Source organism: Paenibacillus glycanilyticus (genome assembly GCF_030161375.1).
GTDB classification, from domain to species: Bacteria; Bacillota; Bacilli; order Paenibacillales; family Paenibacillaceae; genus Pristimantibacillus; species Pristimantibacillus glycanilyticus_B.
In genome coordinates, this window is sequence record NZ_BSSQ01000005.1 from 1 (window position 1) to 57,671 (window position 57,671).

Annotated in this window: 40 protein-coding genes (1 of these 40 running past the window's edge); 1 reads left to right on the forward strand and 39 read right to left on the reverse strand. The window is 47.9% G+C overall.

Annotated features, from left to right (window positions below):
- Positions 1 to 16: 16 nt before the first annotated feature.
- The 3 genes from QQK89_RS29625 to QQK89_RS06050 all read right to left on the reverse strand — a co-directional run bounded on the left by QQK89_RS29625 (position 17) and on the right by QQK89_RS06050 (position 1,793).
- Positions 17 to 136: a DUF6199 family natural product biosynthesis protein gene (locus QQK89_RS29625; protein WP_349816714.1), complete on the reverse strand. Its 120-nt coding sequence runs from the start codon at positions 134 to 136 to the stop codon at positions 17 to 19.
- 193 nt (positions 137 to 329) lie between these two features.
- Positions 330 to 635: a hypothetical protein gene (locus QQK89_RS06045; protein ID WP_284237596.1), complete on the reverse strand. Its 306-nt coding sequence runs from the start codon at positions 633 to 635 to the stop codon at positions 330 to 332.
- A gap of 60 nt (positions 636 to 695) precedes the next feature.
- On the reverse strand, positions 696 to 1,793 hold the full coding sequence (locus QQK89_RS06050) for an FUSC family protein (protein WP_284237597.1): 1,098 nt from the start codon (positions 1,791 to 1,793) through the stop codon (positions 696 to 698).
- Positions 1,794 to 2,170: 377 nt separating this feature from the next.
- On the opposite strand from QQK89_RS06050, the gene QQK89_RS29630 reads away from it, so the two are divergent.
- The gene (locus QQK89_RS29630) at positions 2,171 to 2,434 is read left to right on the forward strand and encodes a transposase (protein ID WP_349816715.1); all 264 of its coding nucleotides are present in this window, start codon (positions 2,171 to 2,173) and stop codon (positions 2,432 to 2,434) included.
- Between the two features lie 86 nt (positions 2,435 to 2,520).
- On the opposite strand, the gene QQK89_RS06060 is transcribed toward QQK89_RS29630, so the two are convergent.
- The 36 genes from QQK89_RS06060 to QQK89_RS06235 all read right to left on the reverse strand — a co-directional run.
- Positions 2,521 to 3,144, reverse strand: a complete 624-nt coding sequence (locus tag QQK89_RS06060) for a hypothetical protein (RefSeq protein ID WP_284237598.1) — start codon at positions 3,142 to 3,144, stop codon at positions 2,521 to 2,523.
- 215 nt (positions 3,145 to 3,359) lie between these two features.
- Positions 3,360 to 4,190, reverse strand: coding sequence for a GNAT family N-acetyltransferase (locus QQK89_RS06065; RefSeq protein WP_284237599.1), 831 nt, complete (start codon positions 4,188 to 4,190; stop codon positions 3,360 to 3,362).
- Positions 4,191 to 4,236: 46 nt separating this feature from the next.
- Entirely contained in the window at positions 4,237 to 4,647 is a 411-nt protein-coding gene (locus tag QQK89_RS06070) for a DUF5071 domain-containing protein (RefSeq protein WP_349816719.1), read from the reverse strand.
- 208 nt (positions 4,648 to 4,855) lie between these two features.
- On the reverse strand, positions 4,856 to 5,350 hold the full coding sequence (locus tag QQK89_RS06075; RefSeq protein WP_284237600.1) for a hypothetical protein: 495 nt from the start codon (positions 5,348 to 5,350) through the stop codon (positions 4,856 to 4,858).
- Between the two features lie 381 nt (positions 5,351 to 5,731).
- Positions 5,732 to 5,923 carry a hypothetical protein gene (locus QQK89_RS06080; RefSeq protein WP_284237601.1) on the reverse strand — a complete coding sequence of 64 codons (192 nt, stop codon included), beginning with the start codon at positions 5,921 to 5,923 and terminating at the stop codon, positions 5,732 to 5,734.
- Between the two features lie 251 nt (positions 5,924 to 6,174).
- On the reverse strand, positions 6,175 to 7,068 hold the full coding sequence (locus QQK89_RS06085; protein ID WP_284237602.1) for a family 43 glycosylhydrolase: 894 nt from the start codon (positions 7,066 to 7,068) through the stop codon (positions 6,175 to 6,177).
- An 11-nt stretch (positions 7,069 to 7,079) separates the two neighbouring features.
- Positions 7,080 to 7,367 (reverse strand): hypothetical protein, encoded by a 288-nt coding sequence (locus QQK89_RS06090; protein ID WP_284237603.1) that lies wholly within the window; start codon positions 7,365 to 7,367, stop codon positions 7,080 to 7,082.
- On the reverse strand, positions 7,357 to 8,703 hold the full coding sequence (locus tag QQK89_RS06095; RefSeq protein ID WP_284237604.1) for an extracellular solute-binding protein: 1,347 nt from the start codon (positions 8,701 to 8,703) through the stop codon (positions 7,357 to 7,359). Before QQK89_RS06095 ends, QQK89_RS06090 begins: the two co-directional genes overlap by 11 nt.
- Positions 8,704 to 8,731: 28 nt before the next feature.
- A complete protein-coding gene (locus tag QQK89_RS06100; protein ID WP_284237605.1) occupies positions 8,732 to 9,607 on the reverse strand; it encodes a carbohydrate ABC transporter permease in 876 nt (291 codons plus the stop codon).
- Positions 9,608 to 9,621: 14 nt separating this feature from the next.
- Positions 9,622 to 10,476, reverse strand: a complete 855-nt coding sequence (locus QQK89_RS06105; RefSeq protein ID WP_284237884.1) for an ABC transporter permease — start codon at positions 10,474 to 10,476, stop codon at positions 9,622 to 9,624.
- 257 nt (positions 10,477 to 10,733) lie between these two features.
- Complete coding sequence (locus QQK89_RS06110) at positions 10,734 to 13,004, reverse strand: helix-turn-helix domain-containing protein (protein WP_284237606.1); 2,271 nt, start codon at positions 13,002 to 13,004, stop codon at positions 10,734 to 10,736.
- Positions 13,005 to 13,112: 108 nt separating this feature from the next.
- Positions 13,113 to 16,613: an S-layer homology domain-containing protein gene (locus tag QQK89_RS06115; protein WP_284237607.1), complete on the reverse strand. Its 3,501-nt coding sequence runs from the start codon at positions 16,611 to 16,613 to the stop codon at positions 13,113 to 13,115.
- A 138-nt stretch (positions 16,614 to 16,751) separates the two neighbouring features.
- A complete protein-coding gene (locus QQK89_RS06120; RefSeq protein ID WP_284237608.1) occupies positions 16,752 to 17,963 on the reverse strand; it encodes an MFS transporter in 1,212 nt (403 codons plus the stop codon).
- A 3-nt stretch (positions 17,964 to 17,966) separates the two neighbouring features.
- Positions 17,967 to 21,122, reverse strand: coding sequence for a beta-galactosidase subunit alpha (gene ebgA / locus QQK89_RS06125; protein ID WP_284237609.1), 3,156 nt, complete (start codon positions 21,120 to 21,122; stop codon positions 17,967 to 17,969).
- A 37-nt stretch (positions 21,123 to 21,159) separates the two neighbouring features.
- Positions 21,160 to 21,969: a carbohydrate ABC transporter permease gene (locus tag QQK89_RS06130; protein ID WP_284237610.1), complete on the reverse strand. Its 810-nt coding sequence runs from the start codon at positions 21,967 to 21,969 to the stop codon at positions 21,160 to 21,162.
- Positions 21,966 to 22,955 carry a carbohydrate ABC transporter permease gene (locus tag QQK89_RS06135; protein WP_284237611.1) on the reverse strand — a complete coding sequence of 330 codons (990 nt, stop codon included), beginning with the start codon at positions 22,953 to 22,955 and terminating at the stop codon, positions 21,966 to 21,968. Before QQK89_RS06135 ends, QQK89_RS06130 begins: the two co-directional genes overlap by 4 nt.
- A gap of 30 nt (positions 22,956 to 22,985) precedes the next feature.
- Positions 22,986 to 24,272, reverse strand: a complete 1,287-nt coding sequence (locus QQK89_RS06140) for an ABC transporter substrate-binding protein (RefSeq protein ID WP_284237612.1) — start codon at positions 24,270 to 24,272, stop codon at positions 22,986 to 22,988.
- A 118-nt stretch (positions 24,273 to 24,390) separates the two neighbouring features.
- Positions 24,391 to 25,608 (reverse strand): response regulator transcription factor, encoded by a 1,218-nt coding sequence (locus QQK89_RS06145; RefSeq protein ID WP_284237613.1) that lies wholly within the window; start codon positions 25,606 to 25,608, stop codon positions 24,391 to 24,393.
- Positions 25,586 to 27,331 (reverse strand): cache domain-containing sensor histidine kinase, encoded by a 1,746-nt coding sequence (locus QQK89_RS06150; RefSeq protein ID WP_284237614.1) that lies wholly within the window; start codon positions 27,329 to 27,331, stop codon positions 25,586 to 25,588. The genes QQK89_RS06145 and QQK89_RS06150 overlap by 23 nt, the downstream gene beginning before the upstream one ends.
- 142 nt (positions 27,332 to 27,473) lie before the next feature.
- Entirely contained in the window at positions 27,474 to 29,189 is a 1,716-nt protein-coding gene (locus tag QQK89_RS06155) for an amylo-alpha-1,6-glucosidase (RefSeq protein ID WP_284237615.1), read from the reverse strand.
- Positions 29,190 to 29,405: 216 nt separating this feature from the next.
- Positions 29,406 to 30,509, reverse strand: coding sequence for a flavin monoamine oxidase family protein (locus QQK89_RS06160; RefSeq protein ID WP_284237616.1), 1,104 nt, complete (start codon positions 30,507 to 30,509; stop codon positions 29,406 to 29,408).
- Positions 30,506 to 31,792 (reverse strand): MFS transporter, encoded by a 1,287-nt coding sequence (locus QQK89_RS06165; protein WP_284237617.1) that lies wholly within the window; start codon positions 31,790 to 31,792, stop codon positions 30,506 to 30,508. Before QQK89_RS06165 ends, QQK89_RS06160 begins: the two co-directional genes overlap by 4 nt.
- An 84-nt stretch (positions 31,793 to 31,876) precedes the next feature.
- Positions 31,877 to 33,265 carry a PLP-dependent aminotransferase family protein gene (locus tag QQK89_RS06170; RefSeq protein ID WP_284237618.1) on the reverse strand — a complete coding sequence of 463 codons (1,389 nt, stop codon included), beginning with the start codon at positions 33,263 to 33,265 and terminating at the stop codon, positions 31,877 to 31,879.
- 33 nt (positions 33,266 to 33,298) lie between these two features.
- Positions 33,299 to 34,417, reverse strand: coding sequence for a GNAT family N-acetyltransferase (locus tag QQK89_RS06175; protein WP_284237619.1), 1,119 nt, complete (start codon positions 34,415 to 34,417; stop codon positions 33,299 to 33,301).
- A 53-nt stretch (positions 34,418 to 34,470) separates the two neighbouring features.
- A complete protein-coding gene (locus tag QQK89_RS06180) occupies positions 34,471 to 35,448 on the reverse strand; it encodes an aldo/keto reductase (RefSeq protein ID WP_284237620.1) in 978 nt (325 codons plus the stop codon).
- Between the two features lie 242 nt (positions 35,449 to 35,690).
- Positions 35,691 to 40,640: an S-layer homology domain-containing protein gene (locus tag QQK89_RS06185; protein WP_284237621.1), complete on the reverse strand. Its 4,950-nt coding sequence runs from the start codon at positions 40,638 to 40,640 to the stop codon at positions 35,691 to 35,693.
- Positions 40,641 to 40,969: 329 nt separating this feature from the next.
- On the reverse strand, positions 40,970 to 47,518 hold the full coding sequence (locus tag QQK89_RS06190) for an S-layer homology domain-containing protein (RefSeq protein WP_284237622.1): 6,549 nt from the start codon (positions 47,516 to 47,518) through the stop codon (positions 40,970 to 40,972).
- A 72-nt stretch (positions 47,519 to 47,590) separates the two neighbouring features.
- Positions 47,591 to 48,778 (reverse strand): WG repeat-containing protein, encoded by a 1,188-nt coding sequence (locus QQK89_RS06195; protein WP_284237623.1) that lies wholly within the window; start codon positions 48,776 to 48,778, stop codon positions 47,591 to 47,593.
- Positions 48,779 to 48,943: 165 nt separating this feature from the next.
- Positions 48,944 to 50,095 (reverse strand): HupE/UreJ family protein, encoded by a 1,152-nt coding sequence (locus QQK89_RS06200; RefSeq protein WP_284237624.1) that lies wholly within the window; start codon positions 50,093 to 50,095, stop codon positions 48,944 to 48,946.
- Between the two features lie 203 nt (positions 50,096 to 50,298).
- Entirely contained in the window at positions 50,299 to 51,231 is a 933-nt protein-coding gene (locus QQK89_RS06205) for an ABC transporter substrate-binding protein (protein WP_284237625.1), read from the reverse strand.
- A gap of 23 nt (positions 51,232 to 51,254) precedes the next feature.
- Positions 51,255 to 52,265 carry a FecCD family ABC transporter permease gene (locus QQK89_RS06210; protein WP_284237885.1) on the reverse strand — a complete coding sequence of 337 codons (1,011 nt, stop codon included), beginning with the start codon at positions 52,263 to 52,265 and terminating at the stop codon, positions 51,255 to 51,257.
- A gap of 25 nt (positions 52,266 to 52,290) precedes the next feature.
- Positions 52,291 to 53,298, reverse strand: coding sequence for a FecCD family ABC transporter permease (locus tag QQK89_RS06215; protein ID WP_434481631.1), 1,008 nt, complete (start codon positions 53,296 to 53,298; stop codon positions 52,291 to 52,293).
- Between the two features lie 123 nt (positions 53,299 to 53,421).
- A complete protein-coding gene (locus tag QQK89_RS06220; RefSeq protein ID WP_284237627.1) occupies positions 53,422 to 55,059 on the reverse strand; it encodes an AraC family transcriptional regulator in 1,638 nt (545 codons plus the stop codon).
- A gap of 127 nt (positions 55,060 to 55,186) precedes the next feature.
- A complete protein-coding gene (locus QQK89_RS06225) occupies positions 55,187 to 56,020 on the reverse strand; it encodes an ABC transporter ATP-binding protein (RefSeq protein WP_434481629.1) in 834 nt (277 codons plus the stop codon).
- Between the two features lie 78 nt (positions 56,021 to 56,098).
- A complete protein-coding gene (locus QQK89_RS06230) occupies positions 56,099 to 57,145 on the reverse strand; it encodes a FecCD family ABC transporter permease (RefSeq protein ID WP_284237628.1) in 1,047 nt (348 codons plus the stop codon).
- 44 nt (positions 57,146 to 57,189) lie between these two features.
- Positions 57,190 to 57,671: the end of a FecCD family ABC transporter permease gene (locus QQK89_RS06235; RefSeq protein WP_284237631.1), read on the reverse strand. It continues 568 nt past the right edge of the window; 482 of the gene's 1,050 nt are visible here — the last part of the coding sequence; its start codon lies beyond the right edge, outside the window; the stop codon is at positions 57,190 to 57,192.

Below are 57,671 nucleotides of genomic sequence, written 5' to 3' on the forward strand. Positions count from 1 at the left end.
TGTTTTGATCCCTGTCTCACAAATGGGGGTCAGTCCCATTTGACTTCCAACTCTCTTTTATTGTCCAAATGACATCAGGTTTTATGGTCATTAATAATCCAACAGAGAAAATGATAAGAAATTGAATGTAAACCAATTGAGTGTTTCCCTCCTACGTGGATATTCGACAGTTCTCAAAATGAATATAATAATCATGGCTTTTCACTAAAATCAATAATACCACATATTGGAACTATGCTGCCCGTTAACGTAATAAAGCTGCCGATTGCACTCCGGCAGCTTTATTCGTTTGGTTTTTCAACTATCGTTCCCTCGTTAGTTCAGCTAACTTAGCTACCAAAAAGGACAAACGTATATTCAAGTCCCATCATTTCTTTAAGTGTTTTACCCAGTGCATAATGATTTGGTGTATCTTTCTTTATCACACAAATAATATTTCCTGCCTCGCCTTGCGAGAGGTTGGTTAGTTGAAGATACTCTACGTTATCATAGATAAATGATACCAGATAATCGTAATAGTCATCCGCCTTATCAATAACATTCAAACCAACATTATAAAGCCTAACTTTTGTCCCCGCCCAGATCTTTTTATCATCATTTATGTTTCGAAGTGGAATCCAATCAGATCTCTCCATAATACACCTCTAATATTGAACTATCGTTCTTCGTTAGCTGAAAAACGACTTGTGTAATATTTATGTTTTCCCAACAAAGTTTCCTTGAGAGGCGTTTTTCCATATATAAAAACCAAGAACATAAGCAAGTACGCAGCCAATCATTGTATCGAGTAATCGATATTCTAACAAATGTGCTGTCACTGGACTTCCGGTGCTGAACATCATTAACATTAACGGTGTCATAAGCATGGCATAGATCGCATAACTTCGATTTTTAAAAATGGGGCGAAGTGCACCAAGTAATCCAATAATAACTACACTATCCCATTGCGGCAGAGACCAAAGCAACAAACAACTTCCGAGTAGTACACCTACCGCTGTACCTATGCCTCTTTGAAAAATACGTCTTTGTGAATAGGCTAAATCACGTTTGAGGACAATGGCCACTGTTAAGCCGATCCAATAGGAACGTTCGAGATGGAAAACAAATCCTATTAATTGTGCCGCTATCATACATAATGCGACTCGAACTGTGTATTTCCAGCCTGTGAAATGAGTTAACTTATTCCTCCACGTTGTAAATCGTTGCCTATATGAAATCTTAGCGGTTTGTTGAACTGAAACTTTGTCGTCCCATAGTTTCTGCATTAGGTATCCAGTAATGACAGATACGATTATTCCTAATAAAGAACCTGTTACAAAAGAAGCAGATATTTTGAACATGTCCTGATGTAATCCTCCATCGCCCATGCTAGATCCAATAATGGAAAGTATCACAAATTGTACGCTGGCTATTGCAAAAGTTCTGCTGAATCCTCCCAGAAGCGCTGCCAATGTCGAAATCGTTACAATCAAACCACCTGTCATCCAGCCGTGCCCTGCTATAATTATACCGATAATCATTGCAACTGTCCCTATCGCCATTGTTCGAAACTGTTCAATTGTATGTTGCTTGATTGTTCCATCAGACGAAGTATCACTTGTAATCATTACACCAAAAGTAGATAATAATCCGAACATTAAATTATTCAAATAGAATCCTAGAGAAATACAGCTTGCCATTCCGATAAACCCTGCGATAACTTGCGGGTAATTGATCGACGTTTCATTTGACCATTGCAGTGTTTCTTTCAATATAAATCCTAAGCCTGTGTTCTCGTGGACACTTTTACTCATTATGTATCCTCCACTTCAGCTAAGTTCTGAAGTAATTATAATTTATATTTCCGAATTATAAAGTGACGAAATTCTGACGTTAAACTGCCCTTTACTTCAATAAAAGCTGCAGTAGATCCTACGATCCGCCGCAGCTTTATTGGTTAAACTAAAGTTCTCCGCCAATAACTTAAACATCAATATATCGTATCTTTCAGTCCTTAAGTTTAATATTTACGCCTGCAATATTATCGCCAGTTGCCTTGAACTATCGTCTCCTCGTTAGAATTCCTGTAAAACGAATAATTTGGAGTTTGAACAAAAACGAGCGCCTCGGTACGATGGGGTTACGCACGAGGTCAATTGCCTCAAAAAGCCCATCAGGAGGTCGCTCTATCATGTGGCGTAGACATCGTTCTAGAAACTCACGTGGCTCGCGCTGTCAGCTTTCGCGGGATTGCTCTGGCAAATGGCGAGGAAAGATGGTACTTAGCAAGCGAGGCCGGCCACGCTTACGTCATTTTCTTTATCTCATGACAATGAGTATGCTCATGACCAATACGGAGATTCGAGCGTCACATCGTTACAATGTAGAGGAAAAGAACCTGAAGAAGATGAAAGTTGAGACATACATGGGAACGAGAATCACTAGGGCGAAGTAGAGACGTGCGCATGATGGAACAATATGGGTGAATCATTTCGAGGGAACTTAATGGGTCGATTTAACTGTTCAATTTGAAAATGTGTATTATTCAATTTTTATTGCCTCACCATTAATTACGTCTACTTCAAACCGTTCACCTGATAAAGGGAAATCCTTTGTCGTGTGTAAAATGTATGTCTCTGCTTCCGAAGTCGGCTCCAGTTTTACCCAATAGTTAACTTCCTGTACCCCTATCCCATGGATCGCATAAATTGGCAGTGTTAAACGGATTAGATTTTCTTCTGACGTAGAAACGTTTTTTAGATATAGACGAGCATAGCTGTTTCTTTGAAATATATTGATTACTTCAATGTTGTATTCATAACGACCGTCTGTTGTCATTTGTATTGTATCTGTCATAACTCTCTCTGTTAACCAGCCGCTCGTATTAACACTCTTATATAATGGAGGAGTTAACAAAAGCATGCTGACAATTAAAGCAAAAATCCCTAAAACTCCACCTCTTTGGGGAGACCACCTTCTAAAAAGTAAAATGACTGACAAAACAATTAGTAACAAGGAAGGTATTCCAAGACCTATCATAGTTACTGTTGTAATTAGATCAATCCCACGTTGAAAGTTGGCTGTTGATCCAATAATGAGCCAAATAACTCCAGATAGATTAAATAAAGCTGACAATATCCACAATATTTTTATCCATTTAAGCAATACTTTCACCCTTTTATTAGAATCTTAAATTTTGCTTCAAACATGGGTTACTTTATGCTCCGATTTCCTCTAACTGTAACATAATATACCAATAATGACGATATGCCCACCAAGTTAACCTCCCTATAGCTTAATGGCAAAAGGAGCAGCTGCCGCGGCGGCAAACTGCTCCTGGATCGCTCTTCACTATCGTTCTCGTTTACGCAATCGAAGATTCAATTTAAGAAACTTGGTTGATAAGTATAGTAATCTTGTGCATGTACTGCTTTGAATCCAACTGATTCATATAACCCTAGAGCATGATCGTTTTTCGTTTCGACTTCTAAGTGTAATGAGTATCCAGCCGAACTTTGCTCATTAATGACTCGGCGCAACACTTTTCTGCCTATTCCTTTGCCTTGGTATTCTGGCAGAATGGCAAATCCATAAATCCACGCTTGCCCCTCTTCCCGGTTCACTCTAATTTTCCCTACCGTTCCTTCGTTCACAACAATCATGAACATATCCGTGTTATCGCCCATGGCCTTGCTTTCCATCACTCTCGCGTCTTCTACGTCCACTCCGAACGCGGTAACGGACAATCGTACGCGCATTTCGTAATCTTCTAATGTTGCTTGCCTCAGAAGTATATCATCGGTTTCTTCAAGAGGCGTTTCTTGCCACTCCATTTGATGCTCCGAGAATGCATACTCAGCACCTTTTTTACTCAAAAAAGCTTTTGCCGTATTGGATCCTGCAGGCGCGTTCAACAAGATTTTCTTATATCCGTTTTGTTTCACCTTTTCCATCCCTAGTCGGTATAATCGATGGAAATGCCCCTTTCGTCGTTCATTTGGTTTAACCATGCCACATACTTCGACTGTAGAACCAAATGCGTACAAACCTAAAAACGCTACAAGTTCATCATTTTCGTAATGAAAAAAATCCAGTTGATCCGATCCACGTTCTTTAAGCATTTCCCAGTTAAGCTTCAGTTGTAAACGATCATGAACTTCGCACTCTTTTTGCAAATGTTCAATATCTTTTAATTGTCGTGGTGTTAACATTTTTTTCTCCTTTAGCCGGCCGCCGTTATTCAGCTAACGTTCCTTGTTAGCTTAACTTCTTGATGTACTTCTTATATATTTCTCTAGCTGCTAAATCTATCTCACATAGTTCTTCATTCTTAGTTGGACTCATAAATACTCTTAATATATCTGGTCCGATTTCTTTTTTAACTTCATCCGGTAAATTAGGTATAAGAAAATATATACACGAAAACTGCCAACCATCATCACCGCTATTTAATACCATTCTTATTTGTGGAATAATGTCTTCTGGTCTTAATAATGCAAGGATTGTACATAGCTCCTGTGCAATCGGCCAGTTACAATCTTGAATCCATTCGAACAGTTTTTCTATTATTGGCTGAAGAGAAAAATTACCGGGTGCAATCATTTTTAACTTATTTATTGCTTCCATGTCAAATTTGTCTTTTGGAATTAACTCCTCTATGGGGAACAGATTAACCCTCCTCTATCGTACATCTGTTATTGCCGCTAGAGTAACCTCATGATACGTTCATTCAAAGTTCTTCTGAGGGAGATTAATGGATTTACCTCATCTACTGTTCCGCCCCACCTATGGGATTTCCATTTTTATCGTAGTACTTTACTGTTATCGGTTCTGGCTTTAATTCATTTTTAAGTGGGTTATATCCACCGCTTCCGTATCACTCATGAATCCTGTATTTTTCACTTCGAACAAACCAGTTTTTATAGTCGTAGTAATACACATCTACATCCAGAAACGCACTTACTTCGGCAAGCATTTTTGTGCCATCCCGCTCAACCATCTGCTCCTCGATACTGGCAGTATAAAATATTGAAATGAAACACCCCCAAAAACCTCCAAAGCCAACTGCTGCCAACAATACTATCGTCCCGACAGTACGAATCAACACAGCGAACCTTTTCTTGTACATTTGTAGACAAGCTATAAGTCCACAAGAAAACGCAGCAACCAAAAGTAGCAACAGGAAAAAGCCTACCGAAATGACCCAATGACGATAAGTAAGTCGGAACGCAGCCAGTATTAATGATGAAGCTATTGCGAAGAAAACAATGGCGGCTATTAACAGTAAGGTTATAAGTGTGAATTTAACCCTCCCATTTTGCTTTTTAAACCAGTCAATTGGAACAATAAGGGTTGCTATTGCCTTTACCACCTTTCTACGACATTGCCTTTGGAGGTCTACTTCGAGCGGGTATCGGTCTATCCAAACAGACGTATTTCCGTGGAGTTTGTTGCGTTAATCTGACCGTAAGTTAAGAAAACGACAGCTCATCATAAGATAAGCTGCCGTCGTGCTGCCTTGAACTATCGTCTTCTCGATAGCTTAATCTACTGTTTATTGAATTACATCATGAAGTATTAGAGAATCCGCTTCTGAAAGCTTTTTATGCTGATTTTGTCCCTCGATATATAATTCTGCAAATCCATTCGTAAACCAAAGGTCATACCAAACAGATAGAGCTTCACTACCGTCAGTAGGTACGAAATGAATCTTATAATCGGGAGGTCTATCCATGTTAAGCTTAGCCTTTTCTCAGCCCTCTTTTTTGAACAAAGCTTTGATTTTTAAAACTGTACCTTTCTCGGTAATCTCTTTATAATTTACATATTTGTTTTCAACTCCAAGACGTTTGAGAATTACCAACTTTTCTTTATTTATTTGTTGTTTACTTTGGCAGCCTACGACTAAAAACATTACTGAGATTAGAACCAGGAACAATCTCACAAAAAAACCACCTCCTAATTAAATAATACTAACGATACATTGTAACCAATTGTTACAGATATTGTTTAAATTATCCTGACACTAATAAAGGCCTGTCTGTCTTTATTTATTTTCTCACCCTAACTTGTTTTTCTTGTCGCTAGCGCAGTATTAAGAAATTTTCACGTCAAATAGTAAACGACAAGAAAATACGTACAAATGAAAAAGAGCCATCCCATCGTCATCAAAATGACTTTGGGATGGCTCTCCTATTACACTTCCATTACATAAGGAATATCGTCCCGCCAACCGATTTCCACTTTGGACAAATACCAGGTCTTTCCGTGGTCGTTATTTCCTTGGTAGAACAGGTAAGTGCGTTTATCTTCGTCCTCAAACAAGAACGGATGCCCTGATTCGCTGGCATTCCAGCTTCCCGGTTCGCCGCAAGGGAGCAGCGGTTCCGTAAATAGCCGCTCCCAGCGGACGCCATCGCGGCTAACCGCGCAGCCGATCTGCTGAGGTTCGTTGTTGTAAGCTCCGGCGTAGAACATGTACAGCTTGCCGTCTCTCTTATGCATGGCGGCTGCTTCGATGCACTTGCCTTCCCAGGCAAGTTCCGGTTGCAGGATCGACTCGGCGCAAATTTGCGTCCAGTCTTCTCTTCCATAATCTGAATGGATTGGCGCAGCAGCCACGCCTTGCATTTGAATTTCTCCCAGCGGATCACGCGTGGCGAAGTAGAGCAATAGCCGTCCATCATGCTCAATGACATCAGCGTCAATAGCGCGTCCGTTATTCCAATCTCCGGTTGGCGCGAATACCGGATTGGTTGCATTTTTGGCAAACGTTAACCCGTCTTCCGAAACGGCGTGGCAAATCGCATCCTTCGGAAAGTTGCCGTACGTTTGATAAAACAGATGAATACGGCCCTCTAGCACAATCGCTCCCGGCGCGCAAATCCCCTTCGCTTCGCATTCCTGTTCGATTGGAACTTCTCCGACTTTCGTCCAATGCTCCAAATCGCTGCTTTCGGCAATTCCAATTCCCCAGCGGCCGTCCATAAACGGCCCTCTGGAATAATACATCCAATACTTCCCTTTATACCGGACAACGGCAGGGTCTTTAGCGTATGGAACACCGGCTGTCGTATCTGCAAATCTCATCTGTACCCCTCCTATTTCTGAATGAATTTCCACATATCTTTCGCTAGGAAAGCCGTATCTTTGTTCTCGTCATACCACTTCGCATAGAACTCCTCAAGCTTCTCTCCGCCTGATTTCTGCCACAAGCTCTTCGCGTCGGCAAAAGCTTGATCCACGCTATAAGACGAACCGGATACGATCGCTTTGTTATAGAAATCCACGATTTTAGATACGTTCGTATTAACGACCTTGAGATCCTCCGGCAGCGCAGGCATGTGCTCGCTGTAAGTAATTGGCGCATATTGCACGTCAGGACTCAAATTCGCTTCCGTTGTTTTCCTTAATCAGCTCGATGAAATCCTTTTGCAGCGGCTGGCTGGCATCCAACTGGCTCGCCGTGCTAGCGCAAGGCTCTAGCTCGATCTGCTGCAACAGGAGCTGGAAGTCGTTATTCCACGTTACTTCTTTGCTGAACTGCTCCAGATCCTTCGGCACATAACAGCCGTTTGCGTTCTTGGCCGAATCAACATCCGGCGTGCCGTAACGCAGAATTTCCCCCGTTGTTTTCGAAGCCATAAAATCGATATATTTCATTGCCGCTTCCGGATCTTTTGTTTTTGCGTTGATGACCGTCGTCATTTGAACCGGATTATTCACGCCAACCGCGAAACGTCCGTAAGTGGATGCCGGCAGCTTGATCGCCTTCACCTCGGCACTAGGCACATTCTTCTTAAGCGGTTCATAATAGGTGCTGAAATTCAAAGGGTCAATCGTTCGTCCGACAAAAATGCCCGTCTTGCCGTTAATCCAATCCTGCAACGACTTCTGGCCGTTTTTGTCCGACAAGAAATCTTTGTCTGCAAGGCCCGCATCATATAGCTGCTTCTTGAACGTTACCGCAGCTTGCGCCCTGTCCCAATCGTGAACGAGCTTGCCGTCTTCCAATACCCATGATACGTCCTGGAACATCGTTGAGATCGCTCCGCCGGTTTCACCGCTAAGCGCAATGCCGTAAGTATCCTTCTTGCCGTTGCCGTCAGGATCGTTCTCGGTAAACGCTTTAGCAACATTGAACAATTCTTCTACCGTCTGCGGCTCCTGCAAGCCAAGCTTCTTCAGCCAATCTTCGCGTATGAACAACGCTTGAAAGCCTGCGAGCTTCTGCACGCGGCCGAATTCATATTGCTTGCCGTCGGATTTCGTGCTGGCTTTTTTGAGCTCCGGGTATTTGGCCATCAGTTCCTTATATGTCGTGCTGTATTTCTCAATCAGGTCGTCTACCGGAATAATCTGCTTCTGTTGGTAGAGCTGATCGCGGAAGTTGGCATCGAACTCTTCAATGACGTCAGGCGCGTTGCCCGAAGAGAACAATATATTAAGCTTCTGCACGGACTCTCCTCGAGGAATAGGTACGTATTTCGCATTAACCGGGCCATTCTCGTTCAGCCATTTCGTCCAACGGTTGTTATCGATCGTTCCCATCCCTTGAGGAATATTGCCGCGATCGTAAATCGTAACCGACAGATTAGGCTTGGCGGCTGAACCGCCAGCCCCTTCCTCCTTCGAATCGCTATTGCTCGAGCAAGCGACCAGCATAACTCCGCATGCAAGCGGCAGCACTGCAGCTGCCAGCGTGTTTCTTTGCCAAATTTTCATAGACCTTATCCCCTTCTCGTCTTTTTCCTTATCCTTTAACGGCGCCAATCATAACGCCCTTCACGAAATGCTTTTGCAAAAACGGATATACGATCATAATCGGAAGCACCATGACCATAATTGCGGCCGAGTTGATTTCTTCCGGAGTCAGCAGAATTTGATCGGCACTGTCCGAACTGTTCATCTGGGCCAGCATCGTCTGGCTCTGAATCATCTGTTGAACGAGAACGGAAAGGTTGTATTTCGTTGTATCGTTCATGTACATCAACACGTTAAAGAAAGAATTCCAGTACCCAACGCCGTAGAAAAGCGCAAGCGTCGTAAGAACGGGCATCGAGAGCGGCAATACGATTTTCGCTAAGTACAGCCAGTCTCCGCAGCCGTCAATCCGGGCGGCATCGTCTAGTTCCGTCGGAATATTCTCCATAAAGGACCGAAGCACAAGCAGATTAAACGTACTGATCAAGCCCGGCAGCCAGAGCGCCCCGTAGGTATTCAGCAATCCAAAACTTTTTATCGTCAAAAAGGTTGGAATTAGACCTCCGCCAAATAGCAAAGTAAATATGATTGCAAACGTATACAGTTTTCTGCCGTAAAAGTAAGTTCGCGTCAGCGGGTATGCCGCCAGAATCGTAAAAATCATGCTGAGGACAACCCCGACCGCCGTAATCTGAACGCTATTCCACAAGGACCGCAGAATCGGCGTTCCCTCAAACAACTGCTGGTACGAATGAAGCGAGAAGCCGATTGGAAAGACCGTTACCCACCCCGACGCCACCGCATGCGTATCGCTAATCGATAAGGAAACAATGTGGATCAGCGGAAATAAGCAGAGGAGTCCCGCAACTACGAGTATCGCATAAAAGACGGATACCATTATTTTTTCGCCTGCCGATAATTGCATGTTGTTCTCCTCCCTTACCACAATCCGCTGCCGAATTTGCGCGCAATTCGGTTAGTGATGATGACTAGAATTAAACTAACGATAGATTCAAACAATCCGATCGCAGCCGTTAGACTAAATTGAGAGCCCATTAAGCCAATCTTATAAATGTAAGTCGAAATAACTTCCGAGATATTGGAAACCGTCGAGTTCTGAAGCATAAATACTTGATCGAAGCCAACTTCCATAACCCGGCCCATCGATAAAATAAACATTAATACCACGGTGGAGCTTATCCCCGGCAAAGTAACATGCCAAATCTGCTTCCACTTATTCGCCCCGTCCAAGCCGGCAGCCTCATATAAACTGCTGTCGATGCTGCCAAGAGCCGCCAAATAGACGATTGCGCTAAAGCCAGCTTCCTTCCAAATGCCCGAACTTACGAATATGGCAAGCCAGGAGCCCTCGTGATAGAGAAAAGCGAACGAATGCCCGAATAGAGATTTCCACAGCTCGTTAACAACGCCGGATTGTTGGGAGAACACGGTCACGATAATTCCCGCTACGATGATCCACGAGAAGAAATGGGGCAGAAAAATAAGCGTCTGCACGAGTCGTTTGAACCACATCGCCTTGACTTCATTCAGCATAATGGCGAGCAGGATCGGAAACGGGAACCCGATAAAAATGGACAGAAGACTGAGAAGAAGCGTGTTCCGTATGATTTGTATCGTGGCAGGCGTACTGAACAAAACGCGAAAATTATCAAGGCCCACCCACGGGCTATGCCAGATGCCGTCGCCGAAATTGTAGTGCTTGAACGCCATGATGCTTCCGGCCATCGGCATATATTTAAAGGCTATGAAGAACACAATGACTGGCGCAAACATCACGTATAAGGATAGATTGCGCTTCCAAATCGAATTGCCGATCAGACTCACCTCCCTGATAGTAAACGTATAAGGCGTCAGCGTCTCCTGCAGGTAAGACCTGAACAACTCTCACTATACGGGAAGGCTTGCATAGGCTTCAATTTCCTTTTTTCCGCGATAAACATTTCGGTTACGATGCGCAAAAGCCGCCCTATCTCCGTATAAGGCGGCTCGCTGCGTATTGAATTAACCTTTTTCGCCAATTAACCTTTTGGTCATGAGCGCTGATTCAGCTTGCGATATTCGCCGGGAGTCAGTTCTTCCCGCTTCTTAAACGCGCGTATAAAGGAAATGACCTGCATGTACCCCGCTTGCTCCGCGATAGACTGCACGGAATCGGATGTATCGACCAGCAGCCGCTTCGCTTCATCCAGCCGGATACGGATTAAATAATCGACGAACCGTTCACCCGTCTCGGCCTTAAATACGCGGCTGAGCATTCGGGTAGACAACTCGAATCTATCGCTTAAATATTGCAAGGAGAGATCCGGATTACCGAAGTTCCCGTGAAGGAACGTCTTTACCTCTTCGATTAGATGATGGTAATCCTGCGTTTGCTGCCATGCCCCAAGCGAATCGACCAATTCGGCAAGGCAACGGGTTAATGCGCTTTGCATCTCATCCACCAGGTCTAATGTAGTCAAATCGGTCATCGCCGCGGATGACAATTTCGCTAGATTGCGTCCATCCGCGTCCTCGGGTATTTCCTGCAGCATTTTATCCAGCTCGTTAAAAAGGCATTGCATCACGTCAAGCACCTTGTCCCGCTGAAGCTGCTCGCTCCGCATCTCGGCAAACATCGCTTCAAGTCCGGTCAACCATGACGGCTCCGCTGCGCGAATGGTTTTGGCCAAGGACTTGGCCGCTTGCAGGTGGAGATATAAGTCGCTTCCGGCACTTGGCTGCACTTCTCTTGCAAAATAAACATGATTGTAGCCGTGAATCGTCCGGTACTCTCCAGCCCGGAGAGCATCCTGGTAGGAGTGGCCAATATCTTCCGCGTCATGGGCTTCCGTGCCAACATAGACAGATGTCGTAAATTGCAGATTGGAGGACACCCATGACTTCACCGCTTCCGCGATGTATTCAATGGAAGCCGCCGCTTTCTCCGGATCGGCGTAGAGAATAGCAACCAGTTGATCGGCTTCCTTCCATTCCAGCCAGATCGTGACTTGCTGGCCTTGGGCAATTTCCTGCATCACGCCGTGGATGACAAATTTAAATAACTGCTGATCGCGAACGGAATACGTATTGCGGAAATCCTGATAGTTATCCATCTCGACAATCATGACCAGCGCGGACGCAAACGTCTCGGGCAGCTTAAGCTGCTCGGCCTCTTGTCTCCATTCATCCGGACTTAAGGAAAATTGGCCGTCAAGCAATTCATAGAACCAATACTTCTTGCGGATCGATAAATCCTCAAGATACCTTTTCTCGTATTGATGGGAGTTCTCTACCAGATTATCTAGCGCCGAGGATATAAAATGAAACTCGTCATGCGCCGTTTTCTTCCCGATAGACAAGCTTCGTTTCAGCGTATAGCGGTCAATCCGAATCATAATCTCTTCAATTGGCTTGTAGTTTCGATGAGTCATATAAGTCAGAAACAATAAACCAAGCAGCATGAGTCCTAACGCCGGCAGCATCCATGCTTCCAGGAAGGAGGCCATAACGCTTGCCCGTTCGAATGGCGGCACCTTCACTTCTAACTTCCAGCCCGTATAGGGAGAAATTACGCTGCTCTTCCCCCATTCGCTTGATTGTCCCGAATTCGCCCGCGAAGGTTCGTCGAAAAACGATTGTCCGTCAGTCCCAATCAATGAAATGGAATCGGTAGCGCTCGCTTTGATGGATTGCAGCATGCTTTGCACGGAACCTACTTGTATATTAATAACAACCACGCCATTCGGAATGGCCGAAGTAATGGGAAACAGCTTCGCTAATGACACGACTTGAACCGGCCGTGCTTCGCCGATGAATTGATTGTAATTGCGCTCTGAGGTCCATTTGCTCCCTAGCCCGTCCTTGAACGCGGCTTCCACAAAAGAACGGTCCGCAAACTGGTCCAGCTTGAACATGGCGTTGTCCGTAATCACTTCTTGAATAGACGGTTTGTAGAGATAGACATCCCCGGCAAAAGGAAACAACGTCTTCAATTCATTAAGCCTCTGCGTAATCTGATACGCAATGAAAGGCTCTGTTAGCCCTTCCGTATTGTAGTAATTTTTAATCGTCTCGTCCGTGAGCAGTTGCTGAACAATATAATTCTCGATCGTTAGGAACGAGGAATCCATCACGTTCATCACATGCTCGGCAAACACGTCGTTTGTATTCTGAATCCGCTCCTTCGTCTCCTCGCTCCAACGATAATAGAACGCCATGCACAGCAGCAGGACAACAAAAACAAATACGGGCATGTAGGACAACAATAGACGGTAAAACCACTTTCTCTGCATCGTCTTCCCCCTGGTAATCAATAACTTCATTTAAAATCCTTCTATGAGATTAGCATACATAAATTTTACAAGCGACATAAAAAAAGCAGTTCTTCAGATCGTCTGTCTGAAGAACTGCCTATCTTGCTTGTTATTTATTTACCCTAGCAAATTGTTAATGGCCGGATCTAATCTCAATACGCGCAATATCGCGGTTAAGGCTTCTGCTCTCGTAAGATTATCGTTTGGCTTAAATTCGTTTGAACTTTTGCCCTCGATAATTCCGGCATCGGCTGCTTCTTCAATGATTGTGCTGGCCCAATGCTGAGCATCAACATCCAAGAAGGTATGCCCAGTGCCAGACTTGCTTTCTTGTAAAATAAACAATTTTGAGATTATGCCAACCATCTCGGCACGGGTAATCTTATTATCCGGCGAGAACATGCCTTTCGGGTAACCGTTAATAACTCCATTGGAAGCGAGAATCTCAATGGACTCCCTTGCCCAGGAATTCTGCGTATCGCCAAACGATTGCTTATCATTTCCTAATCTTAAGGCAAATGCCTTGGCGATTATGGTGCTGAACTCCGCTCTCGTAATGGTCTCGTCCGGTCTAAAGCTGCCGTCCGTGTAGCCATGGATGATGCCAATTCGAGCTGCCAATGAGATATCTTTGGAAGCCCAATGGTTCGCCGCATCCCGGAACGTGTTGGAACCACCTCCGGCATTTAAAGCATCTCGAATGAACGCTGCAATTCGATCAGAATCTACGAAATCGTAAAATAACTTCTTGGCGGGAGTCGTTACGGGCACCGAACTGCTATTCGCGGTTACCGTCACGGTTATATCCACCGATTGAGTCCCATAGGTCCCCTTTATAACCGTGCTTCCTGCCTGTTTGCCCGTAATCGTCGAACCTGTAACGCTCGCGATGGCAGGATTCTGAACGGTCCAAGACACCGATGAGGTTACATCCGCCGTGGACTGATCGGAATATTGTGCCGTAATTACAGCGGTAGCCGTTTGCCCAACCGACACACTTACCGACGTTGGATTGGCGCTTAAGCTGCTTAAAGCGGTTAAGGTAATTCCTTTTGCCTCGCTGCTACTGCTCTTGGTACCGTCGTTAATAGTGAAGCTAACCGTACGCGTTGCCGTATTCGGGCTAACGGCTGTATTGGTATAAGAAATCGCACGCATTGCGCTTTGCCATTGCGCCAAAGTAGCCGAAGCGCCTGATGAGGTTAGCGTCAATACACCCGTTGATGTATTATAACTGGCTGTAATATTGCCCATGGTCGCTCCATCATTAATGAACGAGAGCTCGTCTTCACCCGCGTGAAAGTTGCCCGTCAGGGATGCCGTTGCGCTTACGAGAGTTCCATTGTCCAAATCGCTTATCGTCAGCCCGTTGTCTATTGCCACCGGGATCGAAGTTGCTGTATCGCCGGATCTGAAGCCGGTCGTACCGCTAGTTGTCGTCACGATAGGCGTCTGGTCTATCGCGGTTACCGTAACCGTTCTTGTTGCCGTGTTGCTGGTAACACCATTGTCGTCAATCGCGGTAAAACTAACGGTTCGCGTTGCCGTGTCAGGTGTTATAGCCGTATCCGTATAAGTTACCGATCTTAAAGCGCTTTGCCACTCTGCCAAGGTAGCAGATGCCCCAGCTGATGACAACGCCAACACGCCTGTCGACGCATCATAACTGGCTGCGATGTTGCCCATGGTTACTCCGTCGTTGGTGAATTGCAATACATCTTCTCCAGCATGGAAATTGCCCGTGATTGCCACTGTTGTGCTTGCAAGCGTTGCGCTGGCACCATTGGTTACCGTCATGCCTGAGTCGATAACGACTGGTGTGGATGCTGAGTTATCCCCAGCTACGAATGAAGCCGACCCTCCGCTGGCGGCCAAACTCGGAGATCCGCTTACATTTACCATACTAGTAGAAGCGGCGCTGGTTTTTATGCCATCGTAAACGGTAAAGATGATGGTACGGTTACCTGACTGGGTAGCCGACGTGCTGAATTGAACCGAACTCAATGTACTTTGCCACTGGGACAAACTAGCTCCACCGGAAGCATAGATCGTAAGAACGCCTGTGGAAGCATTATAAACTCCGCTAAACCCGCTTAGAAGGTAAAACGATAACACATCTCTATTATTAAAACCGTTCGTAATGGAGATGGTTGCACTTTGAAGCGTTCCGTTATCCAAATCGGAGACTGTCACGCCTGGATCAATCTTAACGGCAGATGAGCCGGACTGGTAAGAGACGGTCCCTCCTGTCGTCGTCACGATAGGCGTCTGGTCTGTCTCGGTTACCGTAACGGATCTTGTTGCCGCGTTACTGGTAACTCCACCTCCGTCAATAGCGGTAAAGCTGATCGTACGCGTTGCCGTATTTGGCGTTATGGCTGTGTCCGTGTAACTCACTGATCTTAAAGCGCTTTGCCACTGTGCCAAGGTGGCAGATGCCCCAGCTGATGACAACGTCAACACGCCTGTCGACGCATCATAACTGGCTGTGATGTTGCCCATGGTTACTCCGTCGTTTGTGAATTGCAATACATCTTCTCCAGCATGGAAATTGCCCGTGATTGCCACTGTGGTGCTTGCAAGTGTTGCGCTGGCACCATTGGTTACCGTCATGCCTGAGTCGATAACGACTGGTGTGGATGCTGAGTTATCCCCAGCTACGAATGAAGCCGACCCTCCGCTCGCAGTAAGGATGAGTCCTGTGAACACATTTACTGATTTGGTAGCAGCAGCGCTGATTTTCGTCCCGTCATTTATCGTAAAATTGATTATGCGATTACCTGGAATAGCGATGCTCCCCGTCGAGAAATGAATTCCTCTCAAAGCATTTTGCCATTGTGCCAAAGTCGCGGTTGCTCCGGCAGAAGTGAGCGTCAGCACACCCGTGCCTGAATTATAACTGCCTACAATATTGCCAAATATGTTAGTATCTGTATTGGTGTAACTCAACGCATCTCCAGTTTGAAAACCGGCTCCGATACTTACTGTTGCACTAGCCTGAGTCACATTGTCTAGATCAGATACCGTCACGCCAGAATCGATCGTAACGGCAGACGCTCCAGAAGTGTAAGAGGCTATCCCGCCGGTTGTCGTCACAATAGGCGTCTGGTCTGTATCCGTCACCGTAACGGTTCTTGTTGCCGCAACGCTCGAATTCCCTAAATTATCAATGCCAATGAAGCTAATCGTACGCGTTGCCGTGTTTGGCGTTACGGCCCAACTGGTGAACGTAATCGATCGCAAGGCGTTTTGCCAATCGGCTAAGGTTGCCCCGCCACTGGTAAGCGTCAGCGCACCTGTAGCGGAATAATAAGAAGCACTAATACCATTTTGGGCGATAAACAATAGGATATCTCCAGGTTGCAAGTTACCGGTAATCGTTACCGATACACTTGTTAGCGTGAACCCGCTCCCGTTAGTAACCGTTATACCGGAATCGACCAATACGGGTGTCGAAGTTGTGTTGTCTCCAGCCACGAATGATGCTGATCCGGCATCCGTCGTAATGACAGGATTTGAAGCTGCATAGACGGCGGATGTCATGCCATTACCAAGAGTCATTTGAACAACTAAAGCAAGTATTACTAAAAATATCCATTTTCGCGATAAGTTTTTCATGACGGCCTCTTTCCATTCATTGTGAAATGATGAGATTCTTACGATTAACATGAATTGCTATCAATTATATCTCTACTCTATTAATCGGCACAAAAAGAAAAAACCTTTGGTAGCCAAAGGTTTTTTCTTCAATAAAGATTAATGAAGGATCGGACGGATCCACTTCATGTAACAGATTAACCCTGCCCCCAAAAGCGCGGCCGTCAATAGAAAAGGCATCTGATAGTCTGCGCCGGCCAAGATCAGGCCCGCGAAATAGGCCGTAATGGAAGAACCAATGCTGCGGAATACGGAGCGCATACCGGCGAAGAGGTTCCGTTCGCTTTCCTTAAGCGCGGACATTAACTGGCTGTCGACCAGATTGGAGAGCATCGTTACTCCGCCCCCGCGAATAAGGAACAACATCATGAACAGCCATACCGGCATTAGCCAATAGAGAGCGACAAAGATGACGATATTGATTAGAAACACCGCAATAATTGCCGCGTTATTCCCGAATCGTTCCATCATGTAAGGAGTCAACAGCGAGCTGATGAACAGGACTACTCCGGCTACAGCCAGCAGCAGCGATACGTTATCGTCCATCCAATCGAGCCGGAACTTCACGATGACGTTGAGGAAAGACCCCGTAATAGCCAGCGCGCCGCCGAGCAAAGCCAGAAACACGGCGAACAGCCACAACTTCGAGCTTGGCAGCTTCTTTTTCCAATCGGTCAGGTTTCGTACGGCTTCTTGATTTCTCCCTTTCGGAGCAGCCCCGCTCTCGGCAGGCAGCAAGAAGCCGCGTACAACGCCATGAATGACAAACACAAGACCAGCGAGTAAGAGCGCCATTCGGTAGCCTTCCCCGCTGTCCGCTCCGCTTGGCAAATAACCGGCGATTAACGTCCCCGCTCCCGTGAAGGCCGTAAATACCGCAAACATAAGCGAGAAGGCGCGCATCTCATCCCTTCGCGAGGAACAATAGTTGAACAGAAGCTGTACCTCTGTCGTTTCGACCAGCGTTAATCCAATCGAGACAAGGACCTGAGCCAAGTAGAAAAAAGCAAGTTCGCCCGTGAACGCGTACAAAACGTTGCCCGCCGCAATAAACAAGATGCCGGCAACGAGCAGCTTTTTGCGGCCATACCGGTTGGCGAGCAAGGATACGGGGATCGCGAGTATCCCCATAATTAAGATGCCTACCGATACCAAGGCGCCCACCTGGTCTTCTCTCAACCCTTTGGACAATAAATGCAAATTAAGCACGAGAGAATACAGTCCGATTCCAATTCCGTATAACGACTCGGTCATTAGGAACCGGCGAACTCCCGACGGCAGGCGCCACAACCCTCTCAAATAATCGGACATCCCCTACTCCCTTCCGAGAGTGGAGAAGCCGCGTTTTGCTTCCAATCTCATTTGATGACTGAGTCGCTCTGGAGCGGTATCCTCGGAGAGATAAGGCTTCAGCAGCATCCGGAACCGGAATTCCTCCGGCTTGACGGCATGCTCAGGCCCTTGAGCCGGTCCGCAGCTGTTGCTGCCTAGACCATTCTGGCGGTAATCCAGATTCAGCGTAATGAAGTCCCGCGGTACCAGATCGCTTGCGTGTTTGGCCGCTTCCAGATCCGCATCCGTATATCGGCGAGCGCTGAATTCAAGCGTTGGATCGCCTGCCGCGAGCAGCCCGATTCCGCTGCCGTCCGTTACCGATACCCAGCGGACATCCGTGCGGTTGCCGTTCTCCTGCGGGTAAATATAGGAGGTGAACAACTCGTCTACCGTTCTGCGGTATACGCCGAATCGTCCCGCTTCCTTGCTGTCCGAATAATTCTCGCCCGGTCCGCGTCCATACCATTTCACCGCATCCATCGCTTCTGGAAGTTCCATTTGAAGCCCGATCTTCGGCAACATAACTGGAGGTTTACCCTCCGGAACACCGTGTACGTCAATCGTGATTAAGCCGGAGCCCGTTACGGTATATACGGTTTCGCAGCGGAAGCCCCAATCAAACACCGGCGGCGCGATCCGGGAGGACCAGCTGATTCGAATAGTCCCTTCATCAAGCCGCTCCCACTTGCAAGCATCGATCCGTTCCGTCAGCTTGTCGAGATGCGCCTTGCGCCAATCGGGCAATACATACATATCGTTGTCAATCGGAGCACGCCAGAAGTTGAGGCGCGGGCCTTTGTTCACAAGCTCTTGCCCGTTAATGACAAGCGACTTCATGCCAGGCTCCCGGGAGTCGAACGTTAACTGGAATACGTCGTTCCGAAGCGTGATTCGCCGCCCTTCCTCCGTGCAGGACAAACTGCGCGCCGGCAAACATGAAGTTGCTGCCGTGCTGCCCATCCCGACAGGTTCAAGAGCAAGCTGCGCCCAAGCAATCTCATGCCCCCGTTCTCCCCAGCCGCAATCCGAAGCCAGCGAGAATCCGATCGTTAACCAACGCTCCGCCCCATGATCCAAACCGGTAAGCTGTGCGTCCGCCCGGACGGGAACGGTAACCTCCGTGCTTTCGCCCGGCTGGATGTTAGGCAATGCTAGTGCACCGCTTTGGACCGTACGCCCGTCTACCGTTACGCTCCAATCCGCATAGAGGTGATCCAGCGAAATAAAGTCATACCGGTTGGTGATGCGAATGCGGTTCTCGGCTATTTGTTCGACCCGGACAGGCTCGATTATTTTCTTGTATTCAATAAGTCCCGGCGACGGCGTCCGATCGGGACGAACAAGGCCGTCGATAACGAAATTACTGTTATTCGGTTCATCGCCATAATCTCCGCCGTAAGCGTAATCGTCTTTTCCGTCCGCCGTTTTCCGGCGAATGCCATGATCGATCCACTCCCATACAAAGCCGCCCTGCAATCTGCGATAAGCATCAAACGTATCGAAATACGGCTTAAGCCCTCCCGGACCGTTCCCCATCGCATGGGCGAATTCGCATAAAATATGCGGCTTCGGATGATCAACGAGCTGCCCGAAACCGATCATTTTCTCAACCGATGAATACATCGTGCTGACAACGTCGCATACTTCGGCTTCGCGGTCTTCTTCGTAATGAATGAGACGCGTAGGATCCGCCTCCTTGCACCATTCCGACATCGCCCTAAAGTTGCAGCCAAAGCCGGATTCGTTGCCAAGCGACCAGAACAGAATGGAAGGATGGTTCTTGTCCCGCTCCACCATGCGGCGAGCCCGGTCGACATAAGCTTCCTGCCAGGCGGGATCATCGCTCAGGCGCGAAATATTGCCAAGCAGTTCAAAGCCATGGGTCTCCAGATCCGTCTCTTCCATGACATACAGCCCATATTCGTCGCAAATATCATAGAACCTCGGATCGTTAGGATAATGAGCCGTTCTGACCGCGTTAATGTTATGCTGCTTCATCATAATGACATCCTGAATCATCGTGGACAGCGCAACCGTGCGCCCCGTATCCGGATGGTGGTCATGCCGGTTAACGCCTTTTAGCAATATGGCTTTGCCGTTCACCAGGAACTGGCCGCCTTTCACTTCAATCTTGCGGAAGCCTACCCGCTGGGCAACCAACTCTGCCGCTTGGCCATTCCGGCCCTCTACCGTAAGGACCAGATGATACAAAGTTGGGGATTCAGCGCTCCATAGCGCAGGCTTCGCGACCGGTATCGCAAATTGGGCAATAACTTGATCCTGTTCAGCCACGCCAACAATCCGCTTGTCCGCAGTCGCAACAATCGCGCCTTCTTGATCCAGCAGTTGCAGCCTGACTTCCCCGAGCAGGTCCTTCCCGCTTAATTCCAACTTTACGGATAAAGTGGCATCGGAATACGCATCATCCAGCTCGGTAACAATCGTGTAGTCCACAATTCGGATCGTCGAAGGCTCCGAGATCAGATAAACATCCCGGAAAATCCCGCTCATATACCACATATCCTGATCTTCCAGGTAGGTGCCATCGGACCATTGGTACACTCGAACGGCCATGCGGTTCACGCCGGGCTTCGCATACGGCGTCAAATCAAACTCCGACGTTAAGCGGCTTCCTTGACTGTAACCGACGAATTCGCCGTTCACCCATACATGAAACGCGCTGTCCACGCCATCAAACTTCACCGCCAGCTGTCGGCCGTCCCAATGGGGCGGAAGCTCAAACTCCCGAACGTAGCTGCCTGTCGGATTATCGTTAGGCACATGCGGCGGATCAACCGGGAACGGGTAATAAAGATCCGTGTAATGCGGATGGCCGTAGCCCTTCAGCTGCCAATGGCTTGGCACTTGAAGCTCATCCCAGCCGGATACGTCGTATCCTTCTTCATGGAATCCTTCCGGCGCCCACTCCGGCCCTTTCGCGTAATGAAACTTCCAATTGCCGTTTAACGATTTGAACCACGGGGAGCTCCCCCGGTCGTAACTTAATGCTTCCGCGGAATCTGAAAATGGTATGAAATACGACCGGCTCCTCGCCCGGTTGCGTTCTAGCACGGCAAGATTATCCCAATCCCGTTGTCCTTGTAATTGAAGTTGCGGTTGTTCTGTTGTTCGCATGATGCTTCTCCTCCCAAATCGCTTGAAATCTCTCTACTTATTTAATCCCCGTATTCGCGATTCCGCCGACAATATAACGCTGCGCGAAGAAGAATACCGCTAGCGGCGGAATCGAGATGAGGCATGTAATCGCCATAATGGACTGCATATCCACGCCAAACATCCCCTTGAATTGCGATAATCCGAGCGTAAGCGTGTATTTAGACTGATCATTGAGGAAAATGAGCGGACCCAGGTAATCATTCCAGCAGTTCATGATTTGAAACACTGCGACAAGAATAAGCGGCGGCCCCATAAGCGGAATGATAATCCGCGCAAGAATGCCAAACTTGTTCGCTCCGTCGATTGTTGCGGCTTCATCCAATTCTCGCGGAAGCGTGAGAATAAATTGTCTTAATAGGAAGATGAAATAGGCTGATCCGAACCAAGACGGAACAAACAGCGGTTTGAGCGTGTTAATCCATCCCAAATAGTTAAATTCCATATATTGCGGAATCATCGTGACTTCCCAAGGAATCATCATAGTCGCAAGCACGACAAGAAATAATAGATTGCGTCCTTTAAACTCGAATCTAGCGAATCCGTAAGCAACTAGCGTACAAGATACCAATTGGCCAATCGTAGACAACATCGTTACGATAACGGTGTTTTTCAGGAACAAGTTAAAAGGCTGTATCGTCCAAGCATCCGAGAAGTTGCTGAATTTCCATATGGAAGGGATCCATTTCGGCGGGAAAAGGTACAACTCCGATTGCGACTTCAGCGCCGTGGTCACGGACCAAAACAACGGTGCGGCAAATAGCAGCGAGCAGCCGATCAATAAGAGATACACGAGAGGTTTTTTCATGCTGTTTTCCCCTTTCCGCCGGATTTCATTTTCTTCTGCGGCTTGCGTTTCATCTCGCCTTCATAGAATACCCAAGCCTCGGAAGACTTGAATACGAGGAAGGTGAGCGTAAGCACAATAAGGAACATGAACCATGCATTGGCCGCGGAATAGCCCATCTTGTAATATTTGAAGGCATTCTCATACATGTACATCGCGTAGAAATACGTAGCTTTCATCGGCCCGCCGCCAGTGAGCAATAAGGCCAAAGTCAGCTGTTGGAAAGCCGCGATTATAGACGTGATCAGGTTAAACAAAATCGTTGGGCTAAGCATCGGAATCGTCACGCTGAAGAACTGCCGGATCACTCCCGCTCCGTCCAGCGAAGCCGATTCATAAAGATCCTTCGGAATGCCTTTCAAGCCCGCGAGGAAAACAAGCATCATGGAACCTTGTCCCCAAAGGCTTGCGACAACCATCGCAACAAGAGACCATTTCGTATCGTTCAGCCAGTCCGGCCCCTGAATCCCAACGATCGACAGGAAGTAATTCAAGATGCCGTAATCGCCGCTGTATACCCAAGACCAGATCATCGCCAGAGCAACGCCGGAAATGACGGACGGCAAATAAAAAGCGGTACGGAAAATCGCCGTGCCTTTTGTATTCTGATTAAGCAAGATGGCAAGCCCCAGCGCTACCGCGATGTTAAACGGGACGAATAGAGCCGCAAATCTCAGCGTTACGCCAAGCGATTTCCAGAATAAAGGATCATCCGTAAACATGGATTTATAATTGCCCAAGCCGATAAAGTGCACCTGGCCCACAATAGGCCAATCAAAAAACGAAATAATAAGCGAAAACAACAACGGGCCTAGCGTGAAAACGAGGAATCCGAAGATCCAAGGGAAGATGAAGAGGTAGGGCGCAGCCCCACCCCATCCGCGTTTTCTTCTAGGCTTGAGGCTGGCCGCGTTGTTCCCTGCTGTCTGCGAGTAGGTCTGAGCCATCTCCTAACCTTCTTTCTGTAAGCTGTAATGTTATTTCAAATAACGCTCGCTGTCTTTGACTGCTTGGTTAAGCGCGTCCTGCGCGTTACTGCCGTGCACGACGGCTTCGACTGCCGCGGACAGCTGGCGGTTCACTTCATTCCATTTGTCGTTAAGCAGGAAGGCCGGCGTATTGTCCGAACGTTCCAGCATCGTGTAGTAAGGCTTGTAGAGAGGATCCTGATCCTTCTTCAGTTCATTAACGACGCTGACCCGTACCGGCAAATCGGCTACGCGCATCTTGATCGCTTCGCTCGACACATAATATTTGATGAATTCCCACGCAAGCTCCTTCTGCTTCGAATCCTTGGCAATGGACAATGCCGATTCGGCGACAACGCCTTTGACCGGTTTGCCCGGGAATGCCGGCATCTCCACGGTGCCTACGTCAATGCCCGCTTGCTTGAAGGATTCGAGCGGCCAGATACCGCTTTCCCACATCGCGATTTTGCCGCCTTTGAAAATATCCTCGCCGCTTTGCTGGCCTTTGCCGCCCGTCAGAACGGCCGAATTGTTCTTCAGCATATCGCCGAACAGTTGAACAGCTCCTGCCGTTTCCTTGCTGTTCATGAAGCCGTCAATCTTCGTTCCGTCATCGGAAATGTAGGAACCGCCGTTGCTCCATACAAACCCTTGCAGGTCATACGTGTCATTCTCCGCGCGGACGCCAAAGCCGTATTGCTTCTTCGATTTGTCCGACAGCTTGGCGGCGATGCTCTGGAAATCGTCCCAAGTCCAGCCATCCTTCGGATAAGGAACGCCCGCATCATCAAACATCTTCTTGTTGTAATACACAACGCGGGTCGTGAAGCCTGCAGGAATGCCGTAAAGATTATTGTCTATGGTCGCGTAATTAAACAATCCGCTGTAGAAATCATCCTTGTTCAAATCCTTGTCGCTGTCCGCATAGCTGTTAAGCGGCTCAAGCGACCGGTGATAGGTTGGAAAGTCCCACATGTACATCACATCGGGAGGGTTCGTGGCGCCAAAGCCCGCCGCCAGCTTCTGATCAAAGCCATCCGCATAAGCCTCTACCTGAACCTGCGTGCCAGGGTGATCCGCCTCGAATTTCTTCGCGATATCCTGCTCAATCTTAAGCGCATCGCCGGTATCCCAAGTAGCGAAGCGAAGCTTCTTCACTTCCCCGGAACCTTTCCCGCTATTCCCTGATTGCGATGATGCGTTGCCGTTTGAATCCCCGTTGTTGCCGCCGCATGCCGTTAGCGCAGCCATCGTCAATGCCGTTGTCAGAACAATAAAAGTTAGTTTCTTTTTCATATCTGGCAGCTCCCCTTTGAAAAATGAGATATATAACAATTGAACCGCTTTCATCATAACGAAAATGAAAGCGGTTCAAAACCGATAAGTATTCGATTGTTTGCGTGTTTTTGTTCGATTACGTCGCCAGGTGATCATCTGTTAGATGGCGGTTGTCTTTTTGTTCGGCGCGGTACCGGCTAGGGGTCTCTCCCGTGCAGCGCTTGAACCATTTGCTGAAATATTTGCTGTCGCCAAGCCCGGTTCGCTCCGCGATCTCTTGCATCGTCAAGTTCGTATCTCTCAATAATCCCGTAGCCAGCTTAAGCTTCCGTTTGTATTGGAAAGCAACAAAGCTGTCCCCCACCGCTTTCTTGAACAGGATCGAGAAGTGGCTCCGGCTAAGTCCGACCTGCCGCGCCACGTCGCTGACCGACCATTCGGCAGACGGGTTGTCATGGAGCAGCTTCACCGCGCGCCAAATAGCCTCTGGCCAATCCCCTGCGGATACCTGATACGCCTTCTCTATTTCAGCTTCCTTATGAAGGGAAAGCATAGCCTCAAGCCGTTCTTCCGCACCCGACAGCGGCCCTCTTCTGGCCCATTGAAATTTCGCGCTTTCGCTCTTTTGTTCTACTAATATGCTTTCCATAGCATTCACCTTTGATTGGGGCACCATACAGTAGCAGCGCTCATTCCCATAAGGAATAGCCGTTCCCAAGCAAAGCTGCCGGTCCTCGTGCGCTCCTTGCTTCAGACGCTCCGGCCAGGAATATTCGCAGCCCGAGGTTTTGAGCAAATAAAGATAGGCCTGTTCTCCGTTAAAGGACCACTCTTCGCGGGTGCGCTTCTCCATCTCGCCCGCAAACTTGTCATCGTGTCCATTCAGCCAAGCATATAAAAGCGTGCTAAGAAGTTCGCCTTGCTCGCTTGCGTTGTCTTTCTTAGCCGCCGACTCTGAAGCTGCCTTAAGCTCCTTCTGAAACTTTGCGAGCATATCTTCCAGCTCTTCATCTTCGAAGGCGGTTTTGAGCAAGTAGCCCGAAGCGCCAAGCTTCATTCCCTGCTGCGCGTATTCGAAATCCCGATGGCAGCTGAGCAGAATGATTTTCGTATCCGGTGCCGCCTCCTTTACTTTACGGGACAACTCAATGCCGTCCATCTCGGGCATAACGATGTCCGTAATGACGACCTCCGGCCGATGTTCGAGAAAAGCATCCCAGGCTTTACGGCCGTTGGGAGCATCCGAGACGACTTCCATCCCGTATTTCGCCCAAGGAACCGTCGAACGGAGTCCTTTGCGGACGATACTCTCGTCATCGGCAATCAATACTTTAATGGCTGGTTTCGTTTCCATGTTGGTCCTCCTCCTTCTTGGGCCATTCGATGAGGATCGTAGTCCCTTCCCCATGCGTGGATTGTACGTTCAAACCAAACTGCGGGCCAAAATGCAGCTTGAATTTCTGATTCGCGTTTTGCACGCCAAGTCCCCCTCTGCCCTTGCGCTTCTCCGCTTGCGGCATAAGCAAACGCTCCAGCTTATCTGCCGGAATTCCCGCTCCGTTATCCGTTAAGACGAGTCGCACATGATTGCCTGCCTCGCGAACCGTTAGCTTAATCTCCCCTTGACCGTCCTCGAAGCCGTGGAAAAAAATATTTTCGAATAAGGGCTGCAGCGTCATCCGGGGAATCAAATACGCCTTCAGCTGTTCATCACACTCTAGCTTATAGCTGAATACGGGGCCGTAGCGGATCTCCTGAACCTTGAGATAATGCTCGATAATTTTCAGTTCGCTGCCTAGCGGAATAAGCTCCTGGGAAATATCCAAATTGCCCTCAAGCACCTTCGTAAGATGGTACAGCATTTGGCGGATATCTTCCGCTCCTTGTAATCTCGCCTTCCACTGAATCGAATTCAGGGTATTAAACAGCAAGTGCGGATTGATCTGATAATGGAATGCTTTCAGCTCCGCTTCCTTCTTGTTTCGCTCGCTTATTTCTATCTCTCCGACGAGAGACTGGATCCCGCTGACCATGTTATTAAAGCTGATATCGAGAATCCCCAGTTCATCCCTCGCCTCCACCTGCGTTCTCGTATGCAGCTTGCCGAAGCTGACCTTCTGCATGGCGTCCTTCAGACGGCGGATCCGGGAAGTAAACGTAGAAGAAAATAAATACGCCAGTCCAAAAGCAAAGAGACAAGAGGCAATGGCTACGATAATCGTATTGGACCGAATGATGCCGGAGGAACGGTAGAACGATGCCGCGGGCAATCTCGCTTCGATGTTCCATCCGTTAACGGCGATCGATTTATTCCACACGATATCGCTTGACTGTGAAGCAAACGTTCCCGCCGTCTCGTAGATGATCCGGCCGCTTGGATCCTTGATCTGAAGATGGGCTTTCGTATCATGCTCGAACAGCTTGAACATATGAAGCAGTTCTTCCGCATTTTCTTCGATTAATATTTTGCCGCCCCTCAGGGCGCCATACGGGTTATTAATGGAAACCGCCAGCCCCAGAACCGGAGTCCCGGTATCCGGCGTATCGTTCATTTCATGATTCTGCTGATAGAATCCAATCCAGTCTTTCCCTGACGGAGATGCAGTCATCTGCTGCCAAGCCGGAATCGTCTTAAGCTTGGATACGTCGAGATTATTCTCCCCATAATAATAACCGGTTCGAGTAATGATATAGATGCCGGTCGTACGATCGGTTTTAAGCGCTTTCAAGAGTGATTCCAGATCGTTTTTATCCAGAATATCTTCATAAGTCACAGGGGCTTGGTCCCCTAAATCCGCCCATGCGGGATCAAGCAAATACGTATATATCGTCTCGGTTGTCTGATTCATGCGATTGAGATAGGAGCTTGTCTGCTGCTCCAACTGCGCCACGGCATTCTCGCCGTATTTGCCAAACTGCGAATTAACGACCTTCGCGGATTGGTAATAAGACATGGCGCCAAGCGATAGAAGAGGAATAATCGTTACGATAAGAAAGCATAAGAGCAGCTTCGTTCGGATGCTTCGGTATGCGCCTGACCGCAGGCGAGTATTAAGCCGTTTAAGTAATGGATTCATCGCGGTTGCCCTCCGAGCTTCGTGCAAAAATCATTTGAATTGTAGCATGGACCTCTCTGACAAACAATGTCAGATGTCCCCAAACGTCAAAAGCACTTCCTCACAGCCTTTTTCTTGGCGGTGAAGAAGTGCGATTTAGCCATTAAGTTGTATATTCATGCCCTAGAATAAGGAATACGCTAGAAGTCCAAGTAAAAGCGCGATCTCGCAATCCTTCACCCGTTATGGCGTCAAAATTTTCAGCCATCCCGCTTCGGTTCAGCATCGCGCAGAAACGGTCCGAGACGGTCTCCGCAAGCTCGCGATCCCCCGCCGCGGCAACGCCTTCAACGAGGATCATGGTCGATGGCGCCCAAATCGGTCCCCGCCAATACCCGTCGGCATGATAGAACGGGCTGTTCACGTTTTCCGTCGCCCAGCCGTTAGCCGTCAGGAATCTGCCTTCCTCTCTTAGACCTTGCAATAGCTTCGCGCGGATCGCTTCCGGCAGACGTTCGCCCAATATAATCGGCACGAATAGAAGCAGACTGTCTCCTTCGGAAATCTCATGCGTGCCGGACCGGCAAGCCGTAAATCGATCGTCATGCCAGAAATGGCTAATCATCTTCTCTAGCGTGTCCTCGGCAAGCTGCTGCCATTCGATTGCTTCTTCCGGATGTCCAAGCCGCTTCGCGATCTCAGCCAAGACCTCCATCTGCAAGATAAGAAAAGCCGTCAAATCAGGGCTCTCAACGGGAATGCCGTTGTTGAACGCCGTACTGTTATCCCAGCCGGAGTCGTTGCCGTGATTGTATTGCGGGATGCCGTCCCCGTCCGAATCGCGGTACCGGAACCACCATTTTGTCCATTTGGACAAAGGACCGTAAACCTCCCGAAGCTGCGCTTCTTGAATAAAGTCCGTCCGTTCCATCATCCAAGCGAGCGTCCAACCGTGAATAGGCGGTTTGTTGCAGTTCCAGAGCGCATACTTGTCGTTGATAAAGTCCGGGAGCAGACCGCTTTCATCCTGCCGGTCAAAGAAAATCATGAATTGATCCCATGCAAGCTTTGGATCGTGGCGAACAAGCGCCATCGCATTAAAGCAATGATCCCAGCTCCAGATGTTCGTCATCCAATTCTTCGACATATACATGGCCGGGCGAGTCAGACATCCCTCTGCGGGAACTAGGCAAGACCACGTAATGTAAGAAGCAAGTGCGCGGCTTCCCTCCCAACGTTCCGGCATGGACAAGCTGTTATGGTGCCACTGATTGAATTCTTCCTTCACCTCGGCAAGCACATCGTCAAACGGCTCCCACGATGTTCTCCGCTCCATTACGGTCTTGAACTCTTCAACAGCGAATTCGGACTGGCCGGACTTCCGGTCGGGCAAAAACTCCGCGATCACGTAAGAGCTTTTAATTTTGTCCCATGGCACTTCCATCTTCAGTTCTCCAACAAGCGCTGTCAGCATAAAGCGGCATTCATGGGTGAAGCTGTTCACTTCCCAGCAGCCGGGCGCCTCTTGGAAGGCGTAATCATAAGCGGCCGTCTTGAAGGTCAAGCGTATGCCGCAGCCGCTGGTCCGAACTCGAAAAGTCCGGCTGCCCGAGATGCACAGCTCGGCGGTCATTCCAAACTCCGACGTCAGCTGAACCCGTTCAGGCGAAGCTTCCGATTGGAACGGAACCGCTTGGCCGCTCTCATCCAACATCTCAACGAGGAATGCCTCGCCAAATTTATCATCGCCGCCGCGGACGGTGCGCAAATACAAGCCTTGTCTTCTATCTTGAGCTTCAGGCACAATCGAGATCGCCAGGAACGAACCTCTGCGGCTGAACGGTACAATATTTAAATCAAAATGGAATTCATGGTTCATGTTTAGTCTCCTTCACCAAATCGAATACGCTTTCATTTTATCGGAAGGAGAAGATCGGAGTAACCGACAGTTGTTTTCGGAGGGGAGGCGATTTGTTTCGTGAGGACAATTCGTTGGAGGATCGGTGTTGTTTTGTTAGAGAGATGTCGTCATTTTGTTCGAATCAAGCAAAAGGACAGCTGTTCACATGACAGCTGCCCTTCGCGATAAGCTATTTTACTTCAGTTGTTCAATCACTTTCATTGCTGCCCGATCAGCCGATTGAAGGGCTCCTTCCAAATGGCCGCCTTGCACGCGAGATGTTTCCGTGCCGGCGAAATAGATCGTTTTATCCCAACTATGAACGTCTCCATCCGGTGGCCCGTAATCGGGGTAATCGGATATCGGATCAGCGTCTTCCAACACTGCCGTATCAGGATCTGTAGACCAATCCTTGTATAGAATGGCGACGTTGTCTTTAGCCTGCGGACCAAATAGCCGCACCAACTGTTCTCTAATTAACTCCTTAAGACGCTCTTCCCCTAGTTCTAAGCGCTTGTTGGCATTTATTCCGAAAAAGCCGAATAACGCGCCGCCCGTTCCGTGACCTGGTACAGGTGAAGCATCATGAATTTCCTGCAGAGGGCCCACCCAGCTGGACGCAAATCCCGAAAGTCCCTGCTCGCGCCAAAACGGACGATCATAGATCACGACTGCTTTCGCTTGAGCGGCCATCCACGTCGGTTTGTTCATCAGCTGGTTCCTTAATTCTTGCGGCAGCCCAGGTTCAAAGGCAATATGCCGGGCAATTAATCGCGGAGGCAAAGCGAAAATAACGGCTTTGGCTGTTATTCTCTCCTTCCCGCCATTAACTTCGATGTTAACCGTCTTATCATCCTTTTGCGTAATGGCCGTCACGCGCGAGTTCAGTCGAACGATGCCTTCGGGAAGCGTGTTTTTTATTGATGCAATCAGCGTATGGACACCGCCCGCAATTCTTAAGGATGTGTCCATCGCCCCTTCGGAAAGTTCATAGTACTGCAGTGGCTCATGAAGAGATCTTTCCATCACGATACGTCCATGATCAGCTTGCGCAAAAGTATCCAGTTTGAGATCCTCCGCTAGTGCCGTCATTTTAGGTTCGTATCGAGGCCAAAACCATGTGGGTCCTAGATCATATCTTCCAAACTCCGGTTTTCCTTCAACTTCTTTGCTTAATATCCTCCCGCCAATTCGATCACGGGCTTCAAGCACTTGGCAGGCAATGCCGTGATCGGAAAGCACGGAAGCTGCTCTCAGACCGCTTAACCCGGCGCCAATGATAATAACCTGACTGTTCAATACTGTTCTCCTTTCTGTTGAGCTCGGGACCATAATACAACGGGAATAAGAATGAGCGACAAGATCGCTCCTGACATGGACAACGTAGCATAACTGGACTGAGCAACTACCATTCCGGATAAAACGCCGCCGGAAGCACCTCCCAAAGCGACGAGTACATCGACGGTACCTTGCGTTTTTGCCCGATCGGCTGGCGTTGTTGCATCTACTATGGCCGCTGTGCCGCTAATAAATCCAAAGTTCCAACCTAGACCAAGAAGGATAAGCGCAATAACGAGCAGCAGCATAGAGTCTCCCGGAGCAAGCGCTGCTAACGTACCTGATAACAGCAAGGTTAAACCGGCCATGTAGGACATGATAACGCGGCCAAATTTATCGACCAGGTAGCCCGTAATCGGTGAAGGCAGATACATCGCTGCTACGTGCAAGCCGATTACAATTCCCACCTGACTCAAGCTGTGTCCATGATGTTTCATATGCACGGGAGTCATGGTCATGATGGCGATCATGACGATTTGCGTAAGAACCATGACGGTGGCACCAACCATAATCCCTTTAACATTTCCCTTTTGCCCTTGAATAGAAGACTGGTTCGCTTGATGACGAGCGTCCGTCATCCGTTGTTGCTCCGCTATAGCTTTCGCTACGATGAGAGGATCCGGCCGAAGGAATAAGAGCAATACCGTTCCGGCAATAAGATAAGCAACCGCCGCTAGCATAAACGGACCGGACAAGGCCGGAGCCCCTAACGAAACAGCCAACCGTCCCGTCAGATCAACGAGATTCGGACCGGCAACGGCACCTATGGTGGTGAATACCATTGCCGCGCTGATGGCTTTGGCCCGATGCTCCGGCAAAGCCAAATCCGTACCTGCGTAGCGTGCTTGAAGATTGGTTGCCGTCCCCCCTCCATAGATCAACATGGCTAGAAACAGCAATGGAACGCTATCGATTACAGCAGCTAGCACAACGCCAATCGCTCCGATTCCTCCCGATAGGAATCCGACGGCCAGCCCGATTCTGCGGCTAAGACGTTGCGACAGGCGGCCAACCAATAGAGCAGCGATAGCGGATCCAAGCGTGAATAAAGCGGTGGGCACTCCGGAATAGCTGTCCGTGCCAAGCATGGCTTGTGCCAGCAACGCTCCTACCGTGATCCCTGCTGCCAGACCCGCTCCGCCAAATATTTGAGAGAGAATAACGACTTTTAAAGTTCTTGCATGCAACTGGCGTTGTTTCTCCGGCGATTTCACATATTCGAGTACTGCCGTATTTTCTGCCATCTCCAATCTCCCTTTTTAAATATTTGACTCATCTTAACACGCACAAAAAAGCCACACAATATAATTATTGTATGGCAAACAATATTAAGTATGATCAATTAGCAGACGTCTGAGGATCATTAATCCTTGTTCAAGTTCTTCGATTGTTGATGGTGCCGATACGGAAATTCTTATAGCCCGCTCCGGCGTGCTATTGCCAACGACAAAGCGTTCAGCCGCATACACCTGCACTCCTTGCTGAGCCGCTAAGGATTCAAATTCAGCTCCGGTTATCGTACCCGGTAATAGCAACCAACGGAAGATACCTGTATCTGCACCTAAACTGCGATAGTCTGCCAATAGTCGGTTGAAGGCATTGTTCCTTAGCCGATTTTGTTCCCGATGCTTCTTAATTAAATCTTCAAATTGATTGGATACAATAAGACGCGCCGCCAGTTCAGCCAATAGCGGAGAAACCGAAATGTTCAAATTATAAAGCGCCTTTGCGATCGGATCCTTGAACCGGCCCGGCACTGCCGCATAAGCTAGTCGCAGCCCCGGCGCTATCGATTTCGATAAACTCGCTATGTAGATAACCTGCTCCGGAGCAAATGACGCAAGTGCCGGAATGGGATTCTCGTCCAGAAGATGGTACGACGCATCTTCGATGATAAACGCATTGTATTTCTTGGCAATGGCCGCAATCGCTCTCCGATGTTCTAGCGGCATGGAACAAGCTGTCGGATTATGATAATCCGGAATGACATACACGCCTTTGATATTCTCGGTTTTGCATACATACTCCAAGGCAGTTGGACTCATCGTATAATGCTCGGATTGGATTGGAACGGTCTGCACGCTGAGCATTGCTGCTGCCGTCTTTAAGCCGGGATAGGTATGATGATCCACCGCAATGCGATCACCGGGCTTGCAAAGACTCGCCAGCGTGGCGGCAATCGCATTTTGTCCGCCGTTCGTGAACAAAATGCGATCGGCCGTCGTTTCATACCCGCCTTTTCGTATGAGCTTCACGGCTGCATCCTTTTGCCAAACGCTTTCGCCTGCCCGGCCGTAACCAAACCACCGCTCATAATCGGACTCTTGCACCATGCTCCTTAATTGATGCATCAAAGGCTCATAGGAAGCCTGGTCCGGGAGCGTCGCCCCCATCTCAATCAAATGCTTCGGCTTGGTATCTTCCAGCAAATACGCGTTCGACAAAGCATCGTACGATACAAAAGTTCCGCTTCCGACAGCAGCGCTTAACAAGCCTTTTAATTCGCACATTTTGAACGCTTTGGAAATGGTGCTCAAATTCAAATCCAAATAGTCAGCCAGCTCCCGCTGCGGAGGAAGTTTGGTTCCAGGGAGCAGAACCCCGCTCCTAATATCCTGTTGCAATTGTCTTGCGATTGCTTTATAGATCGGTTTTATCGTTCTATCAATGGATGGTTTCCAACTCATGGGGTAGTTGTCAAACGAGTTAATCGGCATGATACGCTTCCTTTAATTATTTCAAATATGAACTTAGAAACAATCGACCACATACCAATAGACGGGCAGTGGAAACCAGTCTTTAGGAGCAGCTACGTCCATATGACGGCCAAATGGGGTCAGGATCAGCTTCTGCGCTTCCATTTTATCCAGAACAACCGCTTCCGGCATAGCTTTCCGCTCGACTTGCACGCCGGCTTGATCCACGCGGATCGTTACCGGTTGATCATCCATTATTGCCGAGAATAGGCCGTAAGAAAGTCCGATTGTATTAAATTTCAACGTTAAATAGGCTTCCAATACATTCGCAAAATCATAAATATTGTACATATTAGAAGCTTCTACTTTATAACCTTCCGCAAAGTCGCTAAGTACGGCATTGTAGGCTAAGTCATATTCGGGAAGCGAAATTTTCACTTGGTCAATGGCGTAGCGGTCAAAATAGGCTTTTATTATTTTTCGAATATCTTCGGTGTCAGTTACCGAGAGTTCGGTTATTGCAGTCCCGCTATGATCCTTAATCAAATAACCGATTTGTTTGTCCTCGAACGAAATACCAACAGGAATTTGTCCGTAAGAAGATAAAATTTTCTCAAGGAGTTCGGTTTCTCGCGAAACGTACGCTAGACGCGAAGTATTTGATTGGTCGGCAAATTGCACGGCATCCTCAAGTTCAAACAGCGGCGAGAATGTAATCCCTTTACTGTCTATAGCTTTAAGCGCGTGCCTCACGTTCGCTTTGCTTATCGTATATTCATATTTTGTTCCGCCGGACGTATAGCCGAAATATTCATATCTCTGCCGCTGGCCGCTCAATATGCTAATATCGGTAGTTCCTTTCATTTCCTCGAGCCAGCTCGTCATCAAAGCCAACATATGCCCTTCTCCCCGAGCCCGAGGATGAACGGCGACTCCCCCGAGGAACTTCGCGCGGAGCTCTTGAGCGCCTACATGCAAAGTTTGCGGCAGAACCGCTATTTGCGAGACCAACTTGCCATCTTTATTCTCAGCAACCTTAGTGATCGCATAAGATTGATCATTCTCATGGTATACCTTTGGAAGTATTTTCTCAAAATCGATACTGAATGCATAGTTTGCTAAATCAATAATCTCGTCTCGCTCTTCTGGCCTCGCCATTCTGTATGGGGTCATTTCCTGCTCATCCCTTTCGCTTCGCTCTAGGCGGCAAATGTTTTCAATTACTCTTAAGGCATATCCTTTCCTCTCGAACTTACATAAAGAGCATACCAGTCATCACGACTCATAAGCTCAGCCTGACGAACAGCATCCTGGCAAGCAAGAATTCGCTCTGGATTAGCCGTCCCAATAACAGGCTGAATACGAGCAGGGTGACGCATGAGCCAGCCGAGTACAATCGCCTCAGGCGAAGTTCCTTTCTCTTCCGCCAGCCGTATGACAAGCTCAGCTGTTTTCCGTACGTTGTCCGGATCATTATCCGATGGAGCCTTCGTAAATTTCCCTTGCGCTAATGATCCGTAAGCTTGAATTTGGATATTTTCCATCTGTGCGTATTCCATAAGACCTTCCGCGAAGTTTACGTTCAGGCCGGCTTGTTGATTGACATGAATCCCTTGATCCAGCCAATCCAGTCGCGCAAGGCTCATCTCCATTTGGTTGGCGACAAGCGGCATGTCCATCGCCTGCTGCAAGAAGCGGATCTGCTGCGCATTCATGTTCGAAACGCCAAAATGCCGTACCTTGCCGGATTCTTTGAGCAAAGAGAATGCTTCCGCTACTTCTTCAGGCTCCATCAACGGATCTGGTCTATGGAGCAGAAGAATGTCTAAGTATTCCGTACCTAATCTCTGTAAAATGCCGTCTACCGAGTTCAAAATATGCGACTTGGAAAAATCAAATCGGCCAGGCGTTCTGTCATTCCCCCAACGGATCCCGCATTTGGATTGAATAACTAGATTTTCCCGGAGTACCGGCTTTGTCTTCAATACTTGGCCAAAGACGATCTCCGCCTTACCGTTCGTGTAAATGTCGGCATGATCAAACATCGTAATACCCGACGAAAGAGCCGCATCGATAGCTCCTTCCGCCTTCTTATAATCCGCTTGCGTCAGCGGATCACTGTTCCAGCCTCCACCAAGCGACATGCAGCCAAGCACAATTCGGCTGTTAGAAATTCCGCGTTTTTCAAAAGGTATCATTCTCATCGTTATCTCTCTCCTATTTCTAAGTATCTATCTTCTCTCTTGGTGTACAGTTAGATAACTTATATATTTACATCATATAAGAAGCTCTCACGGAATTCCACCTTACTAGGATTGTCGATTCCAACTTCTACTTCGACGCTTTATATCATGATCAGATCCCATCGTGGTCGTAAAAAATCGCCCTCCACCTGTCCAAGAAGACCAAGTGGAGGGCGATTGTTATTCATTCGTTTCCAATCTCTTTATTTCAGATAGAGGTTATACAAGAATACCGCCGCTTCCGCGCGGGTTGCCGCTTGCCCTGGATTAAGCTTCCCTGCAGAGCCGTGGATCAAGCCTGCCTCAACCAGCGAAGCCAGGTTTTGCAAAGCATAACCGGATACTTGCGCTTTGTCTTTGAACGCGGCTAATGTCGCCGTCGATTGCGGAGCTTCAAGCTTGCCAAGCTTCTCTAGAGCCCGGGCGGCCATAACCATCATATCTTGTCTCGTAATCGGCGCGTCCGGATGGAATAAGTTGTTGTTGCCGCCTTTGATGATGCCTAGCGCTTTGGCCGCGTTCAACAATTCAGAACGGGAATCGGCTGCCGCAACGTCCTCAAAGGTTCCGCTTGACTTCGCGGATAATCCTAACGCTTTCATCAAGGATACCGCGAAGTCCGCTCTTGTCATTGAGCTGCCCGGTGCAAACTTCGTTTGCGAGATAACTCCCTTGGAGGCTAGAATTTCTATTTGTTTCTTCGCCCAATCGTAGCCCGCGAGATCCGTGAAGCTCTTCTGAACAAAAACGACGGCGTATTCGCTGAAGTGGGTCGTCATGAAGTTCACGCTGCCGGTTGCCGAATCGTATTTCGCGTTCGGAACGGCAATGGCTTTGCCTTGACCGTCGATGTACCAGATCGTAATATGTTCCGGATCAGCCAATTCGGCCGCGGAAGGTTTATACGGAACGGAAACGGTTATCGGATGATCCGGATCGTTCCAAGTTACGACTTTACCGTCCAGCTTCAGCGACAGGTCAATGACCGGATGATCACCGATGGATGCCTTCAGGCTGTCGTCCATGCCATCCGTTGTAACCGTCTTAATGCTCAGCGTTACGGTTGCCGCATTCGCGGAGCCGATTCCGCTTTGAATACCGGACGGAATCGTCAGTGTTCCGGCAGCGGTTTGAATAACAATTGCTTTGCCCGCCGGTAAAGATTGCAAGAGCGAGGCGGGAACGCTAACGTTATAACCACGTGCGCCATTTACAGCTGGAATGACGATTGTCGGCTTGTTTGTACCCGACAGCAAAGAGCTCAAATATGACGTTGGAATCGTCAGAGAAGCTTCCCCGGTAGCAGGATCCAGAATTGGAGTTAAGCTACTCGATGTGGTTCCCCCTGTCGGCGTTGGTGGCGGCGTAGTGGTAGTTCCTCCGTCATCTTCTTTCGCTGCAAAGTGAAGCATCCCCCACGGGTTGCGGTTCTTCGAGTCGGAGTCGTTGCCGTTCCACGCATATTGCGAATAGCGGGTTCCGCCTGCGCCGGAAAGATCGAAGCCCATGTCATATCGCATTGGAGTGCCTAGGACAAGACTGCCGTCCGTGCTGAAGGCATCTGCAGGCAAGCCGATCGCGGAGAGCGGAATAGCTGCTTCCAGAATCCAGCCCTTATTGTCGGACGCCAATTTCGCTTTCACATTCACTGGCGACTGGGAAGCGAAGCTTGGTCCATTGACCCAATATGCAGCTGCCGAAACGCTGCCGTCACTGTTTTTGTTGACGCCAAGAAGCAATTGCGAATCGGTACCAAGCATGCTGCCAGGAGTTGACGCAACATCTTGCGGTCCGAAGAACAGCTCAAGCCCGTCACCATTCCACATATCCGCTGGATTGCCTGCTACGCCGCCATTTGCTGCCCTGTTTGTCCCCGACGTTACGCGGGCCTGAATGTAGAAGTTCTCATTGTCCCAAGTCACGGCCATATTGCCCGACACGTTTGGATCGGGAATAGCCGGTCCCGATACTTGATCTATCGCTGTCAGAGTCGCCTTTTTCGAAAAATCGCTCCAATCCGCGAAATCGCCGATGACCGGCGCGGTAGCGGTTTGAGGCGCTGCCATCACCTTGTGCGTGTCGCGTTCGGTCGCTGCACTTCTATTTGGAGCCGCATAAGGCTTGACGCTTCCCGCAAGCAATTTGTAAACATTGTAATGGTTCTGCATGGCAAGCTCATTAAATGCCTCAACCGGTCTGTTCGTCACGTCAACGAAACCGTACGCTCCGGACTCGCCGTTATTAGGACCGTTGAAGTAACGTCCGGTTGGTGCCTGATCGAGCCAAGTGAACCAATCGCTGCCTACCACGACGCCCGTCGCGATGGCATTCTCCAAATAGTCGCTGTACATCTGGCCCTTCGCCGTTGGGCTAGACACCGGTTGGCTGCCGTTTGGCAACACGCTTGTGTCGGAATAGTGCCACTCGGAGAGGATGATCGGCGTGCTGTCGGACCAATCGTAGATCTGTTTAAGCCAAGCTGTATCTAGCGAGTTCGTGTAGTAGTTGTAAGTAATAGCGTCTACGTTGCCAGCGGTTGCTTCCGCCAAATCCTGAGCGAGCGCGGTGTTCCGGAGAGATCCGGCAAACCAGCGGTCGCCAAGCTGCATATGATTCGGATCATATGCCTTGCCAGTCTGGTAGATGGTGCTATATTCGGTTTGGAGATAATACTTGGTAAAGTTATTGATATCGCTCGAAGCGGCGGATGTGCTCATCTTCAGCGTGCCGCTCGCCAGATCATTAAAGCTCGAGAAGTTTGTCTTCCACGCCGTATTAAACGCTGCGATATCATCGCCGTACTGATCGCTCATCCAGCTAGCCAGCTCATTTCTGGTGCCACTGCCAACAGAAGAGGAACCAAGGAGCGTGCTGCTGAACGAATCGTAAGGAAGTTCATTCTCAAACATGTAACCGATCAGCATCTTATCATTCGCGTGGCCGGATATAGCCCCGCCATAACCGGCATTTAAGCTGCTCTGCCAATTCGGACTAAACACGTCGAACAGTCTGGAGCTGCCGATATGCGGGGTTTGCGCCATGGCAGAATCGAGAACTTCGAAATACGGCGTTGTTGTGCTCGCGTCGCCGGACCACATGCCTAAGGAATTGAAGCCTAATTGCTTCTCGTTGTAGATCTGATCCTCGCGCCAAGCATTGACGTCAAACGGTTTGCCCGTTTCCTGCTCGATGTTGTACACATATGGCGAAAAGGTATCTTCGCCCCTCCAGGCTTTGCTGTCCGGGTCGTAGGCCGGAAGCTGGTCGTACTCCCATTTAATGCCCGTAAGATCGGCATAAGTCTCGTTCGGATCGGTCACTGTCGCTCCCAGCTGGAAGTACAAGTTGCCTAACGGGTCAACCATTACAGCCTCAGGGTTGCCGTCATTATTAACATCCGCATGGCTGGAATAGAAGTAACCGGTCGCTTCAAAGCCGTATTCAGACCCGCTGCCGGCCAAACCGCCATAACTGTCCCGGTCAGTCGGTGGGCTCAAGGAACTGAAGTACGATTCATTTTGCTCCGGAACCATCGCAAGCTCTTCATCGCTCGTGATCTTGGCATGCGGACGATTGTCGTTTGGCGTATACGGAGAATCAATCATTTGCCCGTATTTGTCTACGATTGCGGAGGCGTTAGGGTCGCTTCCGCTGGCACCGTTTCGAGGAACAATGGTGAACATCGTTCCGTCCGTATTGGTATACCAAGCACCGGCGCTTGTTCCAATAGCGGGATCTCCGGGTACATTCTCAAAATCCTCCTGGAATAAGACCGTATCGGCCGTCGTGTCGGTAATGACAATGTTGTCCACGTACACGTTGCCGCCCGATGCCGCGTTCACCACCAAGGTATAATCGTTCTGATCGTCATCCGGCACAACGAAGGTAACCGAGCCATTCTGCCAAGTGTTGCTTGCTGCTACCGATAGTTGCGACAAGGTTGCCCACGACTTATTTTCCACCTTGAAGTCGGCTGAGCTGTAACCAATTCCCTCGAGGTTAAACTCGTAAGTGTCGCCGGGAACCAACTCGCCCAGATGCGCCGTCACATTGCCTTCGCCTGAGTTGATTCTCAGTACTTTGCTGGAAGTACCGGCAGCCTCGCTAATCGGAACGACGGAGAAGATCCCGTTTGTACCGGTGTACCAGTTATCATTCCCTTTGCCGATAATTGGCGTATTAGGCACATTCTCGAAACCATCGGCAAAGAACGTTGCGCCCTCAGCATCGGTAACGGTCATATTGTTGATATAGACCTGTCCCGCCGATGCGGCGCTAATAAACATATAGTATCCTGCGCCTTCAGGCTGGCCCGCCGGTGTCGTGAAGGTCGCCGTGTAAGTGGTCCAAGACGTTGACGGACCTACAGTGATTGACGATCCGGACAGAGTAGACCAAGGAGTATCCGAATTCTCGTCAGACTGGAACTTGATGTCGGCCGTCCCCGAGCCCATCGCCTGGAACGAGTAAGTATAGGTGGAACCCGCAGCAAACTCCTTCGTTCCCCAGCTCATGTTCCCGCTGCCGGTATCTGCTTTGAGCACGTAGTTGTCTACAACTGCAGGAACCGGGCCTACGGCGTCATTCTTGGAAACAACGGAGAAAATACCTGTAGTTGTCGTATACCAGCTATCGTTTCCTTTACCTATTGCCGGTGTGTCTGCAATGCTGTTGAAATCTTCCGAGTAATAGGTCTCGTCGGCGGTAGTGTCCGTAATCACGACGTTATCGACATAAACGTTGCCGCCCGTCGCGGAACCAAAGTAAAAGTCGGCACCTCCGGCTTGGTCCTCAGGCGCGGTAAACGTACCTGTGTAGCTGGTCCAATTGGCGGAAGGTTCAATCGAGACCCTCGAACCGGCTAAATCCGTATACTGCAGCGGGCTGCCCCACTGCCAGTTATACTGAACGAACACACTAGCCGTCCCCGTACCCATTGCCTCTAAGGAATACGTGTACTCGTGGCCCGAGATGATATCGTTCGCGTCCCAGCCATGGCTGATAACACCGGATCCTACTCCGATCTTCAATACATTGTCGGCGGAGTCCGCATAAGCAGACCTGAGCCCGCCCGAGATCATCGATAACAGCATAGCCATAATGACCATCATGACGGTCCATTTATTTATCCTTGAATTCCTTTTAAGAGTCATTCGCCAATCCTCCAACCAATTTAATGGTATAAAGCGCTTACGAAACTATCTTTTAGCAAAATGCAGGAACAAGCGATATAGATTATTTCGAAACGAGCGTTTCTCTATCTGCCATCGACTTCCCCCTTTTGTGCGGATGGTATGATCAGTTTTATTTTAGGGCGATGTAAGCCCTTTCACTAGGTTACGGTTTTATGATTTGGTGCACTTTTCGATACACCGTTATTTTTTTCATCCAATTGAACAAAAAAGAAGACTGTCGAGATGATCTCGACAGTCTTCTAGGCCACTAATTTGCGGCTTCTTTCTTGTATAAAAGCATGTCTCTTCTAGTTCCCTAACAAGTTATACAGCACTTGAGCGATTTCCGCCCTAGTAGTTGTATGAGTAGGATTAAGCTTGCCATTGCTGCCGCCAACGATACCCGACTTAACGAGCAACGTCATCGCGTCCGTCGCCCATGATGCTACTTGTCCAGAGTCATTGAAGTCGGAGAGATTCTTGCCGGTTTCGCCCTGAGGGAGCTTTCCAATAACCTTCAAAGCGTTGTACAGCAGGGTGAACATCTCTTGACGGGTAATCTCCTTGCCCGGCGCGTACATGTTGTTTCCTACGCCGGTAGCGATACCAAGACGTTTGGCCGTTGCCAGGTAGTTGGTGTAATAAGTATTGCCCGCGTCCGAGAAGTTGTCCGTCGCGTTTGTATCCGGGGTAATGCCATAGGCTCTCATCATAAGGACGATAAAATCGCCGCGCGACAGCTTAGCATCAGGGTTGAAAATACCGTTCCCCGTCCCTGTTGTGATGCCTCTTGCCGCAATGAAACTTACGGCTTTGCTGTACCATGCGCTTCCAACAACATCGTTAAAGCTCACTTTGTTATAAGCCACCGCGTAGTTGCTGAAATGGGTGGTAGTATAAGTAACCACGCCGTTAACCGCGTCATAATGTCCGTTAGGAACATTGATCACGTTGCCGCTGTCGTCAATGTACCACACGACGATGCTCTCCGGATGAGCAAGTTCAGCAGATGTCGGAGAATAAGGAATAGATACCGTCACCGGTGCATTAGGGTTGTTCCACGCAATCGGTTTGCCGTCGATAGACAGAGTAATCTGTACCAATGGCTTATCGCCGATTGCGGTTTTAACATCTCCAGGAAGCCCGGATTTATCGCCCTGACCAATGGAAATGCCCGCTTTGCTTCCGCTTACGCCAGTAAGGCCTGTCAGCATATTCGAAGGAACGGTCACGCTGCCCTTATCGGTAGTGAAAGCGATGCTGCCTTGCAGATCGGACTTATTCAGACTTTGGACAGGGATGTCCAAGCTGTAAGTTTGAACATCCGGAACGGATGGAACTGTGATAACGGTCGTTTTCCCAGCTGTCATAAGATTGCTGCCTGCGCCAACATCCACGGTTGCGCTATGGTTATTCTTATCAACCTTGACCTGCAGCGTAGAATTCGAACCGTTAACATTAACTTGTGCCGTATAATCAGGCGTGCTTTCTACCGGACCCGTTGGAACGGTAGACGCAGAAACGATCGTGACATTAAATGTTGTTGTCTTGCCGCCAACCGTTACCGTAACGGTCTTAGTACCGGTAGTTGTACTGTCAAATCCGCTAATATTGGCCGATGTGATGGCAACAGGGCTACTGGTTGTATCACTGTAGGATGCCGTAACTACCAGTCCTGCAAGATCCAAACTCTCTCCAACCTTATATTGCGTTTTTGCAGGCAGAGTTGTCACCGCAATGCTTGTTAACGAAACATTCATGATTTCGGCACGGTCTCTGACCCTGATTCTTGGGTGCATATCCGAGTCGCTGACGACTTCGCCGATCGAAGCCAAACCGGCTACGGAAACGGATGCTCCCTCTGTAATGAAGGAAAGCGACGTTCCTTTTGTAATGTATCCGTTAATGAATACGATGGCCGGTCCGGATCCGTCATTAATTGTAAATTGGTTGATTGTTCCGTCATTGTCTTTGTAAATATCGGACACGACGCCTCTTGTTCTTACCAACAGTCCCGTATTGTCAGAGGACACGGAAGCAGCTGTGGTGAGAGAAGTTGGCGCAAGCTTATGAATGCTTGGATCCAAAATAGTGAAGTTGCTTACCGTAAGTTCCACTTCGCCTTGATAATGCGCGATCGTGCCGCTAAACCTTGCTTTTTGTCCTTCTTGGATACCTGAGGCAACCGGGAATAGGTTAATGCCGCCCGTTGCATCCTGCGCATAAATCGTATCAAAGAAGCCTTTGTTTGTATCCGGATTTGCGCTTTGCGTATTTACCTCGCTTGTTGTTGTTGCTTCAATAATAACTTCCGTTCCATCCGGCAGATTCTTCGCATCCGCAATGCTTGTAACCGTCAGCGGATTAACCGTTTTATAAAGATTATCCATAATATTGTAATTGGCATACGGCAAAGTCCCTGCGTTTTCTTGCGTGACCTGGATCTCAAAGTTACTCATGAATGATCCGCCGGCAACGACAACAAGCGAAGTTTTACCGTTCGAATGCGTAATCACTTCAGATGCCGCGAGCAGCTTTTCTTCCGGATTCGTTGCAATCTCGCTGTTTGAATTGACATACTTCGGAATATACAGCTTGTCCGAACTTACTCCCTTATCCGTTTGTGGATTCGTTCCAGCTGCAACGAATGGGAAGATATCAATGCCCGGTCCAGTTCCGTAACCAAAGTTGTCATTGTCGGTTTCGGCCGAATAAGTGGTCGGGAATCCGAAGACGAGCGGGCTGACCGTTGTAGGCAATGTTGAGGTTCTCTTGCCAGTCGTCGGATCAACGGCATAAATCGTAGAACCTGAATATTGGCTGTAGGTCTGTCCGTCAACAACGCCTTGCATCAACGGATTATTTAAATTGAGCTCCGTCGGATACAGTCGATACGCTTGTCCGCCGTTCTTATCATCGTCCATAACCTCATCGTCGCCTTCGCGTAGCGTGGAACCGATGGCTGCCAGAACGTCATTCTGCAGTTCGGACATATGTTTCTTAGGCGATGCCGAGTCCGCGTTTGAGATTTCCGCGTAGTCTGCGATATTTCCGAAGACTAGCGTATTCCCGTTCTCCGAGAAGGCTTTGAGCGCCGCGATTTCCTCAGCGGAATAGTTCACCGGATTTAACCATGCGCTAACGCTTTTTCTGGATGGGGCATTCAAGATGATCATTTTATATTTCGGATTGCTGGTTGCCGCGATTAATTGGGCCGAAGTATTGAGCTGTACAACTCTTACGCCGTTTGATCCGGCGAGTGTCATCATATTGCCCATGGAGTTCGGATAGCTTCCTCCGCTGACGTATTCATTGCCATGCGAAGCATCTAGCCCCACATACGAGACGGAATCTATGTTGCTAACCTTCATCGTACTGGTTGCCGTATACGTCTTGTCTACACCGTTCACCGTAATAACGGCGCTAATCGTGATAGTCTTGGTTCCCGCAGTCGTTGGCGTATAGCTGAATACATGATTCGCGTTGCCCGAGGATGCGATGCTTGTACCCGGCGTAAACGTTTGGCTCGCTCCGGAATCTCCGTCTACCTCATAAGAAATAGATTTAAGAGTGACAGCCGTACTTTCGTTGTTGAAGAAATTAGTCGTTAAATTTAATGCTTCTGTAGTAACTGGCATAGTCGAGCTGTTGCTCACCGAGGTAATGCCGACCTTCGGCGCAGAACCAAGCCAGATTGGCGCCGTGACAGCGATGAATCCTTTGTTGTCCGTAACGATTGCGAAATAATAGCCCGGAGTCGGCGCGTTCATCGAATAGGTGTAATCCGCGTTATTCGTTCCGACAGGGTAATTCTTCTGATCAACGATAGCTCCGCCTGTGCTGATCAGCTGGATCGATGCGATATCGCTGGTCGCTACGTCAGGATTTCTATTGCTAGCCGTTATCGTAATATCCGCGGTTGCAGGGGCAGTATCCAATATGGCGCCCATGCTATAGGTGTCCTTGCCGTCATTCAGATGATAGGTAACGTCTAAGTCTCTGTTCTCCGTCGACCATACGGAACGGTCGCGCAATGCCTGATAAATGCCGCTTAACGTAAAGTCGTTTGTGTAAACAACCGTCGCGATGGTATTGGATGTTCCCCAGCCTTTTTTATGATTATCGCCGTTGTTGGTTGGGGCTACGTGCCATCCTTTATCCAAAGCCAGAACAAACTGGTCTACCGACCTGAAGTATCCGCCGGAGCCAACGGCGCCTTCGCCGTTACCTGCTTCAACAAGCGTTACTTTATCGTCAATCTCATCCTCGTAATAGCCGAAATTCGAGAAGTTGCCGAATGTAGTGCCGGGATGATTAAGCTGCGAGATCGAGCCCGGCGTACTCTCAAGCATTTTATAGTAGGTTTGAAGGCCGCCATCGTTCGTCTTGTTATTTAAGGTCGCGTTGTTACGGCTGACAAAACCTGTGGTGTTGAACGTATTCATGTGGCCGGGACCGCCGGACCATGTCATCTCGAAGCCGTAGTCGGTTACGAAAGCAGGAGTGGCTGCATCCTCCGCTGCCTTCTTGCCGGCAAGCCAAGCGGCATTGCTTGAGTTGTAATCATTAATGTTATGGTCCTTCGTGACATCATAAGATGCCGTATCATAAGAATTGGAGTGGTCCGTTACGATAAAGAAATCGAATTTACCTTCATCTCTTGCGTAAGCATAAGCCTCGGGCAAAGTGCCTAGACCGTCCGAGTTAATCGTATGCGCGTGAAGGGAACCGTAATAGTTCTTCTCCCCGCCGGCGGCTTTCTTCGCCGTGTAGGTAAAGGTTGTAGAATCGCTGTCCAAATAATTGGCAAGCGTTGCCTTGGCAACGATTCTTACCGGGAAATAAGAAGCATCCATCGCAATAGGAGCCGAATAGGTTTGATCGGCTGTGCCCACTAGCGTACCGTCTGTGGACGTATAAGAATTTTTGTAAATCGAATACTGAATGGTTGCATCTGCCGTAGATGATGTTAATGCGACAGGAGTTGCGGCTGTGATGGCAGAGCTTCCTGGGTTTGCGATTACGTTAGCGGCCTTGCTTTGCGTATAGGTAAAAGTCTGAGCCGCTGTTGTATACGTGCCGTCCGAAGCTGTTGCCGTAATCGTTGCCGTTCCGCTAAGGAAGGCATCCACTGTAACTTCGACCGAGTTGCCGGTACTCGTTACGGCATTTCCTCCGTTTACGCTGTACGTTATGGTCGCGCCAGTTGTTGGAGTGGACAAGGTCACTTTCGAATTAAGCGGCACTGCCGTTCTGGTAGGTACGCTGGCAGCCATAAACTCAACGGTCGGTGCCGTAGTAGCTACGATATCTGCCGCGTTTGAGGAAAACAGCTGTACGCCATTGTAATAACTTGCAACGGCATTCGTAATGTTTACATAACTTCCGTTGACGCCAACTGTACTATCGATACCTTTGCTCCGCAAAGCAGATGTTATACCAGCTTGGCTTACTGCATGATTAAAGTAACTTGCACTATTAGTTCCACCGACATTGTCGAGTTTAACCGTGTCGAATGCAACCAGCATTCCCTCATAAGTTCTGTCCTCGAGTTGGCTGAACATGATTTTGATTGGAGTTGGAGGTGTCGGATTACTGCTACGCACAACTACATTTGTTGCCACATCATCCGGTACAATTTCCATCAAGCCGTTAAACAGCGTTGTTTTCCCGTAAACATAGATTTCCTTGCCTACATAAGAAGAGAGGTTTGCGCCACCTTTAAAAATAAGGATACCGCTGCCGGCATTCATTCCGTCCTGCATATAAAGGCTCGTATTCCCGTTCAAGTAAGTACCAATGCCTTTAACCCATACATACTCCCCGGCAGACAGCTTCTTGGCGTCCGCGTTTGGCGTGATGGTCTGCTGATTGTAGGATAAAGTAAGGACGTCTGTTGGCAGAAGCGTTGAAGACTTCGCTACAACCTTAACGACAAAAGGGTTGGTTCCCGTAAATCCGCCTTCGGAAAGAGCCGTGAAAGGCGCTGTGTATAATTTGGTAGAACCGCCGACGGTTGTCGCTGGAGTCGTTCCGTCTGTTGTATAGAAGATTTGCGCATTTGCATCCGCATTGGATAAAGAGATTGGCGTAACATCCAAGATGGCGCCGGTTGTATTCGGCGTTGCCGTTACGGTTGGCGTAGTAAGTTCCGGAATCTTGGCACCGTAGATTTGAACGCCGTTAATATTGCTGGTACCGCCCGAACCTACTGTGCCGCCTCCTTCTGAGACTTCCGATTTCTGAATCACTCTAATATATAACGCACTTTGGTTGGCGGCCTCTGCAGGTAAAGCCATACCAAACTGCTCAAGGGACGTGCTCTCGATCTTTACGGTGTAGCCCGTGTCAAGCGGATTGCCGAATACGGTCCAGTCCGTACCGTTGGTGCTCCACTCCGTATTGAAATCGCGGGGACCCGTGCCGGAAGAACGAGCGCCGAAATTAAAAATCAGATCTTTAAATCCTTCGGTAGAGGTCTTCAGATACCAATACCCTTTGTCGGCCTGTCCATTAAAACCCGAAGTTGAAATAGAGGCTGACGAATAGGTAAGGCCTGAAGTAACTTGCGCGTTATTTTTAAATAATTGCAGAGTTGGATTGGAAGCATCCAGCGTCTTGTAATAACCGCTTGTTGCTCCAAAATTTCCGTTAGCAGCCGTTACTTCCCCCGTACTTCCGTAGTTCCATGTTGCAATTTCCGCTTTTCCTTCCATGCTTTGAGGCGGATTCTCAACGGATTTGTTGCCATTGATTGCCGCAAATACGGTTGCCGTGGGCAATGCCGGCATTATACTGCTTACTACTAATAAGCATGCCATGCCAATACTTAACCAAGCTTTGTTTAACCCTTTCATGTCCTCTCTCCTTGTTGAATATTTATTGTTAAATATTCGCACTTTCGTGCTCCTATTTTCACAAACCGTAAGCTAGTTTCTTGGATCCCATATATAATTTCCGGTTGTATCGATATAGCCGATCCTTCCATCCGAGAAGCTTAATCTTGCAATTCCGTTCCTGAATGGCCCGGCATTATTATGTCTAAGAATATTGTCATTTTCTTTCTGAACAACCTGATGAATGCTAAGAGTCCCTTCCTTATCCATATACCCGCCAGCTCCGTCATTTATGGCAGCCAAGCCTTCCGAGAACAGGGTTTCATCAAAGCTATCATCTAAGTCGGGGCCAAGTTTATAGGCGCCGGACTTGTCTATATACCCTATTGAATATTGATTAATGCTGCCGCCAACGCCTACCTTGGCAAGTCCTTCTGAAAAGCCGTATGCTACAGCAAATTTAGGTTGTATCACCATGTTGCCTTTTGTATCGATGTATCCGTATAAAGCGGCGGACGTTTCCGTATTCTTAACGGCTACGGCTGCTAAGCCCTCCGAGAAACTTTTCCCGTTCACGTACTTGCTCGCATCAATGATGACTTTCCCCGTCTTGTCTATGTACTGATAATGCTTGTCTTTCATGACGAGAGCCAAGCCATCCGAGAAGCTATACGCCTGTTCATATTGATAAGGGATGATCATTGTTCCGCGGGAATTAATATAGCCATACATTTCGGTAGGTTCATCTTGGACTAGAATTAATCCGTCGCTTTGCGTGGGCATATGATTTCCAATAAGCAGCATAGAAACGATATTCATATCTTCGGGCAACGTGCTTACAACCTTGCCTTTTGTATTCAGTACAAAATATTGTAGACTATAGGTGTCCTCATCCAGTTTTATTGCACCGGCTACTCCGTCGCTAAACGTACTAATCGCCGAATACTCCGGTTTGACAATCATCTTCCCGGCAGCATCAATGACACCAACCTTTATATTATTTTGTTCTTCTCCATCTTCACTGCTATTCGATTCGTCCTTCACCTGAACGACGGCGACGCCTTCATGAAAGTCCTCCGCCAATGTATAAATAGGTTCTATGGCTATCTTTCCTGCTTTATTGATATAGCCCCATTTCCCATCAACTTGGACGGGGTATAAAATCGTTTCGTCACTGTTTTTCTTGGTTTCAGCCTGAATAACGACGAAGATCGCCGCTACAATAAATACAATCGCGAATGACACCCAAACGATTGGTTGTTTGATCTGTCTATCTGTCATCAATGAAATCCCCCTTTGAACAATACAAATATATTTTAGTAGTCAATTGTTATTTGCCGCACAAGTTTTGGTGAAGTGTTTGTAAAAGCGGCATAATTGCTTGAAGTTGATAACGCAAAAAAAAGCACGCCTCAAATGGCGTACTTTCTTGCGATATGCAAATGATTAAACATAATAAACGACACGCTCGACCAGCCATAGGCCGCCTAACATTAGAGCCGCCGCCGAGCAGGTAACTGCCACGTATCCCGCGTGTCTCCAGCGATACAGAAGAGCGAGCACAGGCAGCGCCAATGCAATGATGATCACTTGGACGGATTCAATGCCGAGATTAAAACTAATCAGATCCACAGCCAGTTCGCTCTTTGGAATGTTCATTTCTATCAAGATGTCCGCAAAGCCCATCCCATGGATCAATCCGAAGATGAAAGTCAAAACCCACCGATAGTTCACTTTCTTGCGAATCAAATTGTCCAAAGCGACATAACAAATGCTTAGTGCAATAGCCGGCTCTACAATACTGGAAGGGACATGAATCACCCCTGTTACGCTCAAGGCCAATGTAATACAATGCGCAATCGTGAACGCTGTTATTGTTCCCGCATATTGCTTGAACGTTTGCCTTGCGATGAGCAGGGAGAATAAGAACAAAAGGTGGTCAAATCCCGATAAAATATGATTCATCCCCAGCACAAAAAACGAAAACCAGCCGCTCGTTGAGCTTGATGTAGCTGATTCCTCAGACTGTTGCTGCTCAGGTTCAGCATCGCCCGGCTTTAATGAAGCAAAATCATTGTCCGTCATTTGCAGCGACCAGGTCTGGTTGCTGCCCGAGAGTACCGCAGTGCTTCGCTCGGTCCCGTAATAAATCGACAGCAAGTTAATATAATTGCCCAATGTGTCCTTCATATTCAATTGATCAGTCAACTGGATCAACTGGTTTGCCGTTACCGCCGGGAAATAAGCTTTCAGAATCACCTTTTTTCCGTGCAAACTCAGACTCTCATTTGGAGGCCAGGCCGTGCTTTCCCCGTTATATTTCAAAACAAGGTCGCTCTTCAGAATCGCCAGCAGTTGCTCATCGACCTCAGCGAATTCCTTCGGATCTAGTTCTCCGTCCTTATTGTTATCGCCCCCGACAAGCTCTATGACCGACTTGACATCCAGGGAATAAGTAAGCTCCGTATTGGATTCGTATAGTTCCAATACGGTATAAATCGCGCTGTAGGCATGAGCATCCGCTCTATGCTGACCTGACAGAAGCGCTAGCAGCACCATGAAAATCGAAAGAAAGAAACGCCCTCGCCAGACCGTCATGTATGTCATCCTTTTTCTGAAGTAGTATGAATGCCAATCCAATCTATCATATAATTGTTAATTCCAGGTCAACTAAGAGATGTAGAAATAGTAAAGTTTAATAGAGTAGCCGGTTCCTAACCGGTAAATGCGGGAGGCAATCTCCATAAAAAAATAAGCGTTACCTATCGATTGTTCAATGGATAGGTAACGCTTATTAAAAATTATTGTTTTGCAAGCAATTGTTCCATATCGTCCATAGCCATGCTTTGTCCAAGCGAAGAATAGTCTAGCCATTTTTGCCCATCGAGGGTATAGACATGATTGTTCTTAACTGCTTTGAGATTCTCCCATAGCGGGTTCTTCTCGAGTTCGTTATAAGCCTTTTTAGCATTATCGTCATCATTCACAATCAAGAAGATCGCATCGGCATCAAAGTCGGGCAACACTTCTTTGGAAATAACCTCATACGGTTCATCTTCAGCAATTTTGTCTACACCGATTGCCGGGGTTAACTGTAAATCTTCAAACATAATAGGCCCTACTGGTCGACTTGTACTCATAACCCGAAGCTCTTTTGCGGATACGCGAATAGCCATTACCTTGGCATTGCTTCCCAGTTCATCCGAAATTAATTTGCGTACACGCGTTGTTTTCTCGTCATATGCCTTCACAAATTCATCGGCTACTTTGCTCTTTCCGACTACCGCAGCAACTTGCTTTAATTGGTCTCTCCAAGTTCCTTGATCCAAATCCATACTCACGACTGGAGCGATCTTCTCAAGTTTGGCGCGGTCCTGCCCACCAAATTGCTCCTCAATAAAGATATAGTCCGGTTTAAGCGCAAGAACGGCTTCCATATCTGGTTCCGTCACTACGCCAAGCTTAACGGTTCCTTGAAGCATATCTTTCACATGGGGCAGAAAATCTCCAACACCGCCGCCTATCGCTGATCCAGCCGGTTTGATTCCCAACGCCAGCAGATTGTTCGTCATATGGATCGACATAGAAGCGATTTTGGAATTCGGATCCACTTGCTGTACATCGCCGGCAGATGCTCCTTCCGAGGTTGAATTAGATTTTGCTTGTCCGCCACAAGCAGAAAGAATAGTTATTATTAATGCTAATACCCCAATCAAACTTAGTTTGCTTTTCATCGATTTTAAACCTCCGTGTATGATCAAAGTGATGTTTTTTTCTTAATAAATAATAAATACAGAAAGTAGGGACCGCCAATTGCCGCAACAACAACACCAGCCGGAATTGCATTCGGTTGAAAGAAAGAACGCCCGATTGTATCTGCGGTAACCAAAATAACAAGACCAACCATAGCGCATATGGGCAATAGATACCTATGCTGTGCTCCCACGAGCTTTCTCGCAATATGAGGGGCAGCTAGTCCGATAAACCCTATTCCGCCTACCATCGCCACGCTCGCGCAAGATAAAGCGATAGCAAACATAAGCAGCACGAATCGATTTCTATTTACCGCGCTTCCCAGCCCCGCTGCCATTTCGTCACCAAGAGTAAACAGATCTAATAGGCGCGAGCGATAAAAAATTAGCGGAACGAATAGGCAAATCCAAGGAAGCAGGGTCCACACATGGATCCAGTCTCTACCCCATACATTACCTGCCAACCATCTTGCGGCAAATGCATAAGTGTTCTCATCCAAACGCAAAGACAATAGAAGAGTTATTGAGCTAAACCCCGCTTCTATAGCTATACCTACCAATAGGAGCCGAATGGGCATCAACCCCCGATAGCGGTCGTAGGCTAGCAAAAAAATAACAATTGCGATGCCTGTGCCCCCAAGAAGAGTAAACAGCGGAATCATCAAAGTTGCAGGTCCTTCCAGCGTACGGAAAAAGGAAACATATATCATTAATCCAAAAGCCGCTCCGGCATGGATCCCCAAAATACCCGGGTCTGCAAGAGAATTCCTTGAGATCCCTTGAAACACTGCTCCGGCTACTCCAAGGCCAACACCAGCAAGTAAGGTAACGATTATTCTAGGCATGCGATATTCATACAAAATCATGGTTTCCTCAGGTGAACCGTAACCAAATAGAGCTTTCATGACGCTTGAAGGGGACAGCCGGATTGAACCGGTGTTCAGACTGAACAGAACAACTCCCGCTCCCAGTAAACCAAGCGCAACTGCAATTACAATCGCCCGTTTCCTTCTCATCTCCGATTGTTCTTTTACATTCAATTTATAACGATCTCCTTTCTTTACGGGCTAAATAAAGAAAGAAAGGGACTCCTACCAGAGACACCATGGCCCCTAATGCAAACTCTCTAGGCGGATTAACCATTCGGGCCGCAAAATCAGCCCAGATGAGCAAAATAGCCCCTAAAATCGCGGAGAGAGGAATAATTTTACGATAATCCACTCCTATTAATTTGCGGGCTATATGCGGAACAATGAGACCTACAAAACCAACAGCTCCTGCTACTGACACGGAAGCGCCAGCTAACAAAACAACAATCGTTAGCCCCATAATTCGGACATACTGGACACGAAGTCCAAGATTCATTGCCGTCTCTTCCCCCAAGGATAAAAAGCTGATGGAACGCCCCATTGAAACCGCCCACACGATTGCGAGAATTATGATTGGCGCAAGTACTCTCAAATGCTCCCAAGTAACCCCTGCGACCCCTCCGGCATACCAAAAGGCTAAATCTTGGCTTAAAGCAAAATAGATCGCAATCCCTGTACTAAAAGAATGCAAAATGGCTGCAACCACAGCTCCCGCAATCGTTAAATGCAATGCATTTAGTCTACCGGGTGATAATGATCCAAGCGCAAGTATCATAACCGTCGTTAAAGCAGCTCCTAAAAAAGAAAAAACAATAAGGACCGAGTAGGACAAGTTCGGCAAAAAGGCAAAGCATAGAACGACAACAAACGTTGAACCTGCATTAACGCCTAATATACCAGTGTCAGCCATCGGATTTCTCGTAACCCCTTGCATAATCGCGCCAGCCACAGCAAATGCCATGCCTACTAGAGCTGCTCCCAATATACGCGGCAATCTTATATCATGAACAATTTGATGCGAGGTTATATCCGGGTTGTAATGGAATACGCCAGACCACACGGTAGACAGTGTCAAATCCTTAGCCCCATAAGAAATGGAAACAAACAAACTTACTGCTAAACCCGCTGTCGCGGCCAGCAAATATAAAACAAATGCAAAGTTACCCTCCATCTTTCTCATTCCGTCTTTATATTGATCCTCCCTGTTCCAAATGATAAGAATTATCATTTTCATTATAAGGTATTCATTTTTTCCGTACATGAACATTTTTAAGATATAGGCTCGAATAAATTTAGATCGGCATTATTTATGTCCAAGGAGTAAATAACCGGCTTCATCCAGCTGATAAGAAAGGCCAGAAGGTGAATACATGATCCATTTCTCCCGATCTATAAATACCAACCGATTAGAAAGAACCGCTGGATGGCTTGCCCAAAACCTATTTGTATGTATCCAATGCATAACTTTTTGTTTATCGCGATCTTTATCAACGGCCACAAACAAAAAATCAGCTTCATAATCTTTTATGTCATCTGGAGAAATGGCGGTCCAGGTAAAGCCCGTTCCTGCTGGAAATGGATTCATTTGCTTTGAAATTTTGTCCGGTGCCGATAAATTTAGAGATCTGTAAAATACATGTCCAATGTTTCTAGCGCCGTACATACGCAGTTCACGGTCACGGCATACGCACACAGCAACGGTTGCGCCTCCGATTTTACTCTTAATTTTTCTGCGCCAAATCTCTGCCCGCTTCTCATAGTTGTTCAACCAATTACTCGCCATTTGTTGGCAATTTACTAATTCGGAGATCATATTCATATGCTGATAAACATCACTGCTAGCCCATGGAATCGAAACGATTGGAGCAATATCATTAATGTGCTCTTTGGCCTTGCCGAGTACATTGTCTTTGCATAAGATTAAGTCTGGTTTTGCCTTCATGAATACTTCCCTGTTCGCATTCCAGGGGTCGGCTCCGTGTTCCGGAAGCAACAATTCTTGTGTTTCTATGGGGAGAGTACGGTAGATTTGGGCAGCTTGAGGAATATGGCCTAACGTATAGAGCTGATCGGTATAGGGGGAAGAAAGCGATATCGTCTTGACTTCTCTCTTATGAATAAACACACTTGGTGAGTGTCCATACTTTTCTTTAAACCGCCGGCTGAAATAAAAGGCATCGTTATACCCAACACTTGTTGCAATATCTGAAATAGGATTATTTGTCGTCAACAGTAACTCCTTCGCCTTGTTCATCCTCAAGTCCGTTAAGAAAGCCATGGGGGTCTTCCCCATCATTTGTTTAAATATTTGCGAGAAGTAGGATGGATGAAACTGTCCTATACCGGCAATTTCGCTCATTTGAACATTGTCCTGATAATGGTGCAGCATGTACCCGATCGTTGCTTGTAATCTCCTTCTGGACTCGCTATCGTCTTTGAATGCCGAATCTTCCAGTATGTCATGAAGCAGGTCAAATAACAGCTGTTGACCGTATAAACTTCTACGCCCTCCCGTCTCAATCTCTGCATTTGACATAAGCAGCCCCATAATACGCATCGCATTACTGCCGGCCATTCGCAATTTCCCTTGCGCCGGGAAAGAATCATCGAGATGAAACTCCAACTTTTCTTTCGTTTTGTGTGATAATGCGTATCGGTCGAAATGAATCCAGAACAATAATAGTGGCTTATTATCATTCACATTCATCCTTACGGTCGTACCAGGTAGAAATAAAAAAAGAGCATCTTTTTCAATTTGCTCCGTGTGCTCGCTGAAATATAGTTCGCCTTCACCTTTTACCACAAACATAATCGTTTGATGGTTTAAGGAATTTATATGATTTGCCCAATCCGGCACGGTTTGAGATTTGGTTGCTTCAATAATCTCAATCTTAGAATGCAGCAACTTCTTTTGAATTTCCTTTATTGCGTTCAATTTCAAATCTGCTCCTTCCTTCCAATCTCACTGATAATCATTATCAATTATAGTTTGCCATTCATTTTATTGTCAATGGAATGAACTTCTAGTTATACCTCATGAGAACAAAAAAAGCCGCATATCATGCGACTTAACGAACTTTTCCTAAAGGAACAACGAGAGGGGTATGTGATACGGGATCGTCTATTACTTTGCACTTCAAACCAAATACTTCTTCCACGATTTGTTCTGTAACGATTTCGCGAGGATCTCCTTGCGCAATCATCTGGCCATTCTTCATGGCAATAATGTGATTGGCATATCTCGCCGCATGATTTAAATCATGCAATACGGCAATAATCGTTCGGCCTTGTAGATTAAGATCTTTAAACAGCTCCAGAAGTTCAATCTGGTGGGCAATGTCCAAATAAGTTGTAGGTTCATCCAACAGCAGAATCGGCGTCTGCTGCGCTAACACCATGGCAACCCAAACTCGTTGTCTCTGGCCCCCTGACAACTCGTCGACGTAACGATGCGAAATCTCGAGCGTATCAGTCAATTCCATGGCAGACTGTACTGCCGCTTCATCCTCATCAGACCACTGCTTGATGAAGCTCTGATAAGGGTACCGCCCATGCGCGACCAGATTCGCCACGGTAATTCCATCCGGAGCCGTTGAAGATTGTGGGAGCAAACCAAGAATACGGGCTACTTCTTTGGATTTATACGTGGTGATGCCTTTGCCATCCAATACGACTTGCCCTGCTGAAGGCTTAAGTAATTTGGACAGTGTCCGAAGAAGAGTAGATTTGCCGCAAGCATTGGGTCCAACAATCACGGTAAACGAGCCATCAGGTATCTTAACGCTTAGATTACTAGATATAACCCGCTCGTCGTATTTAATAGTAACGTTTTCCGCCGAAAGTCGAGACTCCGCTTGCAACGTCTTTTTCCGTTCAATATTTGCGGTTATCGTATTCATCATTCATTCATCTACTTTCCATCAGCATTTCGTAATGCATAAAGTGTCAGTCCACCCTATAGCCGACTTACATTCCAGCTGCTACATTGCTGAGCGTGCCTGCCGAAACAATACCCATACAAGATAACATCCTCCAAGTGACAATGTGACTACGCCAACAGGTAGAATGGTTCCTGAAATGATTCTCTGTGCCACAATATCCGCGCCTAACAATAATAAGGCTCCCATAGCCGCGGCTGGCGCAAAACTTTGAGCGGATTTGGTTAAGCGGAATACGATTTGAGGCGCGGCCAGAGCCACGAAGCTAACGGGCCCCATTACTGCCGTCGGTGCTGCTGTCAGAACCACCGCAATAAGAATTAATACAAGCTGCGTTGGCTCGATCCGAATGCCGTGCGACTTAGCCGCATCCCCGCCTAGCTCCATCTCTCTTAACGGCCTGTTCATCACTGCAGCAAAGATAAGCAATACAACGACAATTAACATGGCGGGCGTAGCCTGATCCCAGCTAATTCCGTTAAGCGAACCCACTCCCCATGCCGCTGCAGTTAATGCAACTTCGGCTTTGCTTCTTAGCAGAAGCATGGAGTTCAGACTGCTTAAAATGGTGGATACCGCTATGCCAACGATAATGAGACGAAAACCTTGCGTGCCTTTACGAAATGCAAGCAAATAAATAAGGATTGCGGTTGTGAATCCTCCAATTAGAGCACCAGCCGCAATTCCTAGGAACGAAGCAGACTTGGAAATAAGAATAACTATAAGGGCACCCGTGTAAGAGCCTGATGTGAAGCCTACAATATCGGGAGAGCCTAACGGGTTGCGGGTTAAGGATTGAAATACAGCGCCGCTTACAGCTAGTCCCGCACCAAATACAACCGCCGCAATAATTCTTGGCAACCGCCAATTAATGACGATTGTGCTTGTCATTTTTGCCGCTTCACCACTAAACACCTGCCATAAATCCTTAAGGCTAAGTTGCATAGTCCCCGCCATTAATCCATAAAGAGCGAGTACTAAGATCGCTCCGGCCAATATAGCCGTAACCGTAAGATTTTTTACATCAATCCGCATCTGAATCGGCCATTTTAGCCGTATGTAACGCCTGCCAAATTGTATACGCGGCACACGAGTCACTCCTTCTTGCTGACAAGCTCGAATTGTTCCATTCTTCATAACCTACTCGCTGAACGTCTTCGAACAAGTATAAGCAGAATAGGTGCGCCAACAAACCCCATAATAATTCCAACCGGAACTTCCGAAGGAGAAATAACGACCCTTCCGATTATATCCGCAAGCAGCAGGACGATAGGTGCTGTAACCAGAGAATACAGGAAGATCCATGGCTGACTTGGCCCAACAAACCAGCGCACGCAATGGGGAATCATAAGTCCAATAAATCCGATTGGTCCAGCAATTGCTGTTGCGCCGCCTGCTAGCAATGTAATTGCAATCAATCCAACGCTACGGACTAGCAACACGTTTACCCCTAATGATGAGGCACGGTCCTCACCAAAGGCAATGGCATTCAGAGCGGGAGAAATAACCAGAGCCAATATGACGCCAATGACAAGCAGCGGAACAACAATCCAAAGATCATTTAGCTCTTTTCTTGCTAGCGAACCTACCGTCCAGTTCAACATTCGCGAGAAAG

Coding starts and splice junctions, on each gene's coding strand:
- QQK89_RS06045 (WP_284237596.1), bottom strand. CDS start 635: ATGGAGAGATCTGATTGGATTCCACTTCGAAACATAAATGATGATAAA.
- QQK89_RS06050 (WP_284237597.1), bottom strand. CDS start 1,793: ATGAGTAAAAGTGTCCACGAGAACACAGGCTTAGGATTTATATTGAAA.
- QQK89_RS29630 (WP_349816715.1), top strand. CDS start 2,171: ATGTGGCGTAGACATCGTTCTAGAAACTCACGTGGCTCGCGCTGTCAG.
- QQK89_RS06065 (WP_284237599.1), bottom strand. CDS start 4,190: ATGTTAACACCACGACAATTAAAAGATATTGAACATTTGCAAAAAGAG.
- QQK89_RS06085 (WP_284237602.1), bottom strand. CDS start 7,068: ATGAGATTTGCAGATACGACAGCCGGTGTTCCATACGCTAAAGACCCT.
- QQK89_RS06095 (WP_284237604.1), bottom strand. CDS start 8,703: ATGAAAATTTGGCAAAGAAACACGCTGGCAGCTGCAGTGCTGCCGCTT.
- QQK89_RS06100 (WP_284237605.1), bottom strand. CDS start 9,607: ATGCAATTATCGGCAGGCGAAAAAATAATGGTATCCGTCTTTTATGCG.
- QQK89_RS06105 (WP_284237884.1), bottom strand. CDS start 10,476: ATGTTTGCGCCAGTCATTGTGTTCTTCATAGCCTTTAAATATATGCCG.
- QQK89_RS06110 (WP_284237606.1), bottom strand. CDS start 13,004: ATGAAGTTATTGATTACCAGGGGGAAGACGATGCAGAGAAAGTGGTTT.
- QQK89_RS06115 (WP_284237607.1), bottom strand. CDS start 16,613: ATGAAAAACTTATCGCGAAAATGGATATTTTTAGTAATACTTGCTTTA.
- QQK89_RS06120 (WP_284237608.1), bottom strand. CDS start 17,963: ATGTCCGATTATTTGAGAGGGTTGTGGCGCCTGCCGTCGGGAGTTCGC.
- ebgA (WP_284237609.1), bottom strand. CDS start 21,122: ATGCGAACAACAGAACAACCGCAACTTCAATTACAAGGACAACGGGAT.
- QQK89_RS06130 (WP_284237610.1), bottom strand. CDS start 21,969: ATGAAAAAACCTCTCGTGTATCTCTTATTGATCGGCTGCTCGCTGCTA.
- QQK89_RS06135 (WP_284237611.1), bottom strand. CDS start 22,955: ATGGCTCAGACCTACTCGCAGACAGCAGGGAACAACGCGGCCAGCCTC.
- QQK89_RS06140 (WP_284237612.1), bottom strand. CDS start 24,272: ATGAAAAAGAAACTAACTTTTATTGTTCTGACAACGGCATTGACGATG.
- QQK89_RS06145 (WP_284237613.1), bottom strand. CDS start 25,608: ATGGAAACGAAACCAGCCATTAAAGTATTGATTGCCGATGACGAGAGT.
- QQK89_RS06150 (WP_284237614.1), bottom strand. CDS start 27,331: ATGAATCCATTACTTAAACGGCTTAATACTCGCCTGCGGTCAGGCGCA.
- QQK89_RS06155 (WP_284237615.1), bottom strand. CDS start 29,189: ATGAACCATGAATTCCATTTTGATTTAAATATTGTACCGTTCAGCCGC.
- QQK89_RS06165 (WP_284237617.1), bottom strand. CDS start 31,792: ATGGCAGAAAATACGGCAGTACTCGAATATGTGAAATCGCCGGAGAAA.
- QQK89_RS06170 (WP_284237618.1), bottom strand. CDS start 33,265: ATGCCGATTAACTCGTTTGACAACTACCCCATGAGTTGGAAACCATCC.
- QQK89_RS06175 (WP_284237619.1), bottom strand. CDS start 34,417: ATGACCCCATACAGAATGGCGAGGCCAGAAGAGCGAGACGAGATTATT.
- QQK89_RS06180 (WP_284237620.1), bottom strand. CDS start 35,448: ATGAGAATGATACCTTTTGAAAAACGCGGAATTTCTAACAGCCGAATT.
- QQK89_RS06185 (WP_284237621.1), bottom strand. CDS start 40,640: ATGACTCTTAAAAGGAATTCAAGGATAAATAAATGGACCGTCATGATG.
- QQK89_RS06190 (WP_284237622.1), bottom strand. CDS start 47,518: ATGAAAGGGTTAAACAAAGCTTGGTTAAGTATTGGCATGGCATGCTTA.
- QQK89_RS06195 (WP_284237623.1), bottom strand. CDS start 48,778: ATGACAGATAGACAGATCAAACAACCAATCGTTTGGGTGTCATTCGCG.
- QQK89_RS06200 (WP_284237624.1), bottom strand. CDS start 50,095: ATGACGGTCTGGCGAGGGCGTTTCTTTCTTTCGATTTTCATGGTGCTG.
- QQK89_RS06205 (WP_284237625.1), bottom strand. CDS start 51,231: ATGAAAAGCAAACTAAGTTTGATTGGGGTATTAGCATTAATAATAACT.
- QQK89_RS06210 (WP_284237885.1), bottom strand. CDS start 52,265: ATGAGAAGGAAACGGGCGATTGTAATTGCAGTTGCGCTTGGTTTACTG.
- QQK89_RS06215 (WP_434481631.1), bottom strand. CDS start 53,298: ATGAGAAAGATGGAGGGTAACTTTGCATTTGTTTTATATTTGCTGGCC.
- QQK89_RS06225 (WP_434481629.1), bottom strand. CDS start 56,020: ATGATGAATACGATAACCGCAAATATTGAACGGAAAAAGACGTTGCAA.